The following is a 42,464-nucleotide window of genomic DNA, read 5'->3' as shown; positions in this document are numbered from 1 at the left end:
TGACGGCGGTCGAATTTTACGGATTTCTAATTGAATTCCCCGATTTTGAACCTACTGTCTTCCTGCGATTTCTGGGGGTAAACACATACTACGAACGTATCCCATGACTTCGTTGCCTGATATTTTCAGGCTATATAAGTCCCCATCATAAAAGACAGGTGCTTCAAACCCCTTGATGATCCATTCATCCTCAATATATCCCCTCACCTCTTTATGATCTGCAATATTCTTGCCTTCAAAGTTGATCTGTTCAATCATTTCCTCTTGCTCATCCTCAGAAATTGTCGGATCAGTAAGTTGGATATCATCGACTTGTAGGAGGACAGGTTCACTATCTGGAGCGTCTTCCCGGTCACTATAGAACGAGTTTCTAAAGTCGTCTATTTTTTCTACCGGCACCTCCGGATCTTGGTATCGGGTGAGGTCTCCCTTGATGTCAATATTGAAGTTCGTCTTCTTACCGAAGTAACTTTTTGCCTTTTGGATATCTGTAACTTTCGTACTCTCAATTATGAGTAAATTATCATCTGGAGAAATCCGAAATTCAAAGGCATCTTCTCTTGTTAGTTCTTTGAGTTCTCCAGAGTAAGTGATTGTGCTTTCGACATCTACAAATACGTAACGCCCATCAATTAAGTCCTCTTCCCCAATATATTTATATTCAAACCCTTCCTTCTCTTCCCCCGATGCGTCAGGGTCATATTCAATCCTATTCAATTCCTCTTTCACTCTACTTACAGACAGATCTTCAGGCTCGACAATAGTAAAGTAGGACTCAGGAATTGCACTTGAACTATCTTCGACGATCTGCTTAGCCTGCCTCGCATACTCTTTTGCTTCTTCTACTGTCCAAGATCGCTGTTCATACCTATTGACAACCTGTTCCCACCGAGTGAAATCTATTTCTTCCTCAAAGACGTTCTTATGAATACGTTCAGCAGTCAGAAGATGGCTACCAGGACGAACATAGTTTTCCACAAGCTCGATTATCCGTGAAGAAGGGTCATCAGCGGATGACATTTCTCACTTCTTTTGTTACATTCTTATTAAATGCCTAGGATCAAGTCTTCTAACAAGGGGGCAGGCTGCTGGGTGAGAACTACTATCAAGAAACTTTCGAAACGTACATGGAGCCCCAACACGATTCTTCTTTCCAGAACAACAAGCTACCGGAATGTCCAAAATAGCCGCCAAAACAACTGATGGCCCGATATATCCGACTTTAGAGGATCGCGGAGCGGCGGCAATAGTCAGTCTGGAGAACGCATCAAATACTACTCTTGATAAGCACGAGATCGACTGCCATCTGTCTATCCCCGATGAGTTTGAGATAGTGGTTGGAAATTCAAGATATGTTGAAGAAGACCACTGGAAGCCTGTGAGCGATATTCCTCCAAACCAGCGACTACGACTTCCAATTTCAATCACGACCCCAGTTGAGTGCGTTCCTAGTAAGACAGAATTCGGTATTGAGGTATATTATAAAAATGAGTTAGTGGAACAGACAAGTATTGAGATGGTTTTATAGCACTGAGACAAAGCTTGCTATTTCTTCTTGGAAATAGGATAGGAAGTCGTCTGACTCATAACTTCCGGGGTCATAGATGTTTATATACCCGCTTTCGGTTAGAGTCGTCTTTATTTTCTGGTCTTGATATGCATACGTAACGCCTAATTGATTTATGTCGGATAGTTCTAGAGTAGCACCGACATCGGGGTCATCAAATACGTTATCTCCATATATCACCCCATTTTCGGCTTCCGTAGCACTATTATAGAAGCCAACTTGCCAATAGTCCCCGTCAGTATGCTCAGAAAAGAAAGCCTGAAGATCAATATTCCCCCGCTCAATATTGGTATCTGTTCGTTCCCCTATTAGATCATATGCAAATGAGCCGTTTCCACTTGCGACAATAACGAATTCGCCAGATATTGTAAGAAATTCTGTGTATTCTGTGGCCCTACTTCTATCCCTAAAGGTGCCAATAGTACCGTCTTGAATTTGAACAGACTCCTCTTCTTCAAATGTTTGACGTGCTACTCGCCCAAATTGTGCTAAGTGTCCATCAGAAAGGCGAAACTCATCCCGTATTTCAACACATTGCTTTACTTCACCATGATCAGTTTCCACTGATCTCTCAAACGATGGGATTTTATCAAATTCACCGTTGACAACACCAATAACACCAGACTTCATGCAGGCAATATTCAATACGGATATGATATAACAGTTAGCAATTCTCGTTGTCGTGTGAGATGTCTGTTTTGGCAATATTTTGCTCTAAACTGCTATGCGAACCGGTCAGACAATGAAGGAAGACCATCAGTAGATGATTCTCCATACAAATCTCCTTCAAGATAGCTGACTTTTCCTCGCTCTTGCCGAATGGCTTCCGGTGAGAATTCACCAAGATAATGCCGCCGAAAGGTTCCCCAGTCCTCCCAGCCACCCCAGTCCATCACGACTGACGGCAGGACGCCCTGCTCGAGTAGATTCGTCCCCCAGGTCCGCCGCAGGTCGTGGACGTCGAGGAACGACCAGCCACGATCTCCGCTCTGAGCCTGCAACCGTTCGGCAGCTCGCTGCACCCAGCGGTAGACCGTCTTGGCGGTCACGTCGACGATCGGCTCGTCCGGTGCGATCCCGGCGGCGTCGGTGTGGGCGTCGATGTACGTTGCCAGTTGGTCGGGAACCGGCGGCTCACGGTAGTGTTCCTGTTTCGCCACGTCGTCCCAGACGCGTAGGTGCGTTCCGGTCGGCGTCTCGACGACATCGGCGGGCGTTATCTGGACGATCTCGCAACGACGCAGTCCACATCGACCGGCGAGCAGGAACGCGATCATCTGGCGGTTGTCCTCCGCCTCGTCGATCACGGCCTGCAGTTCGTCTTCACTCAACCACACGCGCTTCCCTTCGCGTTGCGGGTAGGGCTTCAGTCTCATCGCTGTCCTCGATACTCATTTTTAGCCCAACAAACCATGAAGAATGGGGTTATCAGTACGGAAATTGGCCCCGATCTCGGGATGAATTGTCCTCGAACACCGGCTTCGCGGACACGGTACTCGCAGTAAGTACGTGACTACCTTGCGGTATGATATCTGGCCAAGCTACATATAGTTGGATTATACTGATTTAACTGTTAGAAGACATGGATTGGGGCTTTCGAATTCGCAAGGACGTTGATCCAAAGATACAGCTTTTGATACTGCTTTTAGCAATTGCAGTTATTGCATCGTTGCAGTATTTCAACATACTCTGATTTTGGAACCACTTCTCTGGACCGACTGGTCTCGTTCTACACTGACTGAGGTTGATCTTCCCTGTACTTACCGCTGTCCTTGAGGATCGACTTCGCGGACACGCGGAACGCTAAGGACAACGGATATATCCGTCTCTCCTCGTACTAGTTAGTCAATCAGATGCCGACTCGAGTTGTCCAGCAGCACCATCCGGACGATATCAACTATTCGCGCGAGGATGTCAGTACGGATCCGGATGCGTTCGAGGACGAACTCCGCGACCCGACGGCCGATGTCAAGGTGATGGACTACTCGCTCCCGGACGGAGACGTGCGTGTTTTCTATACGTTGGGCGTATCGGGAACGGCTGACGATCTCGATCGGGAAATCAGCCCCGCTCAGTTGGAAGAGGACTTAGAACCGATGGACCCGACGAGCCGGGTCATCGCGATCTGGTTACTCCAGTTCTTCGCCGAGATGCAACAGGAAGAACAGGAGAACGGGAGTGAACTCGCGATCTACAAGGACCTCGAGATCGAGCGAGTCCCCGAAGCGGTCGATCACGTTTCGTGGGACGGATCGGCGACGGACGTTGCCGGAAGCCTGATGTCGAACCTGATCCTGCGACACTCGCTTCCGAACGCGAATCACCGACGGGGATCACGATGGCACAGACCTATCTCGAGGCGGCAGGGGCCGAGTTTGAAACCCCGAAAACGCACACCGAAGAGTACGAATGGCGTGAGTGGGTCGACCCTTATATCGTCGAATCAAAGCGGCTGCTGACCGTTCGACGACACAACCTGTACTTCCTCACGTTGAAACAGAACGGGTGCGAAATCGTCCGCCGAAAGCACGAGATCGAGATTCCGCTCGACGAGTACGACCTCGATATGCACTACTACGAGGCGTGGGAGGAATACGCCGAGCTGCACGAGACACACTGCATCGAGTTCGCGGAGGAGTTGGCCACTCGAGGTGGGGAGTCGAAGGATTTATCGACTTCTTGCGGACCGAAAACGGAAGTTCTGAAACGGAATAAGATCTCGAACTGTTGCAGCCATGTCAGGCCATCAACTGCAGAATCGTGGCTCCGAGCCTTCGCTGTCTGGCAGGCTGCTACAAACTAAACACGACCCACTGCTCCGTAACAACTGCTAAGGGTCGGGAGTGGGTTGATGACGCATGGAGCTGACTGCCGGACCGACGACCCGCTCTCGAGCGGTTACCGGCCTCATTCTGGGGTACTTCGCCGTGTTCGCCTACGCGACGATTACGAACGATCCGCTGGCGGCGACCGTCACGCAACTCGGCTTCGGGATCGTCGCGATCGCCGTGGGGGCGATGCTGTACGGGCAGCGGTCGGCACCGTGGGCAGCGCTGACCGCGGCCGCGGGCTGTCTCGTCGCGGGCGGCGTGTTGACCGTCGGTGCCGTCCTCACGCAGTCGGCCGTCGTCGACGGCCTCTCGTCGCTGCTGGTGCTTCTCGGACTCGGCTGTTACGGCTATGCGATCTGGCGTGCGAACTGACCGGCTGCCCGCCGGATGGACCCGCGTTCGTCGCTCACGCGCTCGTCCGGAGCACCTGCGCCGTCGGGAGCGTCCAGCCGTAGGTGACGGCGGCGATGCGCGTTCCGACCGTTACCGCCGCGCAGATCGCCGCGGCGACGCTGCCGGAGCCGCCCAGCAGGGTGATGATCCAGTACGTCCCGCCGCCGAGCACCGCGCAACTCGCATAGAAGTCCTCGAGCAGAATGAACGGCGACCGGTCCAGCAGGATGTCCGCGAACGCCCCGCCACCGACCGCGTTGATCGTCGCAATCGTGACGACGCCAAAGCCCGAGACGCCGACGCCGGTCGCGACGATGGCCCCGGTCGTCGTAAACGCGGCGAGTCCGACGGCGTCGGAAAACAGCGTGATCGGATGGTCGTCGGCCGATTCGAGGGCGACGCTCACCCCGATCGCCAGAGCGACGCCGAACACGCCGAGAGCGATCTCGATCGGCGACTGGAGCGCCAACGGTACCCGATTGACCAGGATGTCCCGCGTCGCTCCGCCGGCGAACGCGGTAACGAGCCCGACGACGGCGACGCCGAACAGGTCGAACTCCTCGCGGATCGCCTTGGTCGCCCCGACCAGTGCGAACGCGACGAGCCCGATCGCGTTCATCACGGCGAACGGATCGACGAACAGCGCGACAGCCAACTCTCGTCCCACTGGTCTGCTACAGGTCGGCGATCGTCTTGAGCGCTACGGGTCGGACCGAACCGGCACTAAAACTGCTCGAGCCCGGTCTGTTCGGCCGCGGCGAGCGCGTCCTCGCAGGTCGACCACGATTCCCGTGCGAACGGCGGGAGGGAGCCGTGTTCGTCGACGTATGACGCGAGGAACTCGCGGGTGGTCGCATCGCCGGGATAGCCGCTGCCGATCGGGCCGTACTCATCGGCCAGCGCAGCGATGTGTGCGTCGCGGTCGACCTTGGCGATGATGCTGGCCGCGCCGACCAGCGGTGCGTCGTCATCGGCACCGTGACGGGCGTCGACGTCGACCTCGAGCGAGCAGGCGTCGGCGACGCGCCTGGCGAACCGGTCGGCGTCGGTATCGCAGGCGTCGCAGAGCCCCGATGGACGATCGCCTGCGGCTGCAGCCGACTCGAAGCTCCCGATCGCGTCGTCGATCGCGGTCGCGTGCGCTTCGACCGCCAGCGAGTTCATGTCGGTCCCCGGCTCGTCGATCCGGGCGGGCGTGATCTCGGCGACGCCGATCGCGATTCGATCGTCGGTGCGGAGGCTCGCCGCCAGGTCCTCGCGCCGGTCGGGCGTGAGCCGTTTCGAGTCCCTGATCCCGTCGGGAAGGGCGGCCGGGTCCTCGAGGTGGACGGCCGCGGCGAACATCGACCCTAGGGCCGGGCCTTTTCCCGCTTCGTCGACGCCGAAGGGCATACCCGTCCGCTCGAAGGGCGAAGGCAAAACGGTTGTGACTCGGCCGGGTGGCCGCACGCGGAGCTCTCAGCCGCGTGATCACATGTCTCGTCGTCGGCGATCGCTTCGATGTCCGCCCAGTCGAACGCCGAGACCGAGCGGTTGGCGTGAACCGCGAAGAACGCGCCTTCGTCAGCGTTCGCTCGGCTCGTCTCGGAAGTACGCATCCAGTTCGAACGGCTCGTCCTCTCCCTCGACGCCGGTCACGTCGAGCGCGGTCACTTCGGCCTCGGTCTCGAGGAGCCCCGCCAGACTGGGCTCGGTCCGGCCGTTGTCGCTGCTGATGAGTTCCTTCACGTAGAGGCCCCCTTCGCCGTGGAGTCGCACCTCGGCCTCGGTCGGCGATCGCAGGTCACCGTCGATCCCGTAGACGGTACGTTCGCGTGTCAGGCCCGCGCGCCGGTGATCGACCCGTTCGGGCGTGTACTGCTCGACGGTGGTCCCCTCGAGTTCGTCGAGCGCGGTCTCGAAAGCAGCCTCGTCGACGGCGTTCCCGAACTCGACGGCGGCCCGGTAGTGCTTGCTCGCATCGTGTTCCTTGACGCGCTCGACCATCTCGTAGGTCGCCAGTCGAAGCCCGTCGACCTCGACCGCGCCCTCGGCGGCGTCGTTGATCTCGCGCTCGAGCGCCTCGGGATCGGGATCGCGAAACCGGGGGCGTTTCACTTCGAGGACGAACGGCCGCCCGCCCTCGAGCATGCGGGCGTCGACGTCCTCCCGGCCCGCCCCATGGAACGTGCCCTCGTCGCCGTCCATGGCGTCGACGACGTGGGGACGGACGACCTGCTCGACACTGGTATCGTACATGTAGCCCGAGCCGCCGCAGTAGTCACAAGGCTCTTCGCCGTCGTCGCCGAGCTGGCTTCCGCTGCCGCCACACTCCCGGCAGGGCCACTCCGTCTGGGGAATGTCCCGCTCGAGTTTGCGGTAGCGGCCGTAGACGAACGCGGGATTGATCTGGACATCGACCGCGTGACCCGTGACGGATTCCGATCCGAGAGCCTCGAGCGGGTCGAACCCCGCGAGATCGACGACGGCGAGGACGTCGGGCCGGTCGAAGTCGACCTCGGTATCGGTCGTCGCGCCGACGCGCCGGCCGACTTCGCGGTTGAGTTCGCGTTTCATCGACTCGCCGACGTCGGGCTCGAGGCCGGCATCCTCCCGAAGCAGGCGTTCGTTCTCCTCGACCAGCGGCGGGACGCGGGTACCGACCTGGTAGGTGGCGAACGCGGTCCCCTCGAGCGCGTCGACGATCGTCTCGGCGACGGCGTCGAACGTGCCGCAGTACCCCTCACAGACCCAGCAGTCCGCGGGCTCGGTGGATTCGAAGTCATCGTCGTCGGCGAGTGCGACCGTCGTCCGTAGCGCCCGGCCGCGCTCGGCGTTGGTCAGCCCGAAACTCCGCTCGGCGAAGGGCCGCCCCAGACAGGAGTCACAGACGGCTCCGGTCGCCAGCAACGCGCGGGCGTCTTCCGTGATCATGTCTCGAGCATCGGGGAGCCGCGGGTAACACGTTTTCCCTTCACCGGGAGCGCGAGGGACCGGCGCGTCGGCCGCGACTACCACAGCGATCTGGCCGTCCTCGAGGTCGATCACGTTCCGAGCGAAGTACCACCGCTGTCCCTGAGCGAGCACCACCCCGTCGTCGGCCAACAGGTCGCTGCGGTCGGCAACCCCTACGGGCTCGAGGGATCGCTGTCCGCAGGCGTCGTCAGTGGCGTCGACCGAACGCTCCAGTTCCCCGACCGGTCGTTCTCGTTCCCGAGTGTCGTTCAGACCGATGCCGCGGTCAATCCCGGCAACAGCGGCGGGCCGCTCGTCGATCTCGAGGGGGACGTTATCGGCGTGATTAACGCCGGCGGCGGAGACAATATCGGCTTCGCCGTCTCGGCACGGCTCGCGGAGCGCGTCGTCCCCGCGCTCATCGAGTCCGGGTCGTACGATCATTCGTATCTGGGGACCGAGCTCAGGACCGTCGACCGACTCGTCGCCGAGGCGAACGACCTCCCCGAGGCGACCGGCGCTCTCGTCACCGCCATCGTCGACGGCTCGGCCGCCGAGGGTATCCTCGAGCCGTCACGGCGCACCGTCGAGCGACGCGGCGAATCGATCCCCGTCGGTGGTGACGTCATCCTTGCGATGGACGGCGAACCGATCCCCGATCGCCACGCGCTCTCGACGCACCTCGCGCTCGAGACCAGCCCCGGCGACACGCTCTCGGTTCGGTTCCGGCGGGACGACGAGACGATCACCAGAACCCTCACGCTCGGCGCTCGTCCGTCGGTCTCGCGGTAGCGGGTGCGCGGGTTTCGGCCGGCGCTCGAGCCGGCTGCGATCGTTCGAAACGTGTCGTTACGTCGTCCGAAAGAGTGTAGTACGTCGGCTGGGATCCGTCGAGCGACCCGGTTCGCGCCGTAGCGAACCCGTACACGTCAGCGCCCGTCGAGTTCTTCTTCGAGCGATCGAACCGGTTGAATCGAATGGATCGCGAATGCTCTCGTCCGAATGCACGCCGTTAGCATCTCGATAACAATAGGACCGACTCCGGTAGCACCCGTCGGCGCGAGTATCAGTCGCCCGAGACACCATGACCGATGCCGACTTCCACACGCTAGACGGCGAAGAACCGACTGCCGAGTTCGATCACGTTATCGTCGAGAACGACGACGCTCCCGACGAGTGTGCACTCTTCCCCCATGAGGCCAGCGAGGAGGAACTGACGACCGCCTGGATCGCGGCGTACGACGACTCGTTCGTCGCCCTCGAGTCGATGCAGTAGGCGGACGATGCACCTGAGCCATACCGTCACGGCCGCGGCCTTCTGGCTCGGTACCCTGTTGCCCCTCGTCTATCTCCCCGTCATCGTCGCCGGGATCGACTCGGTGATTCACCTCTCCCTGTTCGTTGGCCTCGTATCGATCCACGCGCTCGCCCTCGTCGTCGGCCACGACTATTCGGGGTCGCGATCCCGGTGAGCCCCCGGGCGCGTGTCCCTCGATTCTCGACCCGTCATACGCCGAGACCACTCGAGTCGGCAGTCCCTCCCGATTCGGGACGGGTCACTGACGCATAACAAAGGGCTAAATAGTGTGTAGTGGTACCATTGCACATGAAAACCCGGTGTCCGCTCTGCCGCCGATCGGTTCCCGGCGACACACAGCACTGGTGTCGCTGCGGCAAAGCAATGGACCCGCGGTGTTACGACGCACACCGTGACTGGTGTGCGGTCCGCGGCGACGATCGCTGGATCGGCGCGCTCGAGCGGTAGCGTCGGTTCCGTCCCGACGAGCGGCGGGAGCCGTACGACGGGTCTCGGCGTCGGCCGACTGACCGCGGGCACTCAGTCGAGCGAGGGAGACCAGACCTGTACCCGCGGCGCTCCGCAACTCTCACAGACTATCGCCCTGTTGTCCTTGTACCGACCCCGCTCGAGTTCGCCGTCGGAACAGTGGTGACAGGCTCGTCCCTCGAGGAGCGCGAGCAGCCGCTGCCGGCCGCCGGCGTCCGCGGACTCTGATTTCGCCATACAGCGACTACACACCGGATATCGGGGAAACGGTTGGCCATGCCTATGCAGCGTCGCGAGACGAGACGAGTCGAAGCGTCTATGTCGATCACCGGTGTACGGCCGCGGGATGTGGCCTTGGGGACACCTCGCCGTCGCCTACCTGTTGTACACCATCGGTAGCCACCGTCGATTCGGGCGGCCGCCGCGTGCCGTCCCAGCGATCGCTCTCGCCGTCGGCTCGCAGACGCCGGACCTGATCGACAAACCGCTCGCATGGAACTTCGGCATTCTGCCCGGCGGCCGGACCCTCGCACACTCGCTGTTCGTCGTCGCCCTCCTCGTTCCGGCCGTCCTCCTCGTCACGGATCGACTCGAGGGTCGCGCGGTCGGCGTCGCGTTCCTCGTCGGCTACGGCTCGCACCTCCTGGCGGACGTTCCGCCGGCGGCCCTCTCGGGGGAGTTCGCCCACGCCGCCTACCTCCTGTGGCCGGTCCTCGAACAGCCCCCCGAAGCGCCGGTCGCCGGTATCCTCGACGCCATTCTCCACTACTACGCGCTGGGACCCTACGAGTGGGTCCAGTTCGGCCTCTTCGCTATCGCCGTCCTCGTCTGGTATCACGACGGGTTGCCCGGTCTCCGACTGCTCGGCGGGCGACCCGGGCGACGGTCGAGCGCGTAATGCTTCTCGTCCCGCCGTCGGCTGGCACGTCCTACTCGAGCGACCGCTCGAGACCTGGCGAGCCTCGATAGACCGAGATGGTCCCCTCGCTCGTGATAACGACCGTATGCTCGTCGATCGCGAACTCGAGAACGATGTCGCGCTCGGTCGCCGCGGCGTGTTCGAACAGGGCAACCATCGCCTCGGGCTCGACCCGGTCGAAGAGTGTCGGCCGGTCGTCCATCGACCGGTCGTCGACGGCGGCGATCGCGTCCACCACCGTCGGAATGATCGCCGCCGGCTCGTCGTACGTCACGCTGACTCGGGGGCCGCCGTCCGCGAGCACCGTCTCGCCGTTCGAGCAGGTCATAAAATGTAACTTATTCTCACTCGAGGATATATATTGCCGATATTTTCACAACTCATGCCTCAGAATCTATCGGGGGCGATCGAGGCGAACCGTGGCAGCTATTCCCCCCGTGGGCCTTGGGCCCCTATGCGACAGTTCGTACTCATCGGTCACGACATCCCCACGGAGCCCGACTTCTCGCTGGACGACCTCGCGGGCGGAGCCGGTCGCCTCGACGCGCTCTGCCGGTCGATCACCGCCGCGTTCGTCACCTCTCACGGCATCCGTGAGGCCGTCCGCGTTCACCTGGTCGCACAGGACGAACTCACCGTTACCTTCGACGGGAGCGATCTCCGGCGGCTCAACCCCGACGAGCGCAGCACCGCCGCGCTGGTCCGGACGGCCCTCGAGCACCGCGACGAGGCCATCGGCGCACTCCCCGCGGAGCCCAGTCCGGGGATCGAGGTCTACCGCCGCGGCTTCGAGGGCACGCTCGAGGAAATCGCCGCCGACGGCCCGGTCGTCCACCTTCACGAGGACGGCGAGGCGGTCGTCGACGTAGGTGCGGACGCGCTCGAGGACGGGATTTTCGTGCTGTCGGATCATCACGACTTTACCGCCGAGGAAGCGGGGCTGCTCGAGACCGTTGCCGATCGCCGGCTTCGACTGGGCCCCGAACTCCTGCACGCCGATCAAGCGATCACCGTCGCACACCACTTCCTGGATACGGACGGGTACGAGCGGTTTTGAGGTCGATTTCGGCGAGGACCCGCTCGAGGGACCGGAGCCCCGTCGGGCGGTTCGAGGACCGATCCGGAAGCGTTAAACGATCGGACGCGTACACTCAGAATGCGGGCCGGTGGGGTAGCTTGGTATCCTTCGGCCTTCGGGTGGCCGTAACCGCGATTCGAATTCGCGCCGGCCCACTTTTCCCCACGTTCGTTCCACTAGCCCACGGCTTCGGGATGTCGGGTCGGACCCGCGTTCCCGTGGGCGACCCGAACGAGAACACGCGAGAGTCGCTTCGCTCGTCTCGCGTATTCGTAATTCACGCCGGCACGCGTTCGCTCCGCTGGCGGCGACGATGTCCCATTGGATTCCGGTGACTTGTTATTTTAGTGAAAAGACTTAAATTCCAATTCGTGGGGCGTTGTTGATGCAATGTCGAACAAAGAAACGACACTCTCGAGCAGGGACCGACGGTCAGTTCTGAAAGGACTCGGTGCGGTAGGCGCGACTTCGGTCGCGGCAGTCACGCTGTCGGGCACCACTACGGCGGAGTCGACCCAACGGGGCGAGTCCGACGCGATCCCCGAGCGCCTCGCACGAGCGGTCGCGAAGGCGAGAGTCGAATACAAGAGCCGACAGGAACACTTCGAGGAGTTCGATCCGAACGGCCTCGCACAACCGGAACTGTTCTCCGCCGCCGTCACTCGTAACGGAACCCGAGAGTATGTTCCGGCCGCGTGGGTGTTCCCGATCGAGACCGACGGGACGGCGGTCGGCCACATCGCGATCGGTGCACAACCGTGGCTTCCACCAGTGATTCGCTGTGGGACCGGAACGGCTCCACAGCATCGCGCGGCCGAGATGACCATCGCCGGGGATGGTGCCAGGCGCTCGGACGCCGACGCGTCCCGATTCGTCTACAGGCACCCCATGATGTTCGGCCTCGAACTGCAGTCGGACCGTCAACGCCAACCGGTATTCGTCGATCTGTACAGCGGCGTTGCCACTACTGTCGATGACGTTCCAACCTACGAGCCCTCGAAGATGGAGACGACGCAGGCCGAGGCACAGTGGCAGGGTATTCGCCAGTCCCGGCAACGCAACGAGACGCTCTCGTACAGCGCCTCCTCGAGCGGACGTATCAGCGGCGTCCCGAACTGGGACGGAGACGTGTGTAGTACCGACTGGATCGGCTGCTCGCCCGTCGCCGGGTCGATGGTCATCGGGTATCACGAAAACGCCACCGGAATCGAGTGTGATCTCATGGATGAGTTGGCCGATGAGATGGACACCGATGACGAAGGACGGACCAAGCCGTGGAACATTCCTGACGGCATCGAGAACTACGATTCGTCGTACACTGCGCACAACACGTACCACGGCCGACGATCGGAGATCATGGACGAGATCGACTCGGAACGACCGTGTATCGTGAGTTACTGGGGCAACAAAGCGTCGACGGCGTCGGCGGAATCGGGGAACGTCGATGTGCCGGACTGGATCCCGGAGCTCGTCGGTCACTCGGAGACCGCCGTCGGGTACGAGCAAGACGAAAATTCGTGGTGGGACCCGACCGAGCCGTCGTTGCATGTGACAACGTACGACACCTACGGTGAGGTCAACGAACTCACGTTCTCGTCGTCTTCGTTGTCGTTTTTCATCACATCCATCGAGGCGTAACTGCTAGTCTAACTTCCCAAACGATAAAATCGGTCCGTAAAGAGATTCCGGTCAACATGGGCTCGTCAATCGTCACTACTACCACCGTTCGCCGTGCGGAATTAGCACTGGCAGTGTTCGTACTCGGGTCCGCGGGTGTCATTCTGGTTTCCAACGGGGCTCCCGGCGTTCTGACCCGGAACGAAACGATACGGGACGCGCTGATCTGGTCCCTGTTCTTCCTCGTTCCGCTCGCTCTCGCGGGTACGACGCTGCTGGCGGTTGTGGCCGACACGGTCGGCATCGGCTCCGTGGTAGCCGGCGGCGTCGCAGTCGTGACTCTCGGGACCGTTCTGTTGGCCATCTATACACTCCTCGTCCCAACCGAAGGCGGGGTCTATGTTGGCCATTTCTTCTCGTACGGCGCGGCCCTGGTGCTCTCCGTCGTGGTGTTGGTTCGCCCCATCATAGATCGACTGTCCGCGAATGTGTGGTTCCGTCCGGGGCTGATTGACCTCTCATAAGCCCGCCGATCACGGCCGTCCATGGACGGCCGTCTTCACCGGTCGCCTCCCTCGCGACTTCCGCAGTAGCATTCCCCTTGCCACGGCCCCGAACAGGTCGCCGCCCCGGTCTTCTCTCGTGGGTCCTGATGAGCGATCCGCTCGTCGACCCGATCACACGTCCGAGTACTTCTCCTCGTTCGCTCCGGCGGCCTCGTCATCGTCGTCGAAGACCTCGTTTCCCTTGACGACCCGATACGACGGGTCGTCGCACGAACAGGCGTTGTGGGGACTAACCGGCCGTACCGTTCCGTCCTGACACGCCCACACTGTAAAGAGTTCGCTGCAGGAGTCACAGATACCGGCCGTCTTCGTCTTGTCTCCGTCCGATCGTGTCACAGCGATGGCCCCACTCGCACTACTATGTTAACAGTACCCAGGCTAAAAGACTCTCGGGTCGGACGTACCGACGGCCGGCCTCACTCCCGAAGCGGTCCGTTCCTCGCGTCTCGAGCGCGACCGTACTCGAGGGCCATTCGCGTCACTGACCGCCGGAGAGTTTCTCGGCCCGCCGCGCCTGCTCGGTGCGTCGACTGGCCTGCTCGAGTCGCTTCCCCGCCGCGTTCGAGAGCGAGGCCGGAACGTCCGTCCGTGCCTCGGCGAGTCGCTCCTCTGCCCGTTGGAGGCGTTCGAGGACGGTCTCGAGTTGCCTATCGGTGGTTCCGCGTTCGTTGGCGCGCCTGATCGGCGGCTCGCCGAGCGGCGTCGCCGACGGCCGCGAGGGAGCGCTCGAGCCCGGTGATGGCGTTCGACGCGCCGCTTCCCTCGTGTTCCGTCCATCATCGTCGGCATCGCCATCGCTGTCGTCATCGTCGCCAACAGCCGCGATCTCGGCTCTCGTCTCCTCGGCGACTTCGGCGACGAACGCCGCGAGGGACGCTTTGCCGGTCTCCGGACGCTCGATGCGGACCGCCGATTCGGCGTCGGGGTCCGGGTTGACCCGGTAGGCACCGACTGCGTCGTCCGCGTCCCGCACCTCGGTCGTATAGGCCCCACCGCGGTCGACGTAAACGGCGTCGCGTCCGTCGACGGACGACTCGTAGAGCCGCCCGGCGAAGTCGTCCTCGACGGCCACCCGCGAGAGATCGCTCGTTCCGCTCTCGTCGCCGACTACCAACTTCGTCGCCCGATCGCGGGTCACCATCGGAATCTCGCCGTCGACGCCCGCCGTCGTCGGAGCCCCGTCGTCCGAGACGGTGACGCGCTCGCTGTGTGGTGCCCGTCCCGCACCGTTGACGGTCACCCGGTGGTCGCCGGCGGGGACATCCCGCGCGACGGCGATGCCATCGAACGTCGGGACCGCTTCGGGCTCGCTCTCGAGCAGGACGACCGCCTCGAGATCGATCTCGGTCGTGGTCAGCCCCTCGTTCGCCGGCGCGTCGTCGCTCGCGATTACGTCGGTGACGCGGCTGACGACGGTGTTGATCGGTGCTGCCTCGCCGATCGCGTCGTAGCGCTCGGCCAGCGCCGTTCGATGGTTCGGGACGGAGATATCCGCCGCCGGGTTGTCGTACCGGGGCTGGCTCCACGGCGTTCCCGTCGCCGTGAGGTGGCCGGCGACGGCGTCCTCGACCGCTGCCGGGACACGAAACTCGAAACTCAACTGCGGGCCGGTGAAGTCCGCGATGTGCTCGAGATCGCGGCTCGGGACGAGGTCGTACTCGATGTCGGCATCGGCCGCATCCGTCCGCTCGCGGTGGCCGAAGACGAGCCCCGTTTCTCGCGACGGGAGCTCCGTCGGCGGCGATGTCAACGCATCGAACGACCGTACTGTCAGTTCGTCGTCGATCAGCGACTCGCGCGTGACCGACGGCAGTCGTTCGTGGTCGTATATCGGCTCGCCCTCGTACTCCGGGACGAGATAGGGGAGCCGCGAGCCCTCATCACGGGGCAGACCGTACGCCAGTGGCACGTCGGCGAGGTCGTCGATGCCTTCGATGGCCGCGTTCGTGATGTCCGCGAGCAGGTCGCCGACGGCGACCCGCTGGAAGCGATCGGCCGCCTCGTTGACCGAGAGTGCGCTCGAGTGCGAGCCGAGTTCCGAGAGAATGCGCGGGACCATGTCGGGGTCCGGGTCCAGGTACTCGTTGTTCGGCACCGTCCGCGAGTGGGAGCTGGCCACGTACAGCTGGGGTTCGTCTGTCTCCGTGTCGACGAAGACGTGCAACACTTCCCAGTCGTGCCAGTGGAAGTTGGTCGTGAACTGGTCGAACGCCGAGTAACACCAGAACTGGACGACGGCCAGCGGCGACGACTCGTACTCGACGGCGTGATAGAAGACGGTCGGGTTCGGCGGGCTCCCGTCGCCATCGCGTTCGTGGTAGCCATTGACAGCGTCGAAGCCGGTGACGACCGTCTCGCCGTCCCGTTCGCTGGTGTACGGCCGCGGATCAGTCGGAAACCACGGTTCGCGGCTGTCGAAGTATAGCGTCGGCGCGAACCGCGTCGCCAGCGCCCGCGCCGTCTCGTCATCGACCGGACGCGTCCGGCCGTCGGCCTCCCGTTCGAACGCCGAACAGCCGGCGAGTGCAGCCCCGCCGGCACTGGCGAGCGCGCCTAGGATGGTTCGTCGATCGACGTCGGACCCCGTTCCGTCGGTCACTCTCCATCACGATCCGTCGCCGAATCGACGCCTGCGACCCGCGCGACCGCACCTGCCTCGGACATACCACCCCATGAGTAGCTCCGCTCAAGAATCCTTCCGTCCGTCCCCGAACCAAGCCGTGGTCTGGCGCGCGAGCGGAACTCGATCAGCGTGCGCATTCGTTGGAGGCGTTCGCAAACGCCAACGCGGTCTCGGTCCACGTGTCAGGGCGAGAAGCGACGCTCTCGGCGACCGTCACGAGACCCGGTATCGTCGGTTCGGTTCCGGGGTGTGCGCCGCGGTGTGCCTCCTGTTTCTCCGAGAGCAACTCGTACTCCTCGGGTCACTTTCGTATCGCGTATTTCGATTTATGAACGTGAGCCTGACTGCTACTGCGGTTCGAGATGACGACCCCGGATCGTTCGGTCGTCGGTCGCTCCCGGACGGGGACTCTCAGGAACTGTCGGCTGACACTGATTCCCTCGGGACGCGTTATAGAACCCGATCCGGCCGGATTCGAAGAATCACGCGCTCGGTTTGGATCGTGGGCTGATACTCGTCGACGCCCTGATAACGACGGGCGAGTTCGTCGATATGGTCGCGAGCGCCGTCGGTGGTGACGGCTTCGACTTCGCCGATCACCGAGAGGAAGCGATAGGGATCGTCCGGGTCGGTCATGCTGACGCCGACACCGGGGTTGTTCCGGACGTTGCGCTCCTTCTGCCGGCCCCGCTCGGTGTTGATCAGCAGTCGGTCGTCGGCCTCGTCGTAGTCGATCCATACCGGCGTGACGTGCGGGAGTCCCTCCGCCGTCAACGTCGCGACGTGTGCGAACGTCTTCTTCTCGAACAAATCGTGGCAATTATCGGGTATCGAGGCCATATTCACCGTGTCACTTTGCCGTCCCTGGTCTTGTGTTTGCTGCCGACACCCACCGACCCTGATCGGTCTCGAGGTCACTGGGTCGATCGCGCGGACGAGGGTGGGTGCGGCCGCGGCCGACAGAGACCACGCAAGTGTCGGCTGACGGCTTATGCACCTCGACGCTGACTCCCTCCGTATGACTGATCGTCAGCCGTCGACCCGTCGACGAGTGCTGAAACTAACGGGCGCAGCCGCCTCGACCGCGCTCATCGCCGGCTGTGGCGGACCAGGAGACGGCGGAGACGAAAACGAGACGAACGAAACCAATGAGACGGGGATGAACGAGTCTAACGAGACCGGCATGAACGAAACCAATGAGACGGAGATGAACGAGTCTAACGAGACCGGCATGAACGAAACCAATGNATGAACGAGTCTAACGAGACCGGCATGAACGAAACCAATGAGACGGAGATGAACGAGTCTAACGAGACCGGCATGAACGAAACCAATGAAACGGGGATGAACGAGACGAACGAGTCCAACGAGACGGCGATGAACGAGTCTAACGAAAGCAACGAAAGCGAATAACGCCCGCGCTCGGGTTCGGTTCGTCGAGACGGGACGTAACCGTTACCGGTCCTCGCTGCCTTCCTCGAGTAATGACCGAGGGACTCGAGGCGGATGTCGAGGAGACGGACGCGATCGCCGAACGGCGGGACGAGCTAGCGGCCCGTGTTCGGACACACGCCGGCGAGATCGCGCGGGAACTCGCCGTCTTACAGGGCGGGGACTACGGCCAGGAAACGTTCACCACCGACGCCGGCAGTTGGACGCTCAAGTACGAGGCCGGCGACGTCCAGTACCTCCGCTTCGACCCGCAATCCGGCGCGGATATCTACGTCGTCTCGAGCAAGCACCCGCCCGAACCCGAGCCCCTCGAGCGGGCGATGGCCGACTACAGCGCGTTCGTCGAAGCTTACAACGAGTACGTTCGCTCGTTTGACGGGCTACTGACGGATGTCGCCGACGAGTTCCCCGCCGTCGAATCGACGGCGGAACTGGTGGCCGAGCGGGACCGGATCGTCGACCGGGTTCGCGACGTTTGCGACGCGATGGCGAGCCAACTGCACCGATACGACGGCACGTACGGGACCTATGCGACGACGATCTCGGGCACCCGCTGGGAACTGAAGTGGGAGGAAGACCGCGCGTCCTATCTTCGTGTCGGCGGCTCCGACGGCGTCTACCTGCTCTCGCAGTACGGCCCGCCGGCGGCTCCGGAAGTGCGCCGACTGGCCGACGACGTTCCCGCCTTCGTCGCCGACTTCAACGATCACGTCGCCGCTCTCGAGGCGGATCTCGAGGGCGTCAGCTTCGCGGATGTCTAACCGCCACGGCGTGATGAACCGTTTAGACTCCCGTGTCGATATCACTCCGATCGGCATCGGTCCCGACGATCGCGGCCGCGTTTCGCAGGGATACCGAGCGGACCCGAGCGCTCTATACCGAAACTAGTAGCCGTTTTGTACCGTCTGGACCTATTGGACGGTGGCGACGGCGGTCGCCTGGATTATCATGGATGGCCCGACCCACGCCGATGAGGGAACTGCCCACGAGTACGCGGCCGAGACCGACGAAACCGATCCCGCGGGGCCGATGCTGTTCGACGCGATCGTCGTCCGCTACCAGTCCGGAAACGATCGCTGTACGCTCGTTCCCCGTAACGGCTCCACCGACGAGAAATTGAATGCCTGGCTCACTGCGGATCTGGAGACGGTCGTCGATCTCGACGACGCTCGCTGATGGCGACTGAGTCCGCCACCCTGTCGCGAAGCGAGGCGCTGTGAGGTCTCGCCATCGAAAGAACACGGTCAGGAGCTACACGTCGACGTATTGGTCGACCCACTCCTGACGGCGCTGCAACGCGCGTCTGCCTTTCGGCGTCAGCGCGTAGTAGTTCGTCCGCCGGTCGAGTTCGCCTTTTTCGACGAGATCCGTTTCGACGAGCGTATCGAGGTTCGGATACAGCCGGCCGTGCGTGACCGGCTGCTCGATGTAGCTATTGATGTCGTCGAGAATCTCCTGCCCCGACGGTCGGTCTTTCCCTGCGATCACGTACAACAAATCACGCTGGAAGCCAGTTAGCTGGTCCATGGATCACCCTCTGAATGACGACGGTCACGGCTCCGTGGCTTTGTTATAGAGCTGGTACGTGCCGCGCGCCACTCGGAACGCACCGCGTAGGATCCCGCTGGGCCAGCGACTCGAGGGGGGAGTCGGATCGTCGTCGCTCCCGTCGAGTCCGCCCGCGTGACGCGGCGTTTTTGACGGGCACCGCCGTACTGGCGGATATGCCAACCGATCCACTCGCCTGGGAGACGCGCGAGCGACGGGTAGCCTACTCCTGTCCGGGGTTCGATGTCGTTAACGAGTCCGTTCGGTATCCCGACGGTACCGACGGCGAGTTCGACTACCTCTCGGAGCCGGCTAGCGTCTGTATCTTGCCGTTTACCCCCGACGGCGATGTCGTCTGCATCGACGAGTGGCGACAGGCCGTCTCACGGATCAGCCACGGACTCCCCGTCGGCGGCACCGAACCGGATGACGACGATCTCGAGGCGGCAGCGCGCCGGGAGCTCGCCGAGGAAACCGGCCACGAGGCCGAGATGCTGGAACCGCTCGTCACCGTCGAACCGGCCAACGGGATCGCGGACGCCGTCTTGCACGTCTTCGTGGCTCACGGCTGCCGACCGACCGCCGACCAGCGACTCGACCACAACGAGAGCATTCGCGTGCGGACGCGGTCGCTCGCTGCCCTGACCGATGCGGTGGCCAACGGCGAGATCCGTGACGGCCGGACGGTGCTTGCCCTCTCGTACTATCGGCTGTTCGACGACGGAGACGGGACGGCATAGCGAACGGAGTCCGGCGTTCGACACCGCCGACCGCCACTGGGTCGCGCGATCGACTCGGTTCGATCAGCCGAGCATGCTGTCGTCGCTTTCGTTGCCCGTTTCGTTCATGCTTTCATTGCCCGTTTCGTTTACCGACGCGTTGTCGTCGCCTTGCTGCTCGAGTGCCGCTTGGAGGCCCTCGGTTTCGCCGACCGAAACCGTACTCGCGCTGCTGTTTTCGACCGTCATCGAACTCGCGGAGAGCGACGAAATCGTCTCGCCCTCGGTCATGTCGGTATCGTCTACAGCAGTCTCGGTCGTCTCGTTGTCGGTCGTCTCGTTATCAGCCGTCTCGTTATCAGCCGTCTCGTTGTCAGTCGTCTCGTTATCAGCCGTCTCGTTGTCAGTCGTCTCGTTATCAGCCGTCTCGTTGTCAGTTGTCTCGTTGTCGGCCGTCTCGTTGAATATTCCGTCCGTTTGGTTTTCGTCTGCGGACTCGTTGTCGGCTGTCCCGTTGAATATTCCGTCCGTTTGGTTATCGTCCTCTGACTCGTTGTCGTCCGTCTGGTTGAATATTCCGTCCAGTTGGTTACTCGCGTTTGACTCGTTGTCGGCCGTCTCGTTCGCTTCTTGGGCGGTCCCCCCGTCGTCGACCTGCTCGAGCGTACCGATGGTCATCGATTCGAACGTGATCTCACCGACATCGAACTCCTCGACGGTCAGCGACTCGACCATCTCGGTGCTTTCGTTCTCGCTGGCGGTGCTTTCGTTCTCGCTGGCGGTGCTTTCGTTCTCGCCACCGTCATCGCCGTCACCGCCGAACAGGCCGCCGATGAAATCGGAGATGCCCGAGAGAAGTCCCCCGTTGCCGTCCTCGACGGTGAGGTCCTCGATCGTCAACTGATCGGCGTTCATCGACTCGATCGTCATGTTCTGGATCGCCACGGTATCGGCGTCTTCGCTGAGCATCTGTTCGATGCCGTCCGCGGATTCGTTGCCGGCCGCGGCAGCGCTTTCGTTGTCGCCCTCGCTCTCGTTGGCACCGCCGAGGTCACCGTCCGTCTCGAGATCGTCGATCGAGACGTTCTCGAGCGCGAGCGAATCGAGGGAGACGTTCGAGATCGTGACGCCGGTGGGTGCGGACTCGTTGGCCGCGGACTGATTGCCGGCCGACTCGTTTAATTCCTCGAGTTGCTCGCTGTCCTGGATGTCCAGCTGTTGGACGCTGAGTTCTTCGATCGTTGCGTTTTCGACGGTTATGTTTTCGAGTTCGAGCGTGCTGACCTGTACGTTCTCGAGCGTTGCGCTCGTGTCGCTCATGTCTCCGGCGTCGGTCGCGGCTGTGTCCGTGGTCGCTCCACCGACGAGGGCGGGACCCCCCGAGAGCAGAACCAGCAGCGCGACGAACGCGACGCCGATGTGCTGCGATCGTGAAACCATGCGCGCCGGGGTAGGATCGTCGCGGGGCTAAAACGGGCAGACTGTTACGGAATTACCGACGGGAAAACCGATGTTTCGCGCACGGGACCGAGCGGTGACGGCCGACCCCGTCGACCCCCGTTCGCCTGTCACGCCCGCCGGGAACCGCACGGGACTGTTCGTCGGTATCGCGCCGTCTCCTGTCGTACGGCCGACCGGACACGGGATGGGCGTCGATCGATTCCGCATCGATCCGTTACCGTCCCCTCGAGATGCAAAGTGTCGATTTTCGTGATGAAACGGCATCGACCGTCGCGCCCTGCGCTCGTCGGGGCGGGTCCGGACGAGACTGGACGCTCGTCGCCGTCGACCGGTCCCCGCACGGTTCCGTTACCCGAGTCGGAGCTCTCGCGTCTCGACGGCGTCGCAGGTGGGACAGACGAACTGATAGCGGACCCGTCCGCCCGAGGTGGTGACGCGCCACCCACCCTCCGTGTCGACGTAGCCGCAGGCCGGACAGCGGAGTTCCGACTCGTCGAACTTCTCGCGGAGCCGCTCGAACGGTGATCGGTGCACTGACATGTGTTATTGTATGACGTGGTGCCATATAACACTGTTCCGTCGGGTTCCCGGCTCGACCGTCGACCGATCACAACGGTTCTTAGGCAGCCATCCGTAGGGAGCATATGGACGATGTCGACACGGAGCGCGGTAGCCCCGTCGACGACGCCGCGGCGGCGGCCCGCGCCCTCGAGCACGTGGTCGATCCGGTCATCGCAGTTACCGAGGGAACGATCACGTACGCGAACGAGGCCGCTCGCGACGCGTTCGAACTCGGCGACGCCGACCGCGAAGCGGCGACCGCGCTCGGCACGCGTTGGACCCACCTCGCAACGGTGATCGACGAGACGACCGTCGGTACCGCTCGGCAAGTCGACCTGGCGGACCATCGAGAGCGCGTCCGTATCCACCGCGGGGCGAGCGGCGCGACGCTTACGTTCGAGCGCGACGGGACGGGTGCCGACGCCACTGCCGAGAGCGTGGGTGACTCCCGCTCGGGCGCGAGCGATCGACTGGTGAAAGACCGCGCGCTCGAGGAGGCCCCCGTCGGGATCACGATCTCCGACCCGGACCGCGAGGACAACCCACTGGTGTACGTCAACGAGGCCTACGAGGAGATGACCGGCTACGAATTCGACGAGGTCGTCGGCCGGAACTGTCGGTTCCTCCAGGGCGAGGACTCAGACGAGGCGGCGATCGCCGACATGGCGGCGGCCATCGACGAGGATCGGCCCGTCACCGTCGAACTCAAGAACTACCGCAAGGACGGTACCGAGTTCTGGAACGAGGTCACGATCGCCCCCGTTCGGGACGAGGACGGCCGCGTGACCAACTACGTCGGCTTCCAGAACGATATTACCGCGCGCAAGGAGGCCGAACTCGCGCTCGAGCGACAGACCGAAGAACTCCAGTACATCCTCGATCGCGTCGAGGGACTCATTCAGGACGTCACCGCCGTCGTCGCGGGCTCGACCGACCGCTCGGAACTCGAGCGCGAGGTCTGTGCGCGGATCGCCGCGGAGGACGCCTACGATGGGGTCTGGATCGGCGAGCGCAACCCCGCGACCGGGACGATCGAAGTCCGCTCGAGCGTCGGCGACGGACCCGACGGCGGGACCGTCGCAACCGATACCGGCCACCCCGCCGCCGAGGCGCTCGCGACGACCGACCCGGCCGTCGAGACCGTCGACGGACTGACGCGCGCCGCGTTTCCGCTGTCGTACAACGGGATCGAGTACGGCGTAGTGACGATACGGACGCCGCGAGCGATCGACGACCGCGAAACGGTGATCCTCTCCGCGCTCGCCCGCGCAGTCGCCAGCGGCGTCAACGCCCGCGAGACGAGCCGCGTGCTCGCGACCGATGCCGTCGTCGCCGTCGAACTCGAGGTGACCGATCGCACCCTCGCGCCGGTCGCCCTCTCAGCGGCGGCGGACTGCCGGCTCGAGTACAGCCGGTCGGTGCACCGAACGGACGACGAGACGGCATCGTTGTTTACCGTTACCGGTGCGAGTGCCGACGAGATCACCGCCGCTGCCGACGAACTGGCCGACGCCGACTGTCGCATCGTCGTCGAGCGCGACGAGGAGTGTCTCGTGGAGGTGACCGGCGGAGAAGACCTCGTCGGCTGGCTCTCCGAGCGCGGCGTCCGCACGAAGGCCATCGAAGCCGAGGCCGGTCGCGCACGCGTCACGCTCGAGATTCCGCGCTCGTCGAACGTGCGTTCGGTCGTCGAGGCCGTCGAGGACCGCTACGACGGCACCGACGTTCGCTCGTTCCAGCAGCGCGAACCCGACGGCGAGACCCGCCAGGAGTTCGCCGCCCGTCTCGAGGAGGCGCTGACCGATCGTCAGTTCGGTGCGCTCCAGCGGGCGTATCTCGGCGGCTACTTCGAGTGGCCTCGGCCGACGACCGGCGAGGAACTGGCCCAGTCGATGGGCGTCTCTCGGCCGACCTTCCACGAACACCTGCGGACGGCCGAGGCGAAACTGTGTCGAGCCTNGAGCCTTCTTCGGGGACGCGTAGCCGTCCCCCACAGTGACTGTCACGGCTCGAGACCTGTAACCGCGCCGTAGCATCGAAAACGCTCGGGGACGGTCGCCGAGGTTTATATGGCTCGTCGTGGGAGGCGGTGGTATGTTCGCGTTCGCAACTCCGCTGCAGATGGGGGGCGGTGGGTTCCTGTACTGGGCGATCATCTTCTTCGTCCTCGCAATCGTCGCCGCCGCCGTCGGTGCCCGCGGCGTTGCCGGGATCTCGATGGAGATCGCGCGCATCTTCGTGCTGATCTTCATCATCCTTGCGGTGGTCGCACTGTTGTTGTAATCGTTTCAGCGCCGAGCGAAACCGAGACCCGGCCGTCGGTTCCGTCGAGCGATGAGCACCGCGACACCGCCATCGATCACGTAACCGGTTCCGGTTACAGATGGCTGGGAACGACTAACACGATGGCGGCCGTATACAAGAACGAACGGTTACTATGACAGAACTCGGCGGATTTCAGGACAGGGTCGCCCGCATCGATCTCTCGGACGAGGAGATCGCGTACGAGTCGATCGACGACGAGGACGCAGCGAAGTATATCGGTGCGCGGGGGCTCGGGGTAAAGTACGTCTTCGACCAGGGACCGGCGGTCGATCCGCTCGGCCCCGACAACCTGTTGGCCTTTATGAACGGACCGCTGTCGGGCACGCAGGTGACGATGAGCGGTCGGATCGCCGTCTGCACGAAGTCGCCGCTGACCGGGACCGTCACCGACAGTCACCACGGCGGCTGGTCGGGGGCCCGGCTCAAGTGGGCCGGCTTCGACGGGCTGTGCTTCGAGGGCGAGGCCGACGAACCGGTCTACGCCTACGTCGAGGACGGGACGGTCGAACTGCGGGACGCTTCCCATCTCTGGGGTGCGGGTGTCCACGAGACGCGGGACCGACTCGAGGAGGAACTCGAAGGGTCGTACGGCAAGAACCTCTCGCTGATGGCGATCGGACCCGCCGGCGAGAACGGCGTCAAGTACGCCTGTATCATGAACGAGGACGACCGGGCCTCTGGACGGGGCGGCACCGGCTGCGTGATGGGGTCGAAGAACCTCAAGGCGGTCGTCGTCAAATCGACCACGAAGATGCCCAAGCCGGCCGATCCGGAGACGTTCAAAGAGGGTCACCAGCAGGCGATGCAGGCGATCCAGGAGTCGGAGGTGACCGCGCCCAACGAGGGCGGCCTCTCGATGTACGGGACGAACGTCCTGATGAACATCGGCGAGGAGATGGACGGCCTCCCGACGAAGAACGGCCAGTATACCTCGACCGAAAGCATGCGCGATGCGGAGGGCGTCGACATCGACGCCGAACGCGTCTCCGGCGAGAACGTCCGCGAGAACATCCTCGTCGACGAGCCGACCTGTCACTCCTGTCCGGTCGCTTGCAAGAAGGAAGTCGAGGTGACCGCGATGCACAAAGGCGAGGAGATGAACGTCCGGACCGAGTCCTACGAGTACGAGTCGGCGTACGCGCTCGGCCCGAACTCCGGTCACACCGACCGCGACAAGATCGCGCTCATGCTCGAGCGCTGTAACGACATGGGCGTCGACACCATCGATGCGGGGAACATGATGGCGATGGCCATGGAAATGACCGACGAGGGGAAACTCGAGGGCGTCGGCGAGTTAGAGTGGGGCGACACCGAGACCATGATCGACATGATCGAGCGGATCGCCCGCCGCGAGGACGAGTTCGCGGACCTGCTGGCCGAGGGCCCCCGCCGGGTTGCCGACCGCAAGGACGCCCACGAGAATTCGCTGGCAGTCAAGGGCCAGACCATCGCCGCCTACGACCCGCGCTGTATGAAGGGGATGGGAATCGGCTACGCCACCTCGAACCGCGGGGCCTGCCACCTGCGGGGCTACACGCCCGCCGCCGAAATCCTCGGCGTTCCCGAGAAGGTCGACCCCTACGAGTACGAGGGGAAAGGGGAGCTCACCGCCCAGTTCCAGGACCTCCACGCCATCAGCGACTCGTTCGACATCTGCAAGTTCAACGCCTTCGCCGAAGGCATCGAGGAGTACGTCCTGCAGTACAACGGCATGACCGGCCGCGATGTCACCGAGGACGAACTGCTCGAGGCCGGCGAACGGATCTACAACTTAGAGCGGTACTACAACAACCTGAACGGCTTCGACGGGAGCGACGACTCGCTGCCAGCGCGCTTCCTCGAGGACGGTATCCGTGGCCAGGGTGCCAGCGAGGGCGAGTACTGCGAACTCGACGAGATGAAAGACGAGTATTACGACCACCGTGGCTGGGTCGACGGCGTCGTTCCCGATGAGAAACTCGATGAGCTCGGGATCGAGCTCGGGCCGGGGACGGGCGTCAGCAGCGAAGGCGGTGCGGCCGCGCCGAGCGACGACTGACTCGAGCCCGGCGGCGTTCGGATTTCGGCGTCCGTCTCGATTGACGGATCTCGGACTGGAGACTGCCGATCGAACCACTCGAAGCGACCGCCCGGGACGGACCTATCGCCCTCGTAGCGAACACAGTTCTCGTATTAGTTATTTCTATCAGAAATACATTCTCTTCACAATATGTCGGTTAGAGGGCTGATAATCTCCGAATAGCTGGTTTCGATACTCTATTATAATCCGACTCATACCTGCTTGTATGAGTCTCCTGAAAGAATGGACGGGAGTGAACGGCTACATGATCAAGGACCCGGGAACGTTCTTCTCGGCGTACAACGAAAACCACGGGATCGCCTACCCGATCGCGTTCATGCTGCTCTCGTATCTCGCCGTCATGCTGCCGATCGGAGTGCTCGCTGCGGCGGTGAACATCACGTCACCGACCGATGCGGCGATCGGTCTGGTGCTCTTTCTCGGACTCGGCGTCGTGTACTGGATTCAGGGGCTCATCGAGGCGTTGCTCGCCCACGGGTGTGCGTACCTCTTCGGTGCACGCGGCGTCTCGAAAACGCTCGAAGCGTACGCGTTCCCGACCGTCGTTCGGTACTGTTTGTGGTGGGTTCCCCTGGTGAACCTCGCGCTCGGACTGTACGGCCTCTACCTGCAGATCAAAGCCCTGTCGGCGTTTCACGACATTTCGACCGGCAAGGCCGCGATCGCCGCGCTTTTCCTACCAGTGCTGTTCATGCTTCTGGTTACCGTCGTTATCGCAGCTATCATTGCCACGTTCGTCCTCGAGTTAGGCTCACAGCCCGGTCCACGGCCGGCCATGTCCCTGCTCGAGATCGCCGCGTAGGGCCGCCGGCTGCCGCTCGAGCCTCACCGAACGCGGCTGCTGACGCGGGGACGGGGCTCGAATAGGTCGAGCAGTCTGTCCGTCTCCAGTCCGTGCCGCTCCGAACGGCCCAGTGCTGACGACGAGAGTGGACGGCGAGACGGAGAATCAGTCGTCGGCAACGGCGTAGGTCGAGCCGATGTCGGCTTCGGCGTCGGGCTTGGTCAGTTCGATTGCGACGCTACCGTCGTCGATCGAGACGAGCACGTCGTCGAAGCTCTTGGAATACTCGGTCGCGTGCTTGCCGGAGGTGTTGATCCGAACCTTCTCGTCGACCAGGTCGGCCTCGGTCAGCATCTCGACCTTTCGGTAGGCCGTCGACATCGGGATGTCACACTCCTCGGAAACCTCCGTGGCCGTCAGGGGCTTCTCGGTCGTCGCCTCGAGGATGGCTCGACAGGCGTCGTCGTCCAGTGCGGCGAGGACTGCCTTCGGATCGGTTGATTCGTCGGTTTGCCATCCGTGTTTCCGGGCGTCGGGGTTCGTAGCGGACATCTGTTGTATCTTCTAGTATCGACCCGACCCCCTCGTAATGACTCCCAATAAATACAGGGTCCTTTATATGAGGTCGCGTGTGTTGGATCAGGGCGGCCCTGCGTGTTTCCTCGACGGAAGAGCGGGCCCGACGGCCGGCCGCGGGACTCGCGGTGTGGCACCCCGCTCGCGTACCGGTCGTCGTGATCGATCCACTCACGGGTCGCGGGCACAGGGTTTAGGGGGCCGGCCTTCCCAGCAGTGAGTAATGGTTTCGGGGATTCGTGCGGAAGTGAAAATCGACGACCCGTTCGACTGCGTCGTCGCGCAGGCCTCCGCCGAGACGAACGGCCGAGTCAACTCGGTCTCGCGCAGTACCAATCCGTCCGCGCCCGACCGCATGACCGAGGAGTTCATGCTCGAGGCCGACAGCTATCCCGACGAGTTCGATGTCGACGCGGCGCTATCACCGATCTTCTCCTATGGCTCGAGCGCGGTCTACCGATACGAGCGCGATCTCGGCCAGGGTTGCCCCTGCGAGTGTATCGAGGCACACGACTGCCCGGTGGTCGACATCCGCACGCAGGGGGCGGCGCTGTACCTGACCTTTCACGCGCCGGATATGCACGCGCTCCAGGCCATCATCGGCGACCTGCGCGAGCGCTACGCGACCCTCGACGTCCAGCGACTGCTACAGTCCCAGCAGGACCACGACGACCGCAACCTCGTCTTCGTCGACCGGAGCACGCTGACCGACCGCCAAACCGAAGTCCTCGAGACGGCCCACCGAATGGGCTACTTCGATCACCCCAAGCGGGCCAACGCCGGCGAAGTCGCCGACGAACTCGGCATTACCGGGACGACGTTCACCGAACATCTCGCGGCGGCCCAGACGAAACTGCTCGACGCGATTCTCGATCACGAGTAGCGGTAAGCCCCCTCCTTCGACTCGCGTCGCCGATCCCGAACCCGGGGCGAGATGGCTCGAGCCCTATGAACGTACCGGGACCGCATGTGTTTACCCCCATAGAGTTCCTGGCTGAGCCACTGAGACGGCTGAAAACAGCACCCTCTATTTGATTTATATATCTCTCAGTNACGGCGGTCGAATTTTACGGATTTCTAATTGAATTCCCCGATTTTGAACCTACTGTCCTCCTGCGATTTCTGGGGGTAAACACATACCCGGGACCTATAGGGAACCGGAATCGAACCGCAACCCTATATATACTGGACACACAGCTATACGGTATACAGGCGAAGTTTCACGCGGCTCACCCCTGACATGAGTAGATACGAGTTCACGTGCCCGGAGTGCGGGCAGGAAATCGAGGTCAACGAATCGATGCGTGAGGCCACGCTGTCACACGGCTGCCCAGTCTGTGGAGCGTCGGTCACGCCGGCGGCGTTCGTCGCGGAGCAGCAGACGAACTGATCCCGCTCCCATCGCGATCGATCCCGTTTGCGTCTCGGTCTCCGCGTCTCACTCCTCGCGGTTGATTTCCGTCCGCCGTCCGTTGAGCGTCGCCGGGGTGAGGCGGTAGAGTTCGATGTCCAGCGCGTCCTTTCCGTCGGCCCAGATTTCGAACAGCGGCCGTTTTGCATCACCGTACTGGGCAATCTCGTCGGGCGTCAGCGCCGACGGCTCGATGCTCTGGAGGGCTCCGGTCGCGATGATGCTCCGGTATGCCGAGTCGGCCTCGTCGTAGACGACGAGTCGCGCGTCGGGTTCGGACTCGAGGAACTGGCGCTTCTCGCTCTCCGGCGTCGATACCATCCGCATGTAGAACGCTCGATCGTCGTCGTCGTAGCCGTACGAGATCGGAATCGCATAGGGTTCGTCCGTGCGTGCGAGCGACAACACCCCCGTCTCGTGACGACTGAGGAAGTCGTCGATCTCCGCGTCGGTCATCTCGGTTTCCTGGTCGATAGCCATCGTCTGGGTGGTTCCCCAAAGGTGAAACACGATCTTTATAGTTGTCATCGACCGCGAGGACCGTCGTTGCGGTTCCATCACGTGCCGCGTCGAGCCGCCGTCGTCTCGGTCACTCGAGGTCGGGTCCGTGGTCGCCGCGTGCCTCGGTTCCGCTCGTCCCGATTACGACCGCGTCCCGTATCTCGAGGGCCGTCTCGAACTCGCCTTCCCGGTCCGTTCGTCGGCCGATCCGCAGCAGCTGCTCTTCGTGTGCGCGCCGAATCGCTGAGAGTTCGCGGTCGCGTTCCCCAATCGCCGCGCCGATCTCCGCCCAGTGACCCCGGTCGACGAGGAACACGTCCCGGTCGGCGGTCGCGTGGAGGCGTTCGTACTCCCGGCGGTACCGGTCGAGCTTCGGCGCGAGAACCGTCTGTGCGCGCTCGAGCAGGTCGGGCAACCGGGCCGGTGGGACGCTCGCTTTCGCGGCCGTGAGCGCGAGCACCTGCCCCTCGATCGGCTGGCCCGCCATCTATCCACCTGCACGCATCGCTTTCTGTGCGAACTGCTCGACGAGCGGCTCAAGGGTATCCTCGTCGCCCTCGAAGACGATCGTCACCTCGGTCAGCGTCAGCGAGGGACCGATGGCGACCGACTCGGAGGAGAACGTCGCCGTCCAGTCGTCGCCCGCGACGGTGTCCTCGGCGGCACGTTCACCGCCCAGATTCGTGAGATAGCGAACGACGAGCCGTTCGGAGATGCCGCGAAAGGAGCGCTCAATACGGGTTCCCATACCGGTCGTTGGGAACCCGAACGGATAAATTCGCGTTCGCCGGTACCGGCACGCGGTGGTACTACAGGATCGCCCGGAACAGGACCACGGTCCCGACGCCGCTACATAGCGACAGCGGGATGCTCTCCGTCCGCCACATGACCAGCAAGACGACGCCCGCAGCGCCCCACTCCGCGGGGCCGCCGGTCGCCAGCTCCGGTCCGAGGATCGCGATCACGATCGCACCCGGCAGCACGGATAATGCCGCCTCGAGACGCTCGCTCACCTCGAGTCGGCGCAGGAGCCAGAGTCCGCCGACTTTCGTCAGTGCCGTCACGAGCGCCATCGCGAGGACGACGCCGACGACCAGCGGATCGAGCGCAAGGGCACCCTCACCCATCATGGCGAACCACCTCGACGGCGGCGGCCGCGAAGCCGCCGAGCAGGATGTACCACTGGCCGGGGACCAGTGCTGCGGCGACGACGGCGGTTGCGAGCGCGACGAGCCACGGGACGAGCGTCGACCGGCCCTCCCAGAGTTCGGTGGCGAGCGCGACGAAGACCGCAGCGAGGACGAAGTCGATGCCGTAGCTGGCCGGATCGCCGATCATGCCGCCGGCGGCCGCCCCGATAATCGTCGACGTGACCCAGAAGACCCACATCGCGATGCCGGTTCCCAGCAGGAACGCGCCCCGGCCGCTGCCGGACTGGAATTCGCGCATCGTCAACGCCCAGTTCTCGTCGGCCATCACCAGGAGGCTGCCGTAACTCCGCAGCGGCGAGAGGCGGCCGAGCCAGGGACCCAGCGCCGCGCCCATCAGCGAGTAGCGCAGGTTGATCGCGAGCGTCGCGATGATGATCGCCGTAACCGGGATCGGCTCCGTCCAGAGCTCCACGGCGATGATCTGAGCGGCACCGGCGAGTAACGTGGCGCTCATCAGCGCCGCCTCGGCGACGCTCAGCCCCGCCCGACGTGCGAGCATTCCGAATGCGATCCCGTAACCGCCGACGCCGAGCGCGATCGGGAGACAGGTCAGAAAGCCGGCCCGAATCCCCGATCGGTCGAAGGTGATCGCCTCGGTCCCGTCGCTCGTCGAGGCCTCGCCGACCGACGCGTTCTCTGGGTGAGCGGTAGCGCCGCCGGAATCGTACTCCGCATCGTCCCCGTCGGTTTTCGTCACGTTCGTGTCGAGTTGAACGAGGCCTAAAGCGTTCTCGAAATCGACGCCGCCCCCTATCCCGATCGGCCGCCGGTCACAGGCCGATGTAGAACAGTCCGAGCGCGACGAGTCCAACCGCGATGCCGTACGCCGGCCCGTTGACGACGGCGACGGCGACCGCCATCAACCCGACGACGACCCCCAGGAACAGACAGAACTGCTGGGTCAGCGTCCGGCGGTCGTTGCGCCCGAGGAGCCAGTCGAATCCCAACTCGGCTATCAGTTCGACGACCGCATCGAGCATATCTGATATCCGTCTTACGCTGCTAAAAATAGCTGGGACGTGAGCGGCGCGCGCCGCGTCCCCGGCGTTACCCGCCGGCGACCGGTGGAAACACCGACACGACGTCGCCCGCCTCGAGCGGCGTGTCGACACCCGTCATGTGGACCACGTTGCGACCGTTTTTCAACACGCTCAACTGCGGTCTGATCGCCCCGTCCTCGAGCAACTGCCCCTCGAGGCCGTCGTACTCGCGTTCGAGGGCAGCGAGGACGTCGCCGACGGTCGCGTCGTCGGCGACCGTGCGCGGTCGCTCCTTCTCCCCGACTGCGTCCCGAAACGTAGCGAAGAACCGGAGATCGATTTCCATACTCGATACTCGTGTCCGGACGACATAAGTTCGAGCGATGGAGCGGTCGAGTTCCGTGAGTCGAGCCGACGACCGGGCCGACTCGGTTCAGACCGCCGACGCCGTCGGCGACGACGCGTACGAGACGACGTCAACGTCGGCGTCGGTGAGCGCTGCGTCGATCGCGCTCGCACCGCTCTCGACCGCGTCGTCGGCGTCGTCGGCCGCCACGGTTACCGTCACCGAAAACTCGAGTGCGATCGTGTACGGATCGAACGGACCCGTCGGGTGCTCGTAAACCTCCGTGTCCCCGAGTTCCCAGTCGGCGATCGCCCCCTCGGCGGCGAGGGTCTCGAACGTGTCCGCGAGCGTCGCCATCGCCTCGTCACTGGCGGTCGTCTCCGAGCCGCCGTGGAGCGTGACCAGCGTCGTTCCCGTCCGGGACACAGCGAAGTCCATACCTCCGCTAGTCCGGCCCGGTAGTTCAACGCTTGGCTCGAGGACCGCTCGGCCGGGGCCGGGGCGGGGTCGGGGACGCTTACAGGTCCTGCAATCGAATCCCGTCCTCGACCAGCCGCGCGTTCCGCTCCCGATCGAGGTGCTCGCCCAGATCGTCGTGATCGTAGAGTTGTGCGATCACGTCGGCGTACAGCGTCCGCCACGCGATGGCGTAGATCGGCGACTGTCCCCACGCCCGCAGTTCCGGGACGAACGCGTCGTAGGTCTCGTACCGCTCCTCGAACCGATCGATCGCCTCGAGCAGGTTCCCGGCGGCCTCGCGTTCGTCGTCGGCCTCCTCGAGGAGTCGGTTGCACTGCGTCTCCCAGCCCGCGACCGCTTTTTGCATGTCCGCTGCGACGGTCTCGTCGTCGGCCGGCAGTCGGTCGAGTATCGGTTCCGGAACGCCGAGGGAAATCTCCTCCATACGCTTCGGTATGGGCCAGGCCGGCAAAAAATGATCCCGGTCCGTATTCGATCGATCCGCTGCCGAGACACCACTCGGCAACCGTATCAGCCGCTTCGGGACTATCGTGATGGCAACCCGGACCGTTTCGCGTCCCGCTCGGGCCAAGACGGTATGCGGCGGCACACGCCGTGGCGGGACGGGTTGACGGGGGACCAGTTTTTCCTCGGGCTCCGGAGTCAGGGCCACGTCGCCAGCATGATCTCGTCGACGAACTCGCCGTCGAGACAGTACTGCCCCTCGTGTTCGCCCTCGCGGTCCCAGCCGTTCTCCTCGAGGAACTCGATCGCCGCCTCGTTGGTCGCGGGGACGTTCTGGTAGAGCTTCCGGTAGCCGGCCTCCGCGGCCCACTCGAGGCCGTACTCGAGCAGTTCGGAGCCGATTCCCTGTCGCCGAGCGGCGGGATCGACGCCGACGGTCACCTCCGCGGTGTGGCGAAGCGACGGGTGTTCGGGCGCGTCGACGTGCAACCACCCGACCACGTCGCCGTCGTCCGGGGCCGCCGGCTCGCTCGCTGTCGACTCCTCGTCTGCCGGCCGTTCCCCACGGACCGCGACGAAGAAGACCCGCGACCGCTCCTCGTTGGCCCGAACGAGTGCGGACTCGCGCTCGAGTTCCGTCGCGACGTTCTCGGCGACGACGTACGCCCCGTCGTCGGCGACCGTCCGCATCGTCTCGACGACGCCCTCCCGGTCCTCCTCGCGGGCCGACCGGATGGTGACGACGCCGTCCTCGCAGTCCACGTCGGTCGTCGTCGCGTCGAGCGCGAGCCGGTATTTCCCGTCGACTTCGGCCAGATAGCCGTCGGCTTGCAGCGCCTCGAGACACGATCGGAGTTCGTTCGGTTCCGGCGCGATCGTATCGGTGTAGGTCCCCGATCGGGCGGGCTTCGAGTGTGCGCGGCCGCCGTCGATCTCGATCGAGCGGGCCAGCTCGGCCGGCGTGACGGCTCCGTTACGCTCGACGTACTCGTAGACGCGCCGCTGGATGTCGTCCTCGAACGAGTCCGTCGGATACATGCTCATACGACTCCGCCACCGACTGCCGATATTAGTATGCGATTCGTATCGAGCGCCGCTCGCGACCCGCCACACCGAAGCGACCGATTGCTCGTCGCTCGCGAACCGTTTCGAACCGCATTCGTGCCTGTCGCGCCCGGGCAATCTCCGATTAGGTCGCTTCGTCGATCCGTCGTGTGCTCGAGTCCGAACACGGACCGTATTGCTCCAGACGTTTAGTAACGGCGAGAAATGGGAGTGCTCCCGTCTCGAACAGAGGGGCTCGGATACCGGGACAACACGCGGTCAATCGCCCCAGTTCAGTTTCGGGAAAACGCTCGCTCTCGTCCTGTCACACGCACCGCCGATCCATTCGACCGGATCGAGGCGAAGTCCGATTTCGACGATCTCCGTGGTTGCTCGTCGTCTATGGCCTTCTCCGTCCACAGTCGTGTGTGACTGACGCCAGTTCCGGACCCTGGCAGTACGCCGCTTCCCGCCACAAACCCCGGCAGTGAGCCGTCGGACTGCAGCCGTTCGGTTCTCGGTCCGATCCGGTAGGCAGTTCCACGGAGCGCCGATTAGCGGACAGGTCTCGATCGCTTTCCCGACGGGCGACTCGACACGGGTTCGACTCACCGACGCCGGCGGCAACTCGAGTCGAGTCCGACGACTCCCCGGAGCCGTTCCTCCGTCTCACGGCCCGTCAGGAGTCCGGCCCGGTTTCGATAGCGTTCGGCCGTTGGCCCGCTTCGCGATCCGGTTTCTGGCGACCGCACCACCGTACCTGGGGACGGAGGCTCTGGCGAGTGGATAAACGATATACTGCGATACCAAATCGAGAACATTCTTTCGGAACTATCGGAACTGGCCCGGCGTCGTTTATTAACACCGAGGCCGAACCGGTCCGGTATGATCGAGGCCGTCGGCAAGCGTCGAGGCGGACCGCTCACCTCGTCGGCGGGTTCGACGAGGAGGGTGACGAGCGATAACGACACCACCATCTAGGGATCGTCCGGGGCCGAAAGGGCCACTTACGGGGCTCCCGTGGGGAACGTATGAGCCGATCCCCGTCGCTGCCGGACGACACCCACCTCGGGCGGACTGCACTCTCCGTCGCCGATCGGGCGGCGATGATCGAATTCTACCGCGATGTCGTCGGGCTTCGCGTCCAGCACCGAGACGGGACGGGAACAACGCTCGGCGTCGCCGAGACGCCGCTGCTCGTCCTGTACGAGGACCCCGACGCCGAGCCACGCGGCGAGCGAGAAACCGGGCTCTATCACAACGCGTTCAGGGTCCCCTCGCGCGAGGCGCTGGGGAGCGCCGTAGCGCGGCTTCGCGACCGCTGGACGCTCGCGGGAGCCACCGACCACGGCGTTAGCGAAGCGCTGTACTGTACCGATCCCGAGGGCAACGGCGTCGAGATCTACCGCGACCGGCCGCGGGACGCGTGGCCGCGGACCGAGGACGGTTCGATCCGGGCGACCAGCGATCCACTCGATATCGCCGCCCTCGCTGCTGCGGCCGACGACGCGACGGAGTCGGTCGGATCACAACTGATCCCCGACGGGACGACCCTCGGCCACGTCCATCTCGAGGTGTCGTCGCTCGAGGACGCGCGAGCGTTCTACGCGGCGACGCTGGGGTTCGACGTCTCGATGGCGTTCGGACAGGGGGCGTGCTTTCTCGCGGCGGGCGGCTATCACCATCACGTCGGGCTGAACACGTGGAACCGCCGGTCGACGCCGAACGGCGGACTGGGTCTCGAGTGGGTCGAACTCCTCGTGCCGGACGCAGGTGCCGTCGACACGGTTCGGGCGCGACTGGTCGGCAACGGCGTGTCGGTCACTGCAGTCGACGACGGTATCGAGTTCACCGACCCCGACGGGATCGCGATTCGACTGCGGGCGGCCGACTGACCCCGGCGTTTTCGTTCGGCTCGAGCGAGCGATGGGTCGTCGGTCACGACTGTTATCGCGACGTGAGTGTTCGTTTCGACCGGATTCGGCGCTAGGTTTACACCGCCTGATCGCCTTTCGAGTCGTACTATGGCCGCCACCGATCCTTCGTCAGACCACTCCCGTTCTCGGAGCCGGTGCCAGGAGGCCGTCGACCGCGAGACCGACCTCGATTGGCCCCACAGGCGACCGACCCCCAACATCCGCGGTCGCGGAGAACGGTGGGGAAACATGGCTGCGTTCAGTGTGCGATCGAGGGACCGAGATCGAGCCGGGTGGGCACGATCGCGCCTGCCGGATGATCGAGCGGCCCCACGGCCACGTGGCGTCTGCCGGTACCGGAATCACGCTCCGTCAGACAGCATCGAGCGCGACGACGGCACGAGTTTCCACGACGCCGCTCCCAGCGAAGGGGCGACGGTCGCGGTCGAACTGCCCGCCGTCCCGGAGGTGACGACGCCTTTCGGAGCGACCGACGCGATCGACGCGGATTTCCAGAATCATGAGTGACGCGGACCGCTTTCGGGCCGAGCCGGCACAGATCCTGCTGGTCGAGGACAATCCCGGCGACGTTCGCCTGACCAAGGAAGCGTTCAAGCAGGGCCGGATCGAGAACGACCTGCACGTCGTCTCCGACGGGACCGAGGCGTTGGACTTTCTCGGACGGCAGGGGCCGTACACCGACGTACCGCACCCGGATCTCGTCCTCCTGGACCTCAATCTGCCCGGGAAAGACGGCGAAGAGGTCCTGGAGGAACTCAAAGCGGACCCGGCGCTGCGATCGATTCCGGTGATCGTCTTGACGAGTTCGCGGGCGGAAGAAGACGTCGTCAAATCCTACGAACTCCACGCGAACGCCTACCTCACGAAGCCCGTCGATCCCGACGAGTTCATCGAGACGGTCCGAGCATTCGAGAAGTTCTGGTTTTCGGTCGTTCGGCTTCCGCCGGAGGGTGATTCGTGATGAGCGAGACGAACGCCCGGACCGAGACCGAACGGGACGGGGAGACCGCAGACACGCTCCGCGTCCTCCTCATCGAGGACAACCCGGGCGACGCCCGGCTGATCGAGGAGATGCTCCGGGATACCGAAGAGCTCGCCCAGCGAGTCAGTCCTATCGAATCGACCGGGCAGACGCCGGAAATGTCGCGGGAAACGCACCTCGAGGACGGCCTCGAGATGGTCGACGCCGAGCCGACGGACATCGTGTTGCTCGATCTGAACCTGCCCGACAGCGAGGGGCTGGCGACCCTCGAACGGGTTCACGAGGAGACGGACGAGACGCCGATCGTCGTCCTGACGGGCGTCCGCGACCAGCAGGTCGGCGTCGAGGCGATCCAACGCGGCGCGCAGGACTTCCTCGTCAAAGACGAGGTGACGAGCGAACTGCTGGTACGGACGATCCACCACGCGATCGAACGCGCCCGTCAGGAGCGGGAACGCCGCCAGCAGCGCGAACATCTCGAGGCACTCAACCGGTTCAACCGGATCGGGCACGACATCACCCACGCGGTGATCACGACCGAGACGCGGGCGGAACTCGAACAGGAGGTTTGCGATCGGCTCGCCGAGTCCGACGCCTATCGGTTCGCCTGGATCGGGGGCGTCAATCCCGGAAGCGACCGCGTCGTCCCGAAGGCGGCGGCCGGCGTCGAAGACGGATACCTCGACGAAATAGACGTCTCCGTCGCCGAGGACGACGAGAGCGGACGCGGGCCGGCCGGAACGGCCATTCGGACCGGACAGGTGCAGGTCATGAACGACGCCCGGACGGACCCCGAGTTCGGACCGTGGCGAGAGCAGGCGCGTGCCCGTGATTATCGGTCATCGGCAGCGATTCCGCTCATCCACGAAGACCTCGTCTACGGCGTGTTGAGCGTGTACTCGTCGTCGCCGCGGGCGTTCGAGGGGCTGGAGACCGGGGTGTTCGCTCGGATCGGCGACATCATCGCCCACGCGATCACCGCGATCGAACGCAGGGACGCACTGGTCAGCGATGCCGTGGTCGAACTCGAGTTCCGCGTCGAGGCGATGGCCGAACCGCTGGTCGAACTCTCGGCGACCGAGTCGTGTACGATCGCGTTCGAACAGTTGGTCGGCGGCGACGAGGCGCTGCTGGCCTACGGCTCAGCACACGGCATCTCTCAGGAGGCGTTCAGCGACGCCGTCGACGACACCGATGGGATCGGCGACGTTCGGTTCCTCTCCGTCAGGCGCGACGACTTCGAGTTCGAACTGGTCGCGCCCGCGGCCGTCTCGCTGTTCGAGACGATCGCGACCCACGGCGGTCGCGTCGCCTCGGCGACGATCGCCGACGGGGAGTTTCGCTTCGTCGTCGAACTCCCGCGAGGTCGGGACACCCGTCGGATGATCGAACTCATCAGAAACCAGCGCGACGACATCACCTACCTCGCCCAGCGGACCACCGAACGCAGCGAGCGCACCGACTCCGGCTCGGCGTCGGTCCTCGAGGAGGACCTGACCGAGAAACAGCGGGCGGCGCTCGAGACGGCCTACTTCGCGGGCTATTTCGACTGGCCGCGGGGCAGCACCGGCGAGGAGATCGCCGACCGGCTCGGGATCGCGCCGGCGACGTTCAACCAGCACCTCCGGACGGCAGAACGGAAGTTCTTCAATTCCGTCTTCGGCGAGTAGCGGGGCCCGTTTCAGAGCCCGATGCCGTCCGCCAGGAGTTCGTGCGAGCGCAACACGTCGTCGTGGTCGGCGATGATATTCTGCACGATCACGTCCTTGACCCCGACACGGTCGGTCAGTTGCTCGAGCAGGTCGCGCACGGTTTCCGGACTCCCCGAGATCGAACGCGGCCAGTCGCCGTCGGGAAGCGGGTTCGGCGTCGGCTCCGGGACGCCGCCGAGTTCGTCGATCGCGGCCTCGACTGACGGGGGCGAGCCGACGACGCCGCGTCGCAGCCGCTTGTACGACGCTTCGGCGGTCGCGCGCAGTCTAGCCGCTTCGTCGTCGGTGTCCGCACAGGCGACGTTCATCGCCAGCATCCCTTCGGGTTCGTCGGGTCCCGCGCCGAGCGGTGAGGGGTCGAAATGCTCCCGGTAGGTTTCGAACGCGCGCTCGGCGAGGGTCGGCCGGATGAACCCCGCGAAACAGTAGCGGAGGCCGAGCTTCCCGGCGATTTCGGCGCTCGAGGGGCTCGACCCGAGGACCCACGGTTCGGGGACGCTATCGGCCGAGCGAGGGAGGGTCAAGTCGCCGTACGCGTGCTCGTCCGGAAACCCGTCGTGGAGGTGGGTAACGGTCGATTCGATTTTTTCGGCGTGGTCCGCGTCGGGGTCCCCGCTCTGGCGGTCGGTTCCCAGCGCCCGGTCGGCGGCGGGGATGCCGGTCGCCCGGCCGAGTCCGAGGTCGATGCGGCCCGGAGCCAGCGCATCGAGGGACGCGAACGTTTCGGCTACCTTGAACGGCTGGTAGTGGTTGAGCAGAACCGTGCCGGAACCGACACGGATCTCGTCGGTGTCGGCTGCGAGACGCGCGATCAGGACTTCCGGGGTTGTACTCGCGATCGAGTCGGCCATGCCGTGGTGCTCGGCCATCCAGAACCGCGAGTAGCCGAGGTTCTCGGCCAGTTGCGCGAGTTCGATGGTGTTCTCGTAGGCATCAGTCGCGGTGCCGTCCTCCGGGACCGGCGCGAGATCCACGATCGAGAGATCCATACCGATCGCTCCGAATCGAACGCGGAATAGCCGTTCGATCTCCCACGCGAGGCGGGTGCCGGCGGCGAACCGATTTTAGGTCGCACGAAAAAATATTATTGAATTGAAAAGTTATATGTGTACGAGACTCCAAGGACTAGCTGTGATGAATACGCAGAAGACCGTCCAACAGGAAGCCGGTACCGTCGAGGAGAACGCGCTCAGGCTCGAGCCCGAGAAGGCAGAGCAGATCGTCGAGGCGCTGAACCGTGACCTCGCGGACGCGTACGTCCTCTACCACCAGCTCCACAAGCACCACTGGAACGTCGAAGGCGCGGAGTTCCTCGACGTTCACGTCTTCCTACAGGAGGTCTACGAGGACGTCGAAGTGGCGGCCGACGACCTCGCCGAACGCCTCCAGGCGCTCGGCGGCGTTCCGCACGCGAGCATGACGACCCTCGCGGAGAACGCCACCGTCGAGCCCGAGGACGAGGACGTTTACGACATCCGGACGTCGCTCGCGAACGACCTCGAGATGATGGGCGATATCATCGAGAGCTACCGCGAACACATCGAGCTCACGGCGGGGCTGGGCGACCACGCCACCGCACAGATGCTCCGCGAGCAACTCGAGACCATCGAGGAACACACCCACCACATCGAACACTATCTCGAAGACGACACGCTCGTCCTCGAGTCGGCGACGAACTAACGGCCGCGGTCTCTCTCCTGCAGTTTTCGACGACGGTGATCAGGCGGAGATGTCGATGTCGTCGTCCTCGAGCAGCGTTTCGGCGACCCGTTCGGTGACGAGTGAGCTAACGCTTCCCGCTGTCTCTTATACCCATCTCTNCACCGAATCGGACGGCTATCCGCGAGCAACTCGAGACCATCGAGGAACACACCCACCACATCGAACACTATCTCGAAGACGACACGCTCGTCCTCGAGTCGGCGACGAACTAACGGCCGCGGTCTCTCTCCTGCAGTTTTCGACGACGGTGATCAGGCGGAGATGTCGATGTCGTCGTCCTCGAGCAGCGTTTCGGCGACCCGTTCGGTGACGAGTGAGCTAACGCTTCCCGTGAGCGCCATCGCCTCCTGGTCGGGCTCCGCGAGGTCGAGCACGTCGCGGAAGAACGCCGAGAGGACGACGTAGGTTTCGTACAGGTCAGCGGCCGTCTCCCGTCCCTGGGCGGTGAGCGTCGCCCCCTCGTACGGCTCGTAGGTGAGATACCCCTGCGTCTCGAGTCGCTGGAGCGTTTCCGTTGCGACCGCCGGCGACCGATCGAGTTCGTCCGCGACGTGTCCCGGTGCGACCGGTTCCCCGCCGTCTCGAGCGGCGAGATAACAGACGAGCAAGTACTGAGACGCGTCCGTCATGCGCGCCGAGTGGGGNGATCGCGGCCGGGTCGCTGGCGGTCCTCGTGAGACGCGTCGAGACGGGAGACGAGCGACGAAGCGACGGGCGACCACGTTGGCCTGCGATCCCCTGGCAGATCGTCGTCCATGGTTTTAGGCTTGCCTAAAACAATAAAATAGTTGCGGCTAGTCGGTTCCCCGACGGTCTCACGGTCGTCGGAACCGCTGCCCGTTGCTGTACACATGATCGTCCGAGGACCGTCCGATCGGTGTCAAAACCGGGGCAGTGGTTACTGCGGCGTCGTGAGTCGGCGGCGAGGCGGCGTCGGCCGACGGTCACACTGAGCGGGCTCCGAGGCAGTCACCGACCGTGCCGCCGACCGATTCACGATGGCCCCCTCCAGGAGTATTACGAATCGTCGGCGACCGCGCTGCCGATCCCGTCGACCGGCCGATCCGGCGTGAACTCGTCGATCTCGTCGGGGAGCCCGAGCTGGTACTGGGTGCCGTTCTCCCGGACCGATGTCCGACCGCGATGGACCGAAACGTCGCCGTTCAGGTGCAACTGGACGGCCTCGAGCAGCGCGCTGGCCTCGAGCGGCTGGCCGCGGCGTTTCATCTCCGCAACGTCGGCGTCGTCGGGGACGTCGAACGCACGTTGCGTGATAATCGGCCCTTGGTCGAGATCGGTCGTGACGTAGTGGGCCGTGACGCCCGCGACCCGGACGCCCTCCTCGACGGCCTGCCGATAGGCCTCCGCGCCGGGGAACGCCGGGAGCAGGGAAGGATGGACGTTGATGATGCGGTCTTCGTAGCGGAAGACGACGTTAGGGCTGAGGATGCGCATGTACCGCGCGAGGACGATCAGATCGACATCGTACTCCCCGAGGAGTTCGAGCAGTTCGTCCTCGTTTTGCTGTCCGCCCTCGTCGCCGATGTCGTGGAAGGGAACGTCGTAGTGTTCGGCCAGCGGTTGCAGGTCGTCGTGGTTGCCGATGACGACGCCGATGTCCGCGCCGAGTTCGTCGTTGGCCCAGGCCTCGAACATGGCCTCGAGGCAGTGGCTCTCCTTCGTGACGAGGACGGCGATCTGCTGGGTCTCGCGGTCGGCGGGGAAGCGGACCTGCACGTCGAGTCCGAGGTCGTCGCCGACATCGTGGAGGTCCTCCCGAAGCGTTGCCTCGGTACAGACCATTTCGGAGGTGTCGACGGCGAGATACATCCGGAACACGCCGTCGCGGACCGCCTGATCGAGGTCCTCAATGT

At 63.6% G+C, this 42,464-nt stretch carries 51 protein-coding genes, 1 tRNA gene and 4 pseudogenes; 28 read left to right on the top strand and 28 right to left on the bottom strand.

Going from position 1 to position 42,464, the window contains the following annotated elements; all coding sequences use genetic code 11:
* Positions 1–51: 51 nt before the first annotated feature.
* The gene (locus C487_RS17385) at positions 52–1,020 is read right to left on the bottom strand and encodes a hypothetical protein (RefSeq protein WP_152422538.1); all 969 of its coding nucleotides are present in this window, start codon (positions 1,018–1,020) and stop codon (positions 52–54) included.
* Positions 1,021–1,174: 154 nt separating this feature from the next.
* On the opposite strand from C487_RS17385, the gene C487_RS20495 reads away from it, so the two are divergent.
* Entirely contained in the window at positions 1,175–1,528 is a 354-nt protein-coding gene (locus C487_RS20495) for a hypothetical protein (RefSeq protein WP_152422537.1), read from the top strand.
* On the opposite strand, the gene C487_RS20490 is transcribed toward C487_RS20495, so the two are convergent.
* Positions 1,523–2,197, bottom strand: coding sequence for a hypothetical protein (locus C487_RS20490; RefSeq protein ID WP_152422536.1), 675 nt, complete (start codon positions 2,195–2,197; stop codon positions 1,523–1,525). The two genes, C487_RS20495 and C487_RS20490, sit on opposite strands and share 6 nt — an antisense overlap.
* 92 nt (positions 2,198–2,289) lie before the next feature.
* On the bottom strand, positions 2,290–2,943 hold the full coding sequence (locus C487_RS17380; protein ID WP_006187147.1) for a tyrosine-type recombinase/integrase: 654 nt from the start codon (positions 2,941–2,943) through the stop codon (positions 2,290–2,292).
* A gap of 1,340 nt (positions 2,944–4,283) precedes the next feature.
* Here C487_RS17380 and C487_RS20485 point away from each other — a divergent pair.
* Positions 4,284–4,370: pseudogene (locus tag C487_RS20485) on the top strand (IS6 family transposase); the annotation flags it as partial.
* A 55-nt stretch (positions 4,371–4,425) separates the two neighbouring features.
* Complete coding sequence (locus C487_RS17365; protein ID WP_006187144.1) at positions 4,426–4,770, top strand: hypothetical protein; 345 nt, start codon at positions 4,426–4,428, stop codon at positions 4,768–4,770.
* A gap of 34 nt (positions 4,771–4,804) precedes the next feature.
* Here C487_RS17365 and C487_RS17360 read toward each other — a convergent pair whose 3' ends face one another.
* The 3 genes from C487_RS17360 to C487_RS17350 form a co-directional block, all read right to left on the bottom strand.
* Positions 4,805–5,410, bottom strand: coding sequence for a trimeric intracellular cation channel family protein (locus C487_RS17360; RefSeq protein WP_152422539.1), 606 nt, complete (start codon positions 5,408–5,410; stop codon positions 4,805–4,807).
* Positions 5,411–5,514: 104 nt separating this feature from the next.
* Positions 5,515–6,183 (bottom strand): ribonuclease HII, encoded by a 669-nt coding sequence (gene rnhB / locus C487_RS17355; protein ID WP_006187142.1) that lies wholly within the window; start codon positions 6,181–6,183, stop codon positions 5,515–5,517.
* A gap of 171 nt (positions 6,184–6,354) precedes the next feature.
* Positions 6,355–7,704 carry a tRNA pseudouridine(54/55) synthase Pus10 gene (locus C487_RS17350; protein WP_049908249.1) on the bottom strand — a complete coding sequence of 450 codons (1,350 nt, stop codon included), beginning with the start codon at positions 7,702–7,704 and terminating at the stop codon, positions 6,355–6,357.
* Between C487_RS17350 and C487_RS17345 the strand changes: the two are divergent.
* From C487_RS17345 to C487_RS20740, 4 genes and pseudogenes are all read left to right on the top strand, one after another.
* A pseudogene (locus tag C487_RS17345) lies at positions 7,642–8,517 on the top strand (S1C family serine protease); the annotation flags it as partial. The gene C487_RS17350 and the pseudogene C487_RS17345 overlap by 63 nt on opposite strands.
* Before the next feature lie 292 nt (positions 8,518–8,809).
* Positions 8,810–9,001, top strand: coding sequence for a DUF7511 domain-containing protein (locus C487_RS17340; RefSeq protein ID WP_006187139.1), 192 nt, complete (start codon positions 8,810–8,812; stop codon positions 8,999–9,001).
* A gap of 7 nt (positions 9,002–9,008) precedes the next feature.
* Positions 9,009–9,197, top strand: coding sequence for a hypothetical protein (locus C487_RS17335; RefSeq protein WP_006187138.1), 189 nt, complete (start codon positions 9,009–9,011; stop codon positions 9,195–9,197).
* A 134-nt stretch (positions 9,198–9,331) separates the two neighbouring features.
* Positions 9,332–9,490 (top strand): hypothetical protein, encoded by a 159-nt coding sequence (locus C487_RS20740; RefSeq protein WP_161605728.1) that lies wholly within the window; start codon positions 9,332–9,334, stop codon positions 9,488–9,490.
* Between the two features lie 72 nt (positions 9,491–9,562).
* On the opposite strand, the gene C487_RS17330 is transcribed toward C487_RS20740, so the two are convergent.
* A complete protein-coding gene (locus tag C487_RS17330; RefSeq protein WP_006187137.1) occupies positions 9,563–9,748 on the bottom strand; it encodes an HVO_A0556 family zinc finger protein in 186 nt (61 codons plus the stop codon).
* 109 nt (positions 9,749–9,857) lie between these two features.
* Here C487_RS17330 and C487_RS17325 point away from each other — a divergent pair, with 109 nt between their 5' ends.
* Positions 9,858–10,409, top strand: coding sequence for a metal-dependent hydrolase (locus tag C487_RS17325; RefSeq protein ID WP_006187136.1), 552 nt, complete (start codon positions 9,858–9,860; stop codon positions 10,407–10,409).
* A gap of 31 nt (positions 10,410–10,440) precedes the next feature.
* Here C487_RS17325 and C487_RS17320 read toward each other — a convergent pair whose 3' ends face one another.
* Positions 10,441–10,758 carry a HalOD1 output domain-containing protein gene (locus C487_RS17320; protein ID WP_006187135.1) on the bottom strand — a complete coding sequence of 106 codons (318 nt, stop codon included), beginning with the start codon at positions 10,756–10,758 and terminating at the stop codon, positions 10,441–10,443.
* Positions 10,759–10,884: 126 nt separating this feature from the next.
* On the opposite strand from C487_RS17320, the gene trmY reads away from it, so the two are divergent.
* The 4 genes from trmY to C487_RS17300 all read left to right on the top strand — a co-directional run bounded on the left by trmY (position 10,885) and on the right by C487_RS17300 (position 13,649).
* Positions 10,885–11,487, top strand: coding sequence for a tRNA (pseudouridine(54)-N(1))-methyltransferase TrmY (gene trmY / locus C487_RS17315; protein WP_006187134.1), 603 nt, complete (start codon positions 10,885–10,887; stop codon positions 11,485–11,487).
* 103 nt (positions 11,488–11,590) lie between these two features.
* Positions 11,591–11,663: transfer RNA gene (locus C487_RS17310), tRNA-Pro, on the top strand.
* A gap of 235 nt (positions 11,664–11,898) precedes the next feature.
* The gene (locus C487_RS17305; RefSeq protein ID WP_006187133.1) at positions 11,899–13,146 is read left to right on the top strand and encodes a hypothetical protein; all 1,248 of its coding nucleotides are present in this window, start codon (positions 11,899–11,901) and stop codon (positions 13,144–13,146) included.
* A 113-nt stretch (positions 13,147–13,259) separates the two neighbouring features.
* Entirely contained in the window at positions 13,260–13,649 is a 390-nt protein-coding gene (locus C487_RS17300; protein WP_241431104.1) for a hypothetical protein, read from the top strand.
* A 153-nt stretch (positions 13,650–13,802) separates the two neighbouring features.
* On the opposite strand, the gene C487_RS17295 is transcribed toward C487_RS17300, so the two are convergent.
* The 3 genes and pseudogenes from C487_RS17295 to C487_RS17285 all read right to left on the bottom strand — a co-directional run bounded on the left by C487_RS17295 (position 13,803) and on the right by C487_RS17285 (position 17,154).
* Complete coding sequence (locus tag C487_RS17295) at positions 13,803–14,027, bottom strand: hypothetical protein (protein ID WP_006187131.1); 225 nt, start codon at positions 14,025–14,027, stop codon at positions 13,803–13,805.
* A 142-nt stretch (positions 14,028–14,169) separates the two neighbouring features.
* Positions 14,170–16,290, bottom strand: a pseudogene (locus C487_RS17290) (hypothetical protein).
* A 474-nt stretch (positions 16,291–16,764) separates the two neighbouring features.
* A complete protein-coding gene (locus C487_RS17285; RefSeq protein ID WP_049908243.1) occupies positions 16,765–17,154 on the bottom strand; it encodes a PPOX class F420-dependent oxidoreductase in 390 nt (129 codons plus the stop codon).
* A 408-nt stretch (positions 17,155–17,562) separates the two neighbouring features.
* Between C487_RS17285 and C487_RS20855 the strand changes: the two genes are divergently transcribed.
* The 3 genes from C487_RS20855 (at position 17,563) to C487_RS17270 (ending at position 18,942) form a co-directional block, all read left to right on the top strand.
* Positions 17,563–17,727 carry a hypothetical protein gene (locus C487_RS20855; RefSeq protein WP_006187126.1) on the top strand — a complete coding sequence of 55 codons (165 nt, stop codon included), beginning with the start codon at positions 17,563–17,565 and terminating at the stop codon, positions 17,725–17,727.
* A gap of 71 nt (positions 17,728–17,798) precedes the next feature.
* Positions 17,799–18,527 (top strand): hypothetical protein, encoded by a 729-nt coding sequence (locus tag C487_RS17275; protein WP_006187125.1) that lies wholly within the window; start codon positions 17,799–17,801, stop codon positions 18,525–18,527.
* Between the two features lie 160 nt (positions 18,528–18,687).
* Positions 18,688–18,942 carry a DUF7511 domain-containing protein gene (locus tag C487_RS17270; protein WP_006187124.1) on the top strand — a complete coding sequence of 85 codons (255 nt, stop codon included), beginning with the start codon at positions 18,688–18,690 and terminating at the stop codon, positions 18,940–18,942.
* A 75-nt stretch (positions 18,943–19,017) separates the two neighbouring features.
* Here C487_RS17270 and C487_RS17265 read toward each other — a convergent pair whose 3' ends face one another.
* Complete coding sequence (locus tag C487_RS17265) at positions 19,018–19,293, bottom strand: PadR family transcriptional regulator (RefSeq protein WP_006187123.1); 276 nt, start codon at positions 19,291–19,293, stop codon at positions 19,018–19,020.
* Positions 19,294–19,490: 197 nt separating this feature from the next.
* On the opposite strand from C487_RS17265, the gene C487_RS17260 reads away from it, so the two are divergent.
* A complete protein-coding gene (locus C487_RS17260) occupies positions 19,491–20,054 on the top strand; it encodes an NUDIX hydrolase (RefSeq protein WP_006187122.1) in 564 nt (187 codons plus the stop codon).
* Between the two features lie 63 nt (positions 20,055–20,117).
* Here the strand turns inward: C487_RS17260 and C487_RS17255 are convergent, their stop codons facing one another.
* Both C487_RS17255 and C487_RS17250 read right to left on the bottom strand, forming a co-directional pair.
* The gene (locus C487_RS17255; protein WP_006187121.1) at positions 20,118–21,473 is read right to left on the bottom strand and encodes a hypothetical protein; all 1,356 of its coding nucleotides are present in this window, start codon (positions 21,471–21,473) and stop codon (positions 20,118–20,120) included.
* Between the two features lie 369 nt (positions 21,474–21,842).
* Positions 21,843–22,034, bottom strand: a complete 192-nt coding sequence (locus C487_RS17250) for an HVO_0649 family zinc finger protein (protein ID WP_006187120.1) — start codon at positions 22,032–22,034, stop codon at positions 21,843–21,845.
* A gap of 104 nt (positions 22,035–22,138) precedes the next feature.
* Here C487_RS17250 and C487_RS17245 point away from each other — a divergent pair, with 104 nt between their 5' ends.
* The 4 genes from C487_RS17245 to C487_RS17230 all read left to right on the top strand — a co-directional run bounded on the left by C487_RS17245 (position 22,139) and on the right by C487_RS17230 (position 27,262).
* The gene (locus tag C487_RS17245) at positions 22,139–24,088 is read left to right on the top strand and encodes a bacterio-opsin activator domain-containing protein (RefSeq protein WP_006187119.1); all 1,950 of its coding nucleotides are present in this window, start codon (positions 22,139–22,141) and stop codon (positions 24,086–24,088) included.
* 61 nt (positions 24,089–24,149) lie between these two features.
* Complete coding sequence (locus tag C487_RS17240) at positions 24,150–24,338, top strand: DUF1328 family protein (protein ID WP_006187118.1); 189 nt, start codon at positions 24,150–24,152, stop codon at positions 24,336–24,338.
* A 154-nt stretch (positions 24,339–24,492) separates the two neighbouring features.
* Positions 24,493–26,418, top strand: coding sequence for an aldehyde ferredoxin oxidoreductase family protein (locus tag C487_RS17235; protein WP_006187117.1), 1,926 nt, complete (start codon positions 24,493–24,495; stop codon positions 26,416–26,418).
* A 247-nt stretch (positions 26,419–26,665) separates the two neighbouring features.
* The gene (locus C487_RS17230; protein WP_006187116.1) at positions 26,666–27,262 is read left to right on the top strand and encodes a YIP1 family protein; all 597 of its coding nucleotides are present in this window, start codon (positions 26,666–26,668) and stop codon (positions 27,260–27,262) included.
* A 147-nt stretch (positions 27,263–27,409) separates the two neighbouring features.
* Here C487_RS17230 and C487_RS17225 read toward each other — a convergent pair whose 3' ends face one another.
* Complete coding sequence (locus tag C487_RS17225) at positions 27,410–27,796, bottom strand: winged helix-turn-helix domain-containing protein (protein WP_006187115.1); 387 nt, start codon at positions 27,794–27,796, stop codon at positions 27,410–27,412.
* 247 nt (positions 27,797–28,043) lie between these two features.
* Between C487_RS17225 and C487_RS17220 the strand changes: the two genes are divergently transcribed.
* Together C487_RS17220 and C487_RS17215 are read left to right on the top strand one after the other, a co-directional pair.
* Entirely contained in the window at positions 28,044–28,703 is a 660-nt protein-coding gene (locus C487_RS17220; protein ID WP_006187114.1) for a helix-turn-helix domain-containing protein, read from the top strand.
* A gap of 357 nt (positions 28,704–29,060) precedes the next feature.
* Complete coding sequence (locus C487_RS17215; protein WP_006187113.1) at positions 29,061–29,210, top strand: DUF7560 family zinc ribbon protein; 150 nt, start codon at positions 29,061–29,063, stop codon at positions 29,208–29,210.
* 48 nt (positions 29,211–29,258) lie between these two features.
* Here the strand turns inward: C487_RS17215 and C487_RS17210 are convergent, their stop codons facing one another.
* From C487_RS17210 to C487_RS17165, 10 genes are all read right to left on the bottom strand, one after another.
* A complete protein-coding gene (locus C487_RS17210; protein ID WP_006187112.1) occupies positions 29,259–29,711 on the bottom strand; it encodes a pyridoxamine 5'-phosphate oxidase family protein in 453 nt (150 codons plus the stop codon).
* Between the two features lie 109 nt (positions 29,712–29,820).
* Complete coding sequence (locus C487_RS17205; RefSeq protein ID WP_006187111.1) at positions 29,821–30,219, bottom strand: hypothetical protein; 399 nt, start codon at positions 30,217–30,219, stop codon at positions 29,821–29,823.
* Positions 30,220–30,480, bottom strand: coding sequence for a hypothetical protein (locus tag C487_RS17200; protein WP_006187110.1), 261 nt, complete (start codon positions 30,478–30,480; stop codon positions 30,220–30,222).
* Positions 30,481–30,541: 61 nt separating this feature from the next.
* Positions 30,542–30,862 carry an AzlD family protein gene (locus C487_RS17195; protein ID WP_394295589.1) on the bottom strand — a complete coding sequence of 107 codons (321 nt, stop codon included), beginning with the start codon at positions 30,860–30,862 and terminating at the stop codon, positions 30,542–30,544.
* Positions 30,852–31,640 carry an AzlC family ABC transporter permease gene (locus C487_RS17190; RefSeq protein ID WP_006187108.1) on the bottom strand — a complete coding sequence of 263 codons (789 nt, stop codon included), beginning with the start codon at positions 31,638–31,640 and terminating at the stop codon, positions 30,852–30,854. The genes C487_RS17195 and C487_RS17190 overlap by 11 nt, the downstream gene beginning before the upstream one ends.
* Positions 31,641–31,713: 73 nt before the next feature.
* Positions 31,714–31,923, bottom strand: coding sequence for a hypothetical protein (locus C487_RS17185; RefSeq protein ID WP_006187107.1), 210 nt, complete (start codon positions 31,921–31,923; stop codon positions 31,714–31,716).
* Positions 31,924–31,990: 67 nt separating this feature from the next.
* A complete protein-coding gene (locus tag C487_RS17180; RefSeq protein WP_006187106.1) occupies positions 31,991–32,269 on the bottom strand; it encodes a ubiquitin-like small modifier protein 1 in 279 nt (92 codons plus the stop codon).
* Positions 32,270–32,356: 87 nt separating this feature from the next.
* Positions 32,357–32,707, bottom strand: coding sequence for a hypothetical protein (locus tag C487_RS17175; protein ID WP_006187105.1), 351 nt, complete (start codon positions 32,705–32,707; stop codon positions 32,357–32,359).
* A 79-nt stretch (positions 32,708–32,786) separates the two neighbouring features.
* The gene (locus tag C487_RS17170; RefSeq protein ID WP_006187104.1) at positions 32,787–33,173 is read right to left on the bottom strand and encodes a hypothetical protein; all 387 of its coding nucleotides are present in this window, start codon (positions 33,171–33,173) and stop codon (positions 32,787–32,789) included.
* Positions 33,174–33,391: 218 nt separating this feature from the next.
* The gene (locus C487_RS17165; RefSeq protein WP_006187102.1) at positions 33,392–34,237 is read right to left on the bottom strand and encodes a GNAT family N-acetyltransferase; all 846 of its coding nucleotides are present in this window, start codon (positions 34,235–34,237) and stop codon (positions 33,392–33,394) included.
* Positions 34,238–35,268: 1,031 nt separating this feature from the next.
* Here C487_RS17165 and C487_RS17160 point away from each other — a divergent pair.
* The 4 genes from C487_RS17160 to C487_RS17145 all read left to right on the top strand — a co-directional run bounded on the left by C487_RS17160 (position 35,269) and on the right by C487_RS17145 (position 38,826).
* Positions 35,269–36,132 carry a VOC family protein gene (locus tag C487_RS17160; protein WP_006187101.1) on the top strand — a complete coding sequence of 288 codons (864 nt, stop codon included), beginning with the start codon at positions 35,269–35,271 and terminating at the stop codon, positions 36,130–36,132.
* 270 nt (positions 36,133–36,402) lie between these two features.
* Complete coding sequence (locus tag C487_RS17155) at positions 36,403–36,681, top strand: hypothetical protein (protein WP_006187100.1); 279 nt, start codon at positions 36,403–36,405, stop codon at positions 36,679–36,681.
* A complete protein-coding gene (locus C487_RS17150; RefSeq protein ID WP_006187099.1) occupies positions 36,674–37,135 on the top strand; it encodes a response regulator in 462 nt (153 codons plus the stop codon). The genes C487_RS17155 and C487_RS17150 overlap by 8 nt, the downstream gene beginning before the upstream one ends.
* Complete coding sequence (locus C487_RS17145; protein WP_006187098.1) at positions 37,135–38,826, top strand: bacterio-opsin activator domain-containing protein; 1,692 nt, start codon at positions 37,135–37,137, stop codon at positions 38,824–38,826. The genes C487_RS17150 and C487_RS17145 overlap by 1 nt, the downstream gene beginning before the upstream one ends.
* Before the next feature lie 11 nt (positions 38,827–38,837).
* On the opposite strand, the gene C487_RS17140 is transcribed toward C487_RS17145, so the two are convergent.
* Positions 38,838–39,857, bottom strand: coding sequence for an LLM class flavin-dependent oxidoreductase (locus tag C487_RS17140; protein WP_006187097.1), 1,020 nt, complete (start codon positions 39,855–39,857; stop codon positions 38,838–38,840).
* A gap of 145 nt (positions 39,858–40,002) precedes the next feature.
* Here C487_RS17140 and dpsA point away from each other — a divergent pair, with 145 nt between their 5' ends.
* Together dpsA and C487_RS22105 are read left to right on the top strand one after the other, a co-directional pair.
* The gene (gene dpsA / locus C487_RS17135; protein WP_006187096.1) at positions 40,003–40,548 is read left to right on the top strand and encodes a DNA starvation/stationary phase protection protein DpsA; all 546 of its coding nucleotides are present in this window, start codon (positions 40,003–40,005) and stop codon (positions 40,546–40,548) included.
* A gap of 158 nt (positions 40,549–40,706) precedes the next feature.
* Positions 40,707–40,802 (top strand): annotated as a pseudogene (locus C487_RS22105) (DNA starvation/stationary phase protection protein DpsA); the annotation flags it as partial.
* 39 nt (positions 40,803–40,841) lie between these two features.
* Here C487_RS22105 and C487_RS17130 read toward each other — a convergent pair.
* Both C487_RS17130 and C487_RS17125 read right to left on the bottom strand, forming a co-directional pair.
* Positions 40,842–41,219, bottom strand: a complete 378-nt coding sequence (locus tag C487_RS17130) for a metal-dependent transcriptional regulator (RefSeq protein ID WP_006187095.1) — start codon at positions 41,217–41,219, stop codon at positions 40,842–40,844.
* Between the two features lie 388 nt (positions 41,220–41,607).
* A partial coding sequence (locus C487_RS17125; protein WP_049908241.1) for a formyltetrahydrofolate deformylase occupies positions 41,608–42,464 on the bottom strand: 857 nt, incomplete at its 5' end.

This window comes from Natrinema pallidum DSM 3751 (assembly GCF_000337615.1).
Taxonomy (GTDB): domain Archaea; phylum Halobacteriota; class Halobacteria; order Halobacteriales; family Natrialbaceae; genus Natrinema; species Natrinema pallidum.
Note: the sequence above shows the minus strand (reverse complement) of the source record. Positions and strands in the feature narration are given on the sequence as shown.

Coding starts and splice junctions, on each gene's coding strand:
- C487_RS17130 (WP_006187095.1), bottom strand. CDS start 41,219: ATGACGGACGCGTCTCAGTACTTGCTCGTCTGTTATCTCGCCGCTCGA.
- C487_RS17160 (WP_006187101.1), top strand. CDS start 35,269: ATGAGCCGATCCCCGTCGCTGCCGGACGACACCCACCTCGGGCGGACT.
- C487_RS20490 (WP_152422536.1), bottom strand. CDS start 2,197: ATGAAGTCTGGTGTTATTGGTGTTGTCAACGGTGAATTTGATAAAATC.
- C487_RS17240 (WP_006187118.1), top strand. CDS start 24,150: ATGTTCGCGTTCGCAACTCCGCTGCAGATGGGGGGCGGTGGGTTCCTG.
- C487_RS17145 (WP_006187098.1), top strand. CDS start 37,135: ATGAGCGAGACGAACGCCCGGACCGAGACCGAACGGGACGGGGAGACC.
- C487_RS20495 (WP_152422537.1), top strand. CDS start 1,175: ATGTCCAAAATAGCCGCCAAAACAACTGATGGCCCGATATATCCGACT.
- C487_RS17255 (WP_006187121.1), bottom strand. CDS start 21,473: ATGGTTTCACGATCGCAGCACATCGGCGTCGCGTTCGTCGCGCTGCTG.
- C487_RS17220 (WP_006187114.1), top strand. CDS start 28,044: ATGGTTTCGGGGATTCGTGCGGAAGTGAAAATCGACGACCCGTTCGAC.
- C487_RS17330 (WP_006187137.1), bottom strand. CDS start 9,748: ATGGCGAAATCAGAGTCCGCGGACGCCGGCGGCCGGCAGCGGCTGCTC.
- C487_RS17385 (WP_152422538.1), bottom strand. CDS start 1,020: ATGTCATCCGCTGATGACCCTTCTTCACGGATAATCGAGCTTGTGGAA.
- C487_RS17305 (WP_006187133.1), top strand. CDS start 11,899: ATGTCGAACAAAGAAACGACACTCTCGAGCAGGGACCGACGGTCAGTT.
- C487_RS17320 (WP_006187135.1), bottom strand. CDS start 10,758: ATGACCTGCTCGAACGGCGAGACGGTGCTCGCGGACGGCGGCCCCCGA.
- C487_RS17155 (WP_006187100.1), top strand. CDS start 36,403: ATGGCTGCGTTCAGTGTGCGATCGAGGGACCGAGATCGAGCCGGGTGG.
- C487_RS17360 (WP_152422539.1), bottom strand. CDS start 5,410: ATGAACGCGATCGGGCTCGTCGCGTTCGCACTGGTCGGGGCGACCAAG.
- C487_RS17365 (WP_006187144.1), top strand. CDS start 4,426: ATGGAGCTGACTGCCGGACCGACGACCCGCTCTCGAGCGGTTACCGGC.
- C487_RS17200 (WP_006187110.1), bottom strand. CDS start 30,480: ATGGGAACCCGTATTGAGCGCTCCTTTCGCGGCATCTCCGAACGGCTC.
- dpsA (WP_006187096.1), top strand. CDS start 40,003: ATGAATACGCAGAAGACCGTCCAACAGGAAGCCGGTACCGTCGAGGAG.
- C487_RS17285 (WP_049908243.1), bottom strand. CDS start 17,154: ATGGCCTCGATACCCGATAATTGCCACGATTTGTTCGAGAAGAAGACG.
- C487_RS20855 (WP_006187126.1), top strand. CDS start 17,563: ATGAACGAGTCTAACGAGACCGGCATGAACGAAACCAATGAGACGGAG.
- C487_RS17165 (WP_006187102.1), bottom strand. CDS start 34,237: ATGAGCATGTATCCGACGGACTCGTTCGAGGACGACATCCAGCGGCGC.
- C487_RS17335 (WP_006187138.1), top strand. CDS start 9,009: ATGCACCTGAGCCATACCGTCACGGCCGCGGCCTTCTGGCTCGGTACC.
- C487_RS17210 (WP_006187112.1), bottom strand. CDS start 29,711: ATGGCTATCGACCAGGAAACCGAGATGACCGACGCGGAGATCGACGAC.
- C487_RS17260 (WP_006187122.1), top strand. CDS start 19,491: ATGCCAACCGATCCACTCGCCTGGGAGACGCGCGAGCGACGGGTAGCC.
- C487_RS17265 (WP_006187123.1), bottom strand. CDS start 19,293: ATGGACCAGCTAACTGGCTTCCAGCGTGATTTGTTGTACGTGATCGCA.
- C487_RS17235 (WP_006187117.1), top strand. CDS start 24,493: ATGACAGAACTCGGCGGATTTCAGGACAGGGTCGCCCGCATCGATCTC.
- C487_RS17205 (WP_006187111.1), bottom strand. CDS start 30,219: ATGGCGGGCCAGCCGATCGAGGGGCAGGTGCTCGCGCTCACGGCCGCG.
- C487_RS17175 (WP_006187105.1), bottom strand. CDS start 32,707: ATGGACTTCGCTGTGTCCCGGACGGGAACGACGCTGGTCACGCTCCAC.
- C487_RS17215 (WP_006187113.1), top strand. CDS start 29,061: ATGAGTAGATACGAGTTCACGTGCCCGGAGTGCGGGCAGGAAATCGAG.
- C487_RS17380 (WP_006187147.1), bottom strand. CDS start 2,943: ATGAGACTGAAGCCCTACCCGCAACGCGAAGGGAAGCGCGTGTGGTTG.
- C487_RS17350 (WP_049908249.1), bottom strand. CDS start 7,704: ATGATCACGGAAGACGCCCGCGCGTTGCTGGCGACCGGAGCCGTCTGT.
- C487_RS17170 (WP_006187104.1), bottom strand. CDS start 33,173: ATGGAGGAGATTTCCCTCGGCGTTCCGGAACCGATACTCGACCGACTG.
- C487_RS17195 (WP_394295589.1), bottom strand. CDS start 30,862: ATGATGGGTGAGGGTGCCCTTGCGCTCGATCCGCTGGTCGTCGGCGTC.
- trmY (WP_006187134.1), top strand. CDS start 10,885: ATGCGACAGTTCGTACTCATCGGTCACGACATCCCCACGGAGCCCGAC.
- C487_RS17150 (WP_006187099.1), top strand. CDS start 36,674: ATGAGTGACGCGGACCGCTTTCGGGCCGAGCCGGCACAGATCCTGCTG.
- C487_RS17180 (WP_006187106.1), bottom strand. CDS start 32,269: ATGGAAATCGATCTCCGGTTCTTCGCTACGTTTCGGGACGCAGTCGGG.
- C487_RS17140 (WP_006187097.1), bottom strand. CDS start 39,857: ATGGATCTCTCGATCGTGGATCTCGCGCCGGTCCCGGAGGACGGCACC.
- C487_RS17325 (WP_006187136.1), top strand. CDS start 9,858: ATGTGGCCTTGGGGACACCTCGCCGTCGCCTACCTGTTGTACACCATC.
- C487_RS20740 (WP_161605728.1), top strand. CDS start 9,332: ATGAAAACCCGGTGTCCGCTCTGCCGCCGATCGGTTCCCGGCGACACA.
- rnhB (WP_006187142.1), bottom strand. CDS start 6,183: ATGCCCTTCGGCGTCGACGAAGCGGGAAAAGGCCCGGCCCTAGGGTCG.
- C487_RS17185 (WP_006187107.1), bottom strand. CDS start 31,923: ATGCTCGATGCGGTCGTCGAACTGATAGCCGAGTTGGGATTCGACTGG.
- C487_RS17230 (WP_006187116.1), top strand. CDS start 26,666: ATGAGTCTCCTGAAAGAATGGACGGGAGTGAACGGCTACATGATCAAG.
- C487_RS17225 (WP_006187115.1), bottom strand. CDS start 27,796: ATGTCCGCTACGAACCCCGACGCCCGGAAACACGGATGGCAAACCGAC.
- C487_RS17275 (WP_006187125.1), top strand. CDS start 17,799: ATGACCGAGGGACTCGAGGCGGATGTCGAGGAGACGGACGCGATCGCC.
- C487_RS17340 (WP_006187139.1), top strand. CDS start 8,810: ATGACCGATGCCGACTTCCACACGCTAGACGGCGAAGAACCGACTGCC.
- C487_RS17250 (WP_006187120.1), bottom strand. CDS start 22,034: ATGTCAGTGCACCGATCACCGTTCGAGCGGCTCCGCGAGAAGTTCGAC.